Here is a 54,493-nt window from a genome sequence, read left to right on the forward strand (position 1 = left end):
ACGAACAGGCGTTTGACCCATGCCACACCGTTGGCGGTGGCCCTGCCGATGAGATTGCGGGCGATCTCCGCCGGCATGCTGCCGCCACCGTCGAGGTGCACGGTGCCGGGCCGGTCGCCGAGGAGTACCTCCGCGGAGACGGTGACGTTGACCGTGACCGGCTGCCCCTCCACAGCATCCCGGCCGGTCAACCGGGCGAAGGCGGTGTCGGCCATGAGCTGCGGCCGGGTCCGCAACTCGTGGTCGTGCCCGACGTGGGTGTCGGCGTGCTTGCGGAGCGCGGCGTACGCGCCGACGGCCTGGGCCATCGGCAACAGCAGCGACAACCGGGCCATCCCCTCCGGCAGGGGCCGCAGGGTGACGGTGCGGTCCTTCTCCGCCGCCGCGATCCGATCCACCGTGGCCTGTGCATCCAAGCGGTAGGCGACCTGCTGCACCTTCCCCGCGAGTTGCTTGAGCCCCAACCCCGCCAGGGTGGCGGGGTCGGCGCAGAGCTCCTCGTCGGCGCGTTGCCGGTCCGCGATGTCCACGTGACTCAGGCCCGCGAGCAGCGTCGGGATCGCCTCCGGGGACAGGTCACCGTCGTAGAGCCGGGCCCGGGTGTGCGGCATGCACCGCTCCAACTCCACCGCCCTGGCGACGAACCGCCCGGCGGTGTTCGGGGAGATGTGCAACGCCAACGCCACCTCGGCGGCGACGCCCTGCTGCCACCGATCCTGCGGCACCCCCGCCGCCACCCGCTCACACACCCGCTGCCGCAGCAGATCCGCCGCCAGCGCGTACTGCTCCACCGCCAACCGGCACCGCCGGACCTCACTCGAACGCAACCGATCCACCACATCCCCACCCGAAGCTGCATCAGGAGGCGGATCATCCTTTACTGCAATACTTTCGTCCATACCAGGACGCTACCCGGACCCACTGACAAGTTTTCGATCACACGAATCACATCGAAATATTTTGCTAGTCGCGCTACGGCGAGCGCCCACATGTCAGTGCGACGCGGTTCCATGGAGACCGCACATCGTCGATCACCCTTCAGGAGTCCGCATGCCCTTCTACGCACCACCGGCCGATTCCGAGCGTGCCGGGATCCGCGGCTTCCTCGCCCAACAGCTCGACGGCCTGCGGCACACCACGTTCGGCATGACGGAGGCGCAGATCCGCCTCTCCCCCGCCCGGAGCTCGCTCACCGTAGGCGGGCTGCTCAAACACGTCACGCTCACCGTCGACGCCTGGTCCGCGCGGGCCGAGGCCGCACCCGAGCTGTTCAGCGACCCGCGGCTCGACGCGATGGCCGAGGGGGAAGACTTCCGCGTCGGCGACGACGAGACTCTCGAAGACCTGCTCGCCCGCTACGACGCTGCGGCCGCGCGTATCCGCGCCGTCGCGGATCGGGCCGATCTCGACGCCGTCGCGCCCGTGCGCCCCGCCCCGTGGTTTCCGGACGGCTTCGAGGGGTGGACGGTGCGCTGGATCCTGCTCCACGTCATCGAGGAGGTGGCCCGCCACGCCGGCCACGCCGATATCCTCCGAGAGGAGATCGACGGCGCCACCGGATACCCGCTCATCGCCGCCGCCGAGGGCATGGGCGACCTGGGCTTTGTCCAGCCGTGGACGCCCGGGCGCGACTGACGCAGTGCCGACGGATCAGGGCACCTGCGAAACGGTGTTGACTTCGAGCGCACTCGAAGGCTTAGCGTTGCTCACGTGGTCGCACACACGGATGAACTCGCAGCCATCGTCGGTTCGCGCGGGCCGCTGCCCAACACCGCGGCGATCCTTGCCGGGCCGGCGCAGGAGGGGCCGCTCACCGTCGCCGAACTGGCGGAGCTGGTGGGCGTCTCGGCCCACACGCTCCGGTACTACGAACGGATCGGGCTGGTCACCGTCGACCGAGACGGCGCCGGGCACCGCCGGTACGGCCCCGAGGCGATCGCCCGGGTCATCTTCCTGACGCGACTGCGCCTGTCGGGCATGCCGATCGCCGACATCACGGAGTACGTGCATCTCGTCGACGGTGGCGACGCGACCGTACCCGCCCGCCTGGCCCTGCTCACGGCGCACCGCGCCCGCACCGTCGCGCAGATCGAGGAGCTGCAGTACTCGCTCGCGGTCATCGACTACAAGATCGCCACCTACGGCGGCGCCCTCGGGACATGTGTCGCCGAGGCTGCCGACGCCTTCGAACCCCAAGATTCCCAGGAGGATTGACATGCTCCCCACACACCCCCTCGGCACCCTGCAGGTCTCGGCGCTCGGCCTCGGCTGCATGGGCATGAGCCACGCCTACGGCTCGGCCGACCCCGTCGAGTCGCGTGCCACGCTCGAGGCGGCCCTGGCCGCGGGCGTGACCCTCTACGACACCGCCGACATGTACGGCAACGGCGCCAACGAGGAGTTCCTCGGGCCCTTCATCCAAGCGCATCGCGACGAGGTCGTGCTCGCCACGAAGTTCGGCTTCGTCAACGACGAGAACGCCAAGCCGATCGGCCTCGACGGCCGCCCCGAGCGCGTAGCCGGCTGCGTGGACGACTCCCTGCGCCGCCTCGGGATCGACGTGATCGACCTCTATTACCTGCACCGCGTCGACCCGCAGGTCCCGGTGGAGGAGACCGTGGGCGCGATGGCCGAGCAGGTCGCGGCCGGGAAGGTCCGCGCGCTGGGCCTGTCGGAGGCCTCCGCCGAGGACATCCGCAAGGCCGCCGCGGTGCACCCGATCGCCGCGCTCCAGTCCGAGTACTCGATCTTCACCCGGGATGTGGAGGACGGTCCGCTGCAGGCGGCCCGCGAGGTGGGCGCAGGCCTGGTGCCCTTCAGCCCGCTGGGCCGCGGCCTCCTCACCGCCGACCGCGCCGAGGTGGCGAAGGCACTGAGCGGGAGCGACTTCCGGCATTCCATTCCGCGCTGGCAGGGCGAGAACCTCGAGGCGAACCTGCGGCTCGTGGACCGGATCGACGCCATCGCCGCCGACCTCACCGCCTCCGGGGCCGGGGCCGACGGTGCGCCGGTGACCGCCGCGCAGGTCGCACTCGCCTGGGTGTTGGCGCAGGGCGACGACATCGTGCCGATCCCCGGCACGACCCGCCGTAAGCACCTCGGGGACAACCTCGGCGCCGCCGCGGTGACGCTGACCGACGGTCAAGTGGCGGAACTCACCGCTCTCTCCGCGGTGGGCGAGCGCTACCCGCAGCGCACGCTCTTCCAGCGCTAGGAACCCACCCGATCGACCCGCAGCCCCGACGGTGCCGCCCACCGCGCCACGCCGGCCAGCACGGCGGACGCGACCAATACCCCGCCGGCGGTGAGGAAGGCTGCGTCGTAGCCGTCGCCGAGCATCGGCGCCACCACCAGCGGCCCCACGATCTGGCCGATCCCGTACCCGGCGGTGAGGACGGCGGCGGAGCGTGGGATGCCGATCCGGGCTCCCGCCTCCATCGACAGCATCACGGCGCCGATGAACGTGCCGCCGAACAGCACCGCCGAGACCGCGGCCGCGGCGGGCCCGCGGACCAGGGCGGGTAGTACCGCGGAGACCACCTGCAGCAGGAGCGCGAGCACCAGCAGCGTCTCCGCCGAACGGTAGCGCCGTAGCCTCGCCCAGATCAGCGGCGACACCGCGGCCGCGAGGCCGACGATCACCCACGCCGCCGGGCCCTCCCACCGCTCCCCGCCGACCGCGACCGCGGCCACGAGGAAGGTGCCCAGCACGATGTACCCGAGGCCCTCGAGGAAGTAGCTGATCCCGAGCGCCCAGCCGGCGATGCCGGGCCGGGGCGGGGAGGCACCGTCGGGCCGCCCGACGGTGCCCCGCCCTCCCGGCGGAAGCCGCCACGCGAACAGCCCGAACAGGGTCGTGGCCACTGCGGACACCCACCACAGCGCGCGCCAGCCGACCACCTCGCCCAGCCCGACGACGAGCAGCCCGGATACCGCGATCCCCACCCCCACACCGCAGAACGCGACGCCTGCGGCGGCGGTCCCGGCGACCGCGCCGGCGCAGTAGACGAAGACGACGGCGCTGGCGAGGCCGGCGATCAGCCGCACGGCGGACCACAGTGGCACGTTCACGGCGAGCACCATCGCGACCTCGCTCGCGACGAGGGCGACCAACGAGGCGCGCAGCAGCATCCGACTCCGGGCCAGCCTCGGCCAGAGAGCCAGCGCCAGGGCCCCGAGGAAGTAACCGAGATAGTTGAACGTGGCGACCACCGCGGTGGATCCGGGCGACATGCCGGTCTGCTCCTGCATGAGCGGCAGGATCGGCGTGTAGACGAATCGCCCCAGCCCCATCGCCGCCGCGAGTCCGGCGAGTGCCCCGAAACCGAGTTGCCGCGCATTCACTACGCCATCCTAACGAGCGACCTTCTTCTGCTCGGCGGGGAGGAGCAGGGCGAGGACGAGGGCGATCGCGACGAGGCCGGCGCTGACGAGCAGGGCTCCGCGATACCCGGGGAGGACGGCGGCACCGTCGTTCAGCGCGGCCGCGACCGTCACGAGGATCGCGAGGCCGAGCGCCCCGCCCACCTGCCGGAAGGTGTTGAGCACTCCGGATACCATCCCCGCGGCCGACGGGGCGACCGCCGAGGTCGCGATGTTCGGCAGGGGCAGGAAGACCATGCCGATGCCCACCGAGGTCACCAGCGACGGGATGAGCACCGCGCGGACGAAACCGCCGTCGGCGGGGAGCGGCGCGAAGAGCAGGAAGCCGACCGTCGCGAGCGCCGTCCCGATCAGCACGACGCGACGGGCGCCGATCTTCGGCACGAGCCCGGTCGCGACCCGGACCGCGACCACGATGCCGAAACAGAAGGGCAGGAACATCAGTCCGGTCTTCGTCGCCGAATAGCCAAGGCCCATCTGGAGATACAGCGAGACGAAGTAGAAGGCACCGAACTGTCCGGCTACCACGACGGCGAGCACCAGGCACGGGACCAGGACCTCGCGTCGCCCGAGTAGCCGGAAGTCGACCAGCGGCACCGTCGTTCGGCGCTCGACCGCGACGAAGGCGCCGAGCAGGACCAGGGCGACGGCGAACCAGCCCACCGTGCGGACGCTGCCCCAGCCGTTGTCGGTGGCCGCGACGATCCCGTACGCCAGAACGGTCAGCCCCGCGGTCGCGAGCACCCCTCCGGCCCAGTCCGTCCGACGGTCGGCCCCCTCGACCGGCCCCGGCGCGGCGTAGGTGAACACGAGGCCGAGCACGGCGACCACCGCACCGCAGGCGATGACGGTAGGCCAGCCGAAGGCGTCGGTGAGCACGCCGGATAGGACCACACCGACCGCACCGCCGACGGCGGCACCGATAGCGATCGCGGCGAATCCCCTGGCTCGCTGCGCCGGTTCGCGGAAGGTCAGGGCCACCGAGGTGATCGCGGCCGGCGCGATCGCGGCGGCGCCGACGCCCTGGAGCACGCGCACGGCGATCACCTGCCACGGCTCGTGGCACAGATATGCGCACAGGGAGGCGACGCCGAACAGTGTGAAGCCGAAGCGGAGCAGAGCTCGCGGGCCGAACCTGTCGGACAGCCGCCCGGCGAGCAACAGGAGCCCGCCGAACACCACCGCGTACGCGTTGACCACCCACGACAGGCCCTGCGGTGAGAAGTCGACGTCGTCACGGATGGCCCGAAGCGCGACGTTGGTGACGGAGGCGTCGAGGGCGACGAGGAACTGGGAGAGCCCGGCCAACAGCAGTGCCGCGCGGATCGGAGGTTTTTGTGTATCTAGTAACATAATTATGTAGGGTAGCCTCACTCACGCACGGACACAAGACCGTTCCGCCACAATGAGGAGATGCGCCAGATCACGCCGCGCCGCGGCCGACCACCCAGCATCACCCGGGAACGGATCGTCGGCCGCGCGCTCGAGGTGCTCGACGAGCAGGGCACGGACGGCCTGACGATGAAGGCGCTCGCTGCGGATCTCGGAGTGACCACGATGGCGCTCTACCGACACGTGGACGACAGGGAGACGCTCCTCGCGCTCGCGCTCGACGCGATCGCGGAACCCTTCGCGGCGATCGACTTCCCCGACGAGCCACGAGCGTGCATCGATCTCGCGATGACCACGCTCTACGATTCGCTCACCGCGCACCCGTGGGTGCCCGAGGCACTCATCCGACCGCAACGGATCGGCCGCGGCGCACTGCTGCTCACCGACGCCGTGATGGGCGCGGCGTACCGACTCACCGGCGACCGGGGGACCGCGCTCGCCGCCTACCGCGCACTGTGGAGCCTCACGCTCGGAAGCGTCCTATCGCACCTGCGCCAGCGCGCGGAGGGGACGCCGCTCACCCACGAGCGCATGGACGAGATCGTCGGCACGATGCCGCCCGACGCGGTGCCGAACCTGCGCGCGAGCGCCGAACTGGACGCGGCGCCCGCCACCGCCGACGAGTTCGCCGCGAGCCTCGCGGCGCTGATGACGGGCCTCTTCGGCCCCGAGGGGCCCTGGAACTCCTAGAAGGGCTGATTCGCCGGCTTGTTGGCCAGCACGTGCACGTAGTAGTCCTTCAGCCGCAACTTCGACGCGGCGGCCTCGTCGATGACGACGGTGACGTGCGGGTGGAACTGGAGCACGGACGCGGGGTTGATCGCGGCGACGGGCCCCTCGACGGTGGCGGCGATCGCCTCGGCCTTGCCCTCGCCGGTGGCCAGCAGCAGCAGGTGCTCCGCCTCGGAGATGGTGCCGAGCCCCTGGGTCAGCACGTGGATGGGCACCTCGTCGATGGACGCGAAGAACCGCGCATTGTCCTCGCGGGTCTGCGTGGTCAGCGTCTTGATGCGGGTGCGCGAGGCGAGCGAGGAGACGGGCTCGTTGAAGCCGATGTGGCCGTCGGTGCCGATGCCCAGCAGCTGCACGTCGACGCCGCCGGCGGCCTTGATCGCGTCCTCGTAACGCTTCGCCTCGGCGGCGATGTCCGCCGCGGTGCCGTCCGGCCCCTCGACCTTGGCGTCCGGGATGTCGACGTGCGAGGTGAACTCCTTGCGGATCACCTCGCGGTAGCTCTCAGGATGCCCCTTCGGCAGCCCGACGTACTCGTCGAGATTGAAGGACACGCAGTCCTTGAAGCTCAGCCCGTCCTCGTTGTGGCGACGGATGAGCTCCTGATAGCTGGCGAGCGGCGTGGAACCGGTGGCCAGCCCGAGCACGGCCGGACCACGCTGCACGTGATCGGCCACGATGTCGGCGGCGGTGACGGCAACGTCGGCGGGGGTCGGGCGGATCACGATTTCCATGCGGCCATCCTAGAGCGCGCGGGCGCGGAGTACCCGCAGTTCAGCCAAACTGGTCATAACCAAATTCGCGGAGGGCGGCGACACCGCGCGAGGCCGGCGATGAGCAGCACCACAGCGGGCGCGCCGGCCAGCAGCGCGAAGCCGAAGGCGCCGAAGATCCCGCCGAGTAGGCGCGGCATGTCCGGCCGCTTGCCGAGCACGACCTCGGAGTAGCCGGGTGCGGGCGTACACGTCGCAGTGATCCGACCGCCGCCGGTGTCGAAGGTGCGCAGCACCATCCGGTTCTCGACGGTGACGGCGCCGGACACCTCGCGCAGCGGGACCGGGGCACCGTCGAGTCCGGTCAACAGGCACGACGGCGCGCCCTCCTTGACCCGCGTCGCGGCCAGGACCGCGTACTCGGTGCCGGACGGGAGCTCGACGGTGTGCGGCGCACCGTCGAGCGGGACGACGTGCGCGTCGAGGCGGAACTGCGGCAGGGTGAGCGTGAGAATCAGGACGATCGGGACCGCGATCACGGCGAGGAGCAGCCCCAGACCGAGCCGGATCCGCGCGGCCGGGCTCACCGGCGCGGACGCCTGCGACACGACATCGAGCTGTACTCCTGGGCGATCCGCCCGGATCCCGGATAGTTCACGATTCCACGTTAGTGCAGATCACACCCACCCGGGCCGACGTGACGCTCGCCGCAACCGGTTGCTTGAGTTGCATTATGCAACTAGCGTCGTGCGGCATGACAGACATGCTCCGCAGGACCCGCGCCGGGGCCCCGTCGGACGGCGTCCTCATCGCCGTCCTCTGCCTTGGCGGCCTCCTCGCCTCCCTCATGCAATCCCTGGTAGTGCCGCTCGTCGGCCGGCTGCCGCACCTGTTGAACACGACCTCCGACAACGCGTCGTGGGTCATCACGTCCACGCTGCTGGCCTCGTCGGTCGCGATGCCCATCGCCGGGCGCCTCGGCGACATGTACGGCAAGCGCCTGATCCTGCTCACCAGCCTGCTCAGCCTGATCGCGGGGTCGCTGATCTGCGCGCTCTCGCACGACCTGCTGCTCACCGTCGTCGGCCGCTCGTTCCAGGGCTTCGCCATGGGCCTGGTTCCCGTGGGCATCTCGCTGATGCGCGACGAGCTGCACGCCCGCAAGATCCCCGGCGCGGTCGCCCTCATGTCGGCGATGCTCGGCGTCGGCGGCGCCATCGGAATCCCGTTCGGCGCCTACATCTCCGAACACTTCGACTACCACACGCTGTTCTGGTTCTCGCTCGCACTCGGCGTGATCACCCTGGGCCTGGTGTACGTCGTGGTCCCGGAGTCGCCGAACCCGCAGCCCGGGAAGTTCGACGTGATCGGAACGCTGGGCCTCAGCGCCGGCCTGGTCTCCGTGCTGCTGTCGATCACCAAGGGGCAGAGCTGGGGCTGGACCTCGGCGGCGACGATCGGCTGCGCGGTCTTCGGCGTCGCGGTACTCGTCGCGTGGGGATGGTGGGAGCTGCGCACGCGCGAATCCCTGGTGGACCTGCGGATCTCGGCGCGACGTCCGATCCTGCTGACCAACCTCGCCTCGATCATGGTGGGCTTCGCGATGTTCTCGCTCATGCTCACCATGCCGCAGCTGCTCCAAATCCCCGGCGCCACGGGTTACGGGCTGGGACTGACGATGCTCAACGCGGGCCTGTGGATGGTGCCGGGCGGCCTGGTGATGATGGCGCTCTCCCCCGTATCCGCTCTGCTCACCCAGCGGATCGGGGCGCGGCGCACGCTCGCGATCGGCGCCGCGATGTCGGCCCTCGGCTACTTCGCGCTGCTCGGACTGACCGACGCGACGTGGAAGCTCTCACTCGGCTCGATGATCGTGTTCGGCGGTGTGGGCGTGGCCTATTCGGCGATGCCCGCACTGATCATGAACAACGTTCCGGAGACCGAATCGGCCGCCGCGAACGGCCTGAACTCGCTCATGCGCTCGATGGGCACGGCGGTCGCCTCCGCCGTGATGGCGACGGTGCTGACCCGCACCACCGTCACTCTGGGCGCGGGAACTCCGCACGCGGTGGAGCTGCCCGCCGAATCGGCGTTCACCAGCACGTTCGTCATCGCCGGGGCCGTTGCCGCCGTCGCGGCGGCGGTCGCGCTGGCGATCCCGCGGGCCGCTACGTCCGAGGCTTCCGCTCCGGCAACGGATTCGGCTCGAACTCCGGAAACCCTGGAAGCATGTGCTCGAAAGGCTTGAGATTCCACATCGGTTCGCCGCGGGAGCGTCGCCAGTCGAACTCGCGGCGGATCGCTGTGGAGAAGCCCAGCTCGAGCAGGGTGTTGAAGTCACCGTCGGCGGCCTCGAGGACCTGACCGAGGACACGGTCGAGCTCGTCCTCGGTGACCTCGGCGAACCGGCCGGTCAGGTAGATGTCGCCCGCGTTGTCCAGCGTGTAGGAGACCCCGTACAGACGCCTATTCCGTTGCAGCAGATAGCGGTACACGCCCTCGAAGTTCTCATCGACGTGCCGGCACACGAAGGCCTCCACCCGCGCGCCGTGCTTGCCCAGCGTGAGCAGCGTCGTGGTCTTGAGCTTCTTGATCCCGGGCAGCTCGATCACGAAGTGCGCCAGGTCGCTGCCGGACGCCTCGCGGCGGGCGAAGTCGAGCTCGCGTTCGTCGAGAGCCGCCTCGACCTGCTCCGGCGTCATCGTCATACCCGCACTCCTGCCCTGCGCCGCCTGCGGCGCACCGTCTGCGCCGCAGCGCGCCGCGCATCGATCGCCTTGCCGTAACTCTCCAGCAGCCCGTCGGCCGTGCGCGCCCAGGAGAACTGCCGGGCGTGGGCGGCGGCACCGTCGGAAAGCCTCTGCCGCAGTGCCGGATCCGCGGTGAGCTCGTCGAGCACGGCGGTCCAGACCTGCGGCTCGTGACCGTCCACGAGGCGACCCGAGACACCGTCGGCGACGGCGACCGGGAGCCCGCCCACCCGCGCGGCCACGACGGGCGTGCCGCACGCCTGCGCCTCGACGGCGACCAGCCCGAAGGACTCGGAGTAGCTGGGGACGACGACCACGTCGGATGCGCGGTAGACCTCGGCCAGCCCGGCGGGCGGGCGGGGCGGGCCGAAGGTCACGGCGTCCTCGATGCCCAGCTCGCGGGCCAGGGCGATCAGGGCGTCGGGCCGCTCCAGACCCGTGCCCGACGGTCCGCCCACCACCAGCACGCGGATCCGGCGCTCGGGGTGCGCGTGGATGAGCGGGGCGGCGGCGCGGAGCAGCAGGTCGGGGGCCTTGTGCGGCTGGATGCGGCCGACGAAGGCGAGCACGATCTCGTCGTCGGCGATGCCCAGCTCGCGGCGAGCAGCGGTGCCGTCGCCGGGCGTATAGGTGTTCAGGTCGGCGCCCGGGTAGACCACGTCGATGCGACTCTGCGGCACGTCGTGGATCACGGCGAGCTGGCCGGCCTCGACCTCGGTGTTGACGATCAACCGGTCCGCCTCGTCGGACACCTGCTGCTCGCCGATGATGCGGGCCTGCGGCTCCGCGGTGTCGCCGATCGCGAGGGCGTTGTTCTTCACCGCCGCCAGAGTGTGGGCGGTGTGTACCAGCGGCACGCCCCAGCGGTCGCGGGCCAACCAGCCCACCTGGCCGGAGAGCCAGTAGTGCGAGTGGATGAGGTCGAAGTAGCCGGGCTCCTCGCGGGCCTCGGCGCGCTGCACCCCCGCGGCGAAGGCGCACAGCTGCGCGGGCAGGTCCGTCTTCTCGAGGCCCTCGAAGGGCCCGGCGACGATGTTGCGCACCCGGATGCCCGGCGCCGCCTCGACGATCGGCTGGTCCGTCGACGCCGTGGCACGCGTGAAGATCTCCACCTCGATGCCGCGTTTCGCGAGCTCGAGGGAGGTCTGCCAGATGTAGACGTTCATCCCGCCGGCGTCGCCCGTGCCGGGCTGGGCCAGCGGTGACGTGTGCACCGACAGCACCGCGATCCGGCGCGGCGTGGCGGCTGCCGCGGACTTACCAGTAGGCACGCCGTCCAGCTTAACCCCGCCCGATCAACGCGCCAGTTCGAGGAGCTCGCGGGCACTGCGGGCCGGGTCCACCACGAACGGGGCGTGCCCGCCGCCGTCCCACCAGGACAGGGTCGCGTTCGGCAGGATCTTCGCGTGATGCTCCGCGGTCGACGGTGCCACCACCTCGTCGTCGCGGCCGTGCTGGATCAGGACGGGGAAGGTCCAGGACGCCAGGTCCGCATCGTGGTCGACGGTGCGCCGGAACAGCCCGCCGCGCACGGCCGGGGGTGTGGCGAGGGCGATGCCGAACTGCTGCTGGGCGACGGGGCCCAGTGCATCCTGGTCGAAGCCGTGCGGCAGCATCCGCAGCCTGCCCAGCGCGGTGATGGCCTTGCCCGCGTGCGCGGACAGGGCGGCCGGGAGTGCGGCGTTCATCGACGCGCCGGTGACGCCGCCCGGGAACGGCCCGGTCTCCGTCGAGCCGCCGATCGAGGTGATCGCGCCGACGAGGCCGACGGCGTCCACTCCGTCCGTGCCGTGGGTCGCGAGGTGGTCGGCGATGATCAGGCCGCCGTACGACCAACCGACGGGGATGATCGCGTCGAGACCGAGGTCGCGGCGGACCACGGCGAGATCGTCGGCGAAGCGCTCCGTGGAGTAGGGGTGCTCGGAGTCCGGGACCGAGCTGCGTCCGTGGCCGCGGTTGTCCACGGCGACCACGCGGTGCCCGGCAGCGGTCAGCGCGCCGATGAAGGCCGCGCCCCACGAGTCCGAGCTGGCCGACCAGCCGTGGATCAGCAGGAAGGTCGGCTTCGCCGGGTCCGCACCGTCCGCGTGATCGGCGTAGAAGATCTCCGTGCCGTCGGAGGAGACGGCCAAGCCCACTGATCGAGTCACGAAAGCGACACTACCGGGCTCCGATGACTCGTTTGACGCGCCGGAACCTGTGATTCAAATCAATAACTCTTGAATTACCTATGGCAATTCTCAGTGATATGGTCGTTAGGTATAGAAACTCTCAGGGAAGGCTGAAGATCAGGTGCGTACTCTCCGGGCACAACGGAATCGAATTCTCGGCGTAATCAGCGCATTCGCCGCCGTCGCCGCTATCTCCACTCCCATCGCCGGCGCTCAGGTCACGCCCCAAACCCCGTCGGGTACCGTGCGCGGCGGATTCCAGAACATCACCACCAAACAAGGCGCGAAGATCAAGCTTTCGCTGTACGGCCTGAATGCCCGGCTCATCCCGTCGCAGGCCGTCACGCCGCTCGCGACCCAGGCGGTCGTCGGCGGCGACGCCGAGTTCCACGTCGACAGCTTGGGATCCGCGAAGGAGATATCCGCGATCTCGGTCAAGACCGGCTACATGGTGGGCTGCCAGGTCCATTTCGACCAATTCTCGACGGCAATCGGAACCAATCAGAAGGGTTCGGTCCAGTTCCCGAACTACGTCGGCGCGGGCGCCGGCGCCGGAGTCGGCGGAGCGGGCGGGCTCGGCGGCCCGATTCCGGCGGGCGCCCTCGGCGCCGCCGGCGGTGTCGCCGGCGGCGGCGTGACCGGCATCATCCCGGGCGTCGAACTCGGTGCCAGTCAGGAGCAGACCTTCAAGCTCTCCCCCGGCACCGTCCAGGCCGCGATCATGGGCGAAAAGACCGTGCCGAACCCGAAAACCGGTAGCAGTGGCGGGATTCGGTACTCGAACATCAAGATCGGCGCCGAGAAGTGCGCGGGCGTCGTGGATGCGATCCCGTACGTGACCACTGTCATCTCGACCGCAACCTTCGACGAGATCACCACGACCTACGGGGAGATCGTCCGCCTCGCCTAGGACGTGCGGAGCGGCCTGCGGCAGAACCGTCTCGGTACCACCGCAGTCCGCATCGTCCGCACATCCCGAAGCCGAGGAGAGGTATGCGTCCCGAACGCTGCACACCGGACGACCACGACTGGTCCGTCCAGCGATTCCGGCCCGTCGAATCGACGCAACAAGCCCCCTGCCCGCCCCATCTCGCGCGACAAGCGGTCGATCTCCACCTCCTTCTCCAGGAGGCGTCACTGATCGCGGTGGATGCGATTCGGCTGTCTTTTCCCACTCTGGTAGTGCGCAACATCGACATCGAATCGACAGCCACCCGGCGGGTCGGTGGCACCGATCTCAAGGATAACGACATGGCATACCTCGCGGCACGCATCGTCGGATTCGAATACCACTCGAGCATTTCCTGGCGGGCCGCCGTCGAAATCGGCACGTACTGCGGTGCGGTCGTGACGCACATGACCGATCTCACGCTGAGGTCATCGGAGTTCTCCGCCCGCCTTCCGCCGGTCTTCGACGATCCGCCAATCCACATCAGGAAACCGACCCCACCCTCCACGTCAGCCGCCGAACCTCCGCCAGAACCGTCTGCGCGCGACGACTCCGACTGGATCAGCAGCACCGAAGTCGCCGAGATCTTCACGGTCAGCAGGAAGACCGTCAACCGGTGGGCCCGCGAAGGCCGCCTCCCCTCCCACGCGACGCCGAGCGGCCGCCGGAGGTTCCTCCGACAGGAAGTGTGCAGACACCTCGGGAAGTAATCGGACCTCAGTCCGGTTAATGGTAGTGTCAGCTTCACCAGCCACTCCCCGAGGAGGACGACATGCCCGCCGTCACCGCAGACACCCTGACCCTGCCGCGCATCGCCGCGGCGGCACCGTCGGAGACCGAACGACCCGTCCGGAAGATCACCACCGGCCCCCGCGGCCACGAGGGCGAGGGCTTCCCCGTCGTCCGCGCTTTCGCCGGCGTCCACCCGCGCGACCTGGACCCGTTCATCCACATGGACCAGATGGGCGAGGTCGAGTACGAGCCCGGCGAGCCCAAGGGCACCAACTGGCACCCGCACCGCGGCTTCGAGACCGTGACCTACATGATCGACGGCCTGTTCCAGCACCAGGACAGCCACGGCGGCGGCGGACTCATCCAGGACGGCGCCACGCAGTGGATGACCGCAGGATCCGGCATCCTGCACATCGAGACCCCGCCCGCGGAGCTCGTCGAGTCCGGCGGCACCTTCCACGGCATCCAGCTGTGGGTGAACCTGCCCGCGAGCGAGAAGTTCACGACGCCCGCCTACCAGAACCTCGAGGGCGGCCAGACCACCCTCGTGACCACCCCGGACGGCGGGGCGCTGATTCGCATCGTCGCGGGCGAGGTCGACGGGAACACCGGCCCCGGCTCCACCCGCACGCCGATCAACTTCGTGCACGCGACCGTCGCTCCCGGCGCCGAGGCCTCGCTGCCGTGGAACCGCGACTACAACGCGCTGGTCTACGTGCTGAGCGGGCGCGGCACCGTCGGCCCCGTGGGGCACCTGATCCACCAGGGCCAGCTGGCGCAGCTCGGCCCCGGCGACCGGATCACCGTCGCGGCGGACGAGTCGCAGGACTCGAACCGCCCGGCGATGGAGGTCCTGATCCTCGGCGGTCGGCCGATCCGGGAACCCGTCGCGCAGTACGGCCCGTTCGTGATGAACACCAAGGCCGAGCTGATGCAGGCGCTCGAGGACTACAACGCCGGGAAGTTCGGCGTGATCCCGCCCGACGCACTGATGCCGCACGTCGTGCGGTAGTAGCCTCGCGCCATGCAGGAGTTCCGCGACGCGGTCGAGGCCAAGGACGACGAGGCGGTCGAGCGCCTGCTCGCCGATGGCGTGGTCTTCCACAGCCCCGTCGCGATCACCCCGTACGAGGGCAAGCCGATCGTGGCCGCGATCCTGCGCGCCGCACGCCGGGTGATGGGTCCCGACTTCCGCTACGAGCGCGTCATCAGCAGCGCGGACGGACGGGACCACACCCTCGTCTTCACGACCACGATGAAGGGGAGAGCGGTGCACGGCTGCGACATCCTGCACCTCGACGACGACGGCCGGATCGACGACTTCACGGTCATGGTCCGGCCGCTGTCCGGCGTACAGGCGCTCAATGAGGCGATGGGCGCGCAGTTCGGGCGGATCGTCAAGGAGGCCGAAGAAGCAGGCCGCTAGCCTCGCGCCTCGAGCACCGGCAGTGCCAGCTCCGCCCAGTCGATGTTCTCCCGCTCGAACCGCAGCCCCCGCAGCAGCGTGAGGTACGGCCCGCCGAGATGCCGCTCGGCGAGCAGCTCCTCCCGACTGCGGTCGCCCAGCCAGGTGCGCTCGAGCCGCTCGTAGTACGCGAGCTTCGCGGACGCGGCGTCGCGGAAGGCGCGCACGGCATCGCACACCGCGGCCGGATCCCCGACCTCGACCGCCTGCACCATGACCATCAGCTCGTCCCGGATCGCGACCGCACGCGGCGCGGTCCGCGTGAACGCAGACAGCTCCGCGCAGCCGGCGTCGGTGAGCCGGAAGACCCGCTTGTTCGGCCGTTTCGCCTGCTCGACGGTCCGCGCGAGGATCACCCCGTCGGCCTCCATCCGGTCGAGCTCGCGGTAGAGCTGCTGCGGCGTGGCCACCCAGAAGGTGGCGCGGGCACCGTCGAACTCCTTGGACAGGTCGTACCCCGAGGCCTCGCCCATCACGAGGAGAGTGGATTCGATCGCGTGCCGCAGCGCCATGCCTTCCATATTAGTCAACTAGTTGAGTATGCTGGCGACACCTACTCAACTAGTTCACTAAGGAGTCAGCATGCGTGAGTTCCGTGCCGCCGTCGAGGCTCGTGACGGCGAGGCCTTCGACGGCCTGCTCGCCGACGACGTGACCTTCACCAGCCCCGTCGCCTTCAAGCCCTATCAGGGCCGCCACATCACGGCGGCCATTCTGCGCGGCGTGCTGCGCGTCTTCGAGGACTTCCACTACCTGCGCGAGATCAACGACGGCGACGATCACGCCCTGATCTTCGAGGCGCTCGTGGACGGCAAGAAGGTGACGGGCTGCGACTTCATCCACGTCGACGCCGACGGCAAGATCGACGACTTCATGGTGATGGTCCGGCCGCTGTCCGCCGCGCAGGCGCTCTCCGCCGCGATGGGCGCGCAGTTCGGCGCCATCTCCGAGGAGGCCGTCGCCGCCGCCCAGGCCGAGGCGGAGGCCGCCGCAGCGCGCTGATACATGCGGTTCCGGCTATTCGACACCGCAACGGGAGCGCCGCTAATCTAACGACAACGATTCCCATTGTTGTCGTCAGGAGTTCCCGTGCGCATCCGCCATCGTCTCACCCAGGCCGTCGGCGCCACCGCCGTCGCCGTGCTGGCGCTCACCGCGTGCGGTACCGCATCGTCGGACTCGGGAGACGGCAAGCCCTCGATCGTCGCGTCCACCGACGTCTACGGCGCCATCGCCACGGCCGTCGCGGGCGAGGACGCCACGGTCACCTCGCTGTTCACCAACCCCACGGGTGACCCGCACGAGTTCGAGCCCTCCGCGCAGGACACGCTGACAGTGAAGAAGGCCTCCGTGCTCGTCTACAACGGCGGCCACTACGACGCGTACATGGAGAAGGCCGCCGAGGGCGCGTCCGCGGCGAAGGTCGACGCCACCTCGATCCAATCGCCCAAGGGCGAGAACGAGCACGTCTTCTACGACCTGCCCACCATGCAGAAGGTCGCCGACGCCGTCGCGAAGGCGCTGGCCGAGAAGGACGCCGCGCACCGCGAGGGCTACGTCGGCCGCGCCAAGGCCTTCTCGACCAAGCTGGACGCCGTGATCGCGCAGGCCCGCGCGATCGGTCAAGCCAACCCCGGCGCCAAGGTGGCCGCCACCGAGCCCGTCGCCGGCTACCTGCTGACCCTCGCGGGCCTCACCGACGTGGCCCCCGCCCGCTACACCGCCGCCATCGAATCCGGCACCGACCCCGCGCCCGCCGACATCGCCGCCGCGAACGCGCTGGTCAGCGGCAAGCAGGTACGCGCCGTCGTGCTCAACTCGCAGACCGAGAACCCCGTCACCAACGCCCTGGCGAAGACCGCCGAGACCGCGGGCGTGCCCGTCGTGAAGGTCACCGAATCGCTGCCCGCGGGCGTCGACGACTACGTCACGTGGCAGGCGGGCAACGTCAAGAGCCTGTCCGACGCACTCGCGCCGCGCCCGTGAGCGCACCGTCGGTCCCCCGGACCGGGGGCGGCGCACCGTCGGGCCCGCGGCCGGTCATCAGCCTGCGCGGCGCGGCCCTGCGTTACCCGGACCGCGTCCTGTGGGACGGGCTGGACCTCGACATCGAGCCCGGCGAATTCATCGCCGTACTCGGCCCGAACGGCGCCGGCAAGACCTCTCTGCTGCGCATCCTCCTCGGGCAGACCCAGCTGTCATCCGGAACCGTGCAGGTCAACGGGCGGATCGGGTACATCCCGCAGCAGCGCGCGCTCGACGCGTCCGTGCCCCTGCGCGGGCGCGACCTCGTGGGTCTGGGCTTCGACGGGGCCGCGTGGGGCATCGGCCTGCGGAACCGTAGGGCCCGACGGTCCGCCGTCGACACCGCCCTCGCGCAGGTCGACGCTGCGGCCTTCGCCGACGCCCCGCTGGGCTCGCTGTCCGGCGGCGAGCAGCAGCGGCTGCGGGTCGCGCAGGCCCTGGCCTCGGACCCGACGATCCTGCTCTGCGACGAGCCGCTGCTCTCGCTGGACCCGGGCAACCAGCAGCTCGCCGTCTCGCTCATCGAGCGGCGCCGCCGCGAGCACCACACCGCGGTGCTGTTCGTGACCCACGAGATCAACCCCGTGCTCCCCTACTGCGACCGCGTGCTCTACCTGGTGGACGGACGGTTCGAGGTGGGGCCCACGAACGACGTGATGACCTCCGAGCGGCTCTCGCGGCTCTACCGGACGCCCGTCGACGTGCTGCACGTGCGCGACCGGCTGGTCGTGGTGGGGGGCGACGAGTAGATGGACCACCTCAAGGAGTTCGGCAACCTGTCGCTGACCTGGGAGCTGCTGCAGCAGCCCTTCGTGCAGTGGGCGCTGCTCGCCGCGGCGCTGCTGGGCGTGCTCGCGGGCGTGCTCGGCCCGCTCATCGTGTCCCGGCAGATGGCCTTCAGCGTGCACGGCACGTCCGAGCTGTCGCTGACCGGCGCCGCATTCGCCCTGCTCATGGGCTGGAGCGTGGGCGCCGGCGCCCTGCTCGGCTCGCTGGTGGCGGGGCTGCTGTTCGGTCTGCTCGGGGTGTACGCCCGCGAGCGCGATTCGGTGATCGGCGTGATCATGGCCTTCGGGCTGGGCCTGTCCGTGTTGTTCCTCGCGCTGCACGACGGTCGGCAGGGCACGGCGTTCGCGCTGCTGACGGGCCAGGTCGTGGCGGTCGGGCTCTCCGGGGTCACGCTGATGGCGATCACCACCGTGGTGGTGCTGGCGATCCTCGCGGTGATCTACCGGCCGCTGCTGTTCCTGTCGACCGACCCCGATGTGGCCGCCGCGCACGGCGTCCCGGTCAAGACGCTGTCGGTGGTGTTCGCGATGCTCGTGGGCGCCGCGGCCGCGCAGGGCGTGCAGATCGTCGGGGCGCTACTGGTGATGAGCCTGCTCATCACGCCCGCCGCGGCCGCCGCGCGGGTCACCAGCTCGCCCGGCACGGCGACGGTGCTCTCGCTGGTCTTCGCACTGGTGTCGGCCGTGGGCGGCATCGTCCTCTCGCTCGCCCCCGCGCTGCCGGTGTCGGTGTTCGTCACCACGATCTCGTTCGTCATCTACATGATCTGCCGGCTGGTCGGGCAGCGCGGGCGGCGGGGCACCGTCGCGCCGGTCGAGGAGTCGCACGACTGCCGGCACGCGCTACCGTCGAAGGCGTGAAGGTCGATCTCAACGCCGACTGCGGCGAGTCCTACGGCGCGTGGACGCTCGGCGACGATGCCGCCCTGCTGGAGGTCGTGACCTCCGCGAACGTCGCCTGCGGGTTCCACGCCGGCGACCCGACGATCCTCCGCGGGACCTGCTCCCTCGCCACCCGCCGCGGCGTCGCGATCGGCGCGCAGGTCGGATACGCCGACCTGCGCGGCTTCGGCCGCCGGGCGATGGACGTCCCCGCCGCTGACCTGACCGCCGACGTGATCTACCAGATCGGCGCCCTGCAGGCGATCGCCCGGAGCGTGGGCGGCACCGTCGGATACGTGAAACCGCACGGCGCGCTGTACAACCGGATCGTGGCCGATTCCGGGCAGGCGGAGGCCGTCGTGGCGGGCGTGCTCGCCGCCGCCCCCGGCCTTCCGGTGCTCGGCCTCCCCGGCTCGGCGTTCCTCCGCAGCGCGGAGGCAGCCGGGCTGCGCACGGTGCGCGAGGCGTTCGCCGACCGCGCCTACCTGCCCGACGGTGCGCTCGTCCCCCGCTCCCACGAGGGCTCCGTCCTGCACGACCCCGACGAGATCGCCGCGCGCGTGCTGCGGATGGTCGCCGACGGCACCGTCGAATCGATCGACGGCACCGAGGTCGAGGTCGCGCCGGACTCCGTGTGTGTACACGGCGACAATCCGTCCGCCGTCGCCGTCGCGCGGCGCCTGCGGACCGTGCTCGACGGTGCCGGGGTGGCGCTCGCGCCGTTCACGCGCTGACGGTCAGCCGATGAACCGGGCGGGCGCGGTGGCGACGAGGCGGACGCAGTGCGCGACCAGCTGTTCGCGGGTGACGTCGAGCCGACCGGACAGATACTCGGTGAACAGTGAGGTCAGCGCGCCGACGAGGCCGATCGACACGAGCCGTCGGGTGGTCTCGTCGACCTGGCTCGGCATGGCGCCGGCCACCACGGCGAAGAAGTCGGGCATGCGACCGAGACCGCGCTCGGACAGTGCGGCCTCGCGATAGGGCGCGAGCAGGAGCACCCGTCCCGCGTCGGGGTTGTCGATGACCAGCTCGACGAATGCGGCCACGGCCGCCGTCGAGACCTCCGCGGGGTTCGCCGCGCCGCGCACCGCGCCGACCAGCGCCTCCTGCGCGCGGTCACTGACATCGTCGAACACCGCCTGCGCGAAACCGTCCCGGGTGCCGAAGGCCTCGTAGAAGTAGCGCTCCGTGATGCCCGTCGCCCGGCACACGGCGCGCACCCCCAGAGCGCCCGCCTCCGCGCCGCCCAACAGAGTGATGCCCTCGTCCAGCATCGCCCGGCGGCGGTTCTGCTGCCGTTCCTCCAGCGATACCATCCGTGCAGACTAGCGCAGAATCACGTGCGCCATAGCAAAACTATCAGGTCAAGACAGCGAACAACGGATCACTGATTGCGGCGCTGCCGCGCGAACTCCGCCAGCACCACACCGGCGGCGACGGACGCGTTCAGCGACTCCACCGACGACGCGATGGGGATCGACAGGATCGAGTCGCAGTTCTCGCGCACCAATCGCGACAGGCCCTTGCCCTCGGATCCGACCACGACGACCACGCCGGTGTCGGCCCGGTAGTCGTCGAGGTCCACGTCGCCGCCCGCGTCCAGGCCGACGACCTGCAGGCCGGCCGCCGCGTAATCCGCCAGCGTGCGGTTGAGGTTCGGCGCCTGCGCCACCGGCAGCCGCGCCGCGGCACCCGCGGACGTGCGCCAGGTGACGGCGGTGACCGCGGCGGACCGTCGACCCGGGATGACCACGCCGTGCCCGCCGAACGCGGCCGTGGACCGGATCACGGCGCCCAGGTTGCGGGGGTCGGTGATGTTGTCCAGGGCCACGATGAGCGGCGCCTCGCCGAGGTCCTGTGCCCGGGCGACGAGATCATCCGGATGGGCGTAGGTGTACGGCGGGACCTGCAGGGCGATGCCCTGGTGCAGGCCGTTCTCGCTCATCCGGTCCAGCTCGCCGCGCTGCACCTCGAGGATCGCGATGCCCTTGTCGGCCGCGATCTGCACCGACTCGGTGAGCCGCTCGTCGTTCTGCGCACCGATCGCCACGTACAGCGCCGTCGCCGGGACGCCCGCGCGGAGGCACTCGACGACGGGGTTACGGCCGAGAACGTACTCGGGCCCGTCGTCGGCGGCGCGGCCGGCGACCTTCGGACGGCGCTGCGGCGTGGTGGCCGCCTTCGCCGCGGCCCGCGCCTTCTTGTGCGCGGGGTGGTACGGGCGGTCCTTCGCGGCCGGCGTCGCGCCGCGCCCCTCGAGCCCGCGTCGCCGGACGCCGCCGGACCCCTGGACCTGTCCCTTCTTGGTGCCCGCCTTGCGGACCGCGCCACGGCGCTGCGAGTTGCCTGCCATCAGTTGCCCGCCTTCTTCGTCAGTGTCCATGCCGAGCCGTCGGCACCGTCGGTGACCTCGATACCCGCGGCGTGCAGCCGATCGCGCGACGCGTCCGCCTCCGCCCAGTTCTTCTCCGCCCGGGCGGTCGCGCGACGCTCGAGCTCGGCCTGCACGAGCACCCCGAGCGCGTCCATCGCCTGGCCGTCGCCCGCGTTCTCGGTCACCCAGTGCGGGTCCAGCGGGTCGACGCCGAGGATCGAGGTCATCGCCCGCACCGAACCGGCGATCCGCCGCGCCTGAACGAGATCCCCCGACTCGAGCGCCGCGTTCCCGGCGCGCACGGCACCGTGCACCTCCGCCAGCGCCGACGGTACGCCGAGGTCGTCGTCCAGCGCGGCCGCGAAGCCCTCGGTCCACTCCCCGAGCTCGACCTCCCCCGCCCGCTCGACGGTGCGCCGCACGAACGACTCGATCCGCCCGTACGCCGTGACCGCCTCCTGCAGCGCGCCGGCGGAGTACTCCTGCATCGAGCGGTAGTGCGCCTGGCCGAGGTAGTACCGCAGCTCGACCGCGCGGACCTGCGTGAGCAGGTTCGGGATGGAGACCACGTTGCCGAGGCTCTTGCTCATCTTCTCGCCGGACATGGTGACCCAGCCGTTGTGCAGCCAGTAGTTCGCGAACGGATCCCCGGCGCCGTGCGCCTGCGCGATCTCGTTCTCGTGGTGCGGGAAGATCAGGTCGATGCCGCCGCAGTGGATGTCGAACTGCGCGCCGAGGTAGCTCGTGGCCATCGCCGAGCACTCCAGGTGCCAGCCCGGGCGGCCGTCCCCCCACGGGGACGGCCAGCTCGGCTCGCCCGGCTTCGCGGCCTTCCACAGGGTGAAGTCCAAGGGGTCGCGTTTGCCGGTGGCCGCGGACTCGCCCTGGTGCACGTCGTCGACCTTCTGCCGGCTGAGCTCGCCGTAGGTCGTCAGGCTCCGGACGCTGAAGTACACGTCGCCATCGGAGGCGTAGGCGTGGCCGCGCTCGATCATCCGCTCCATGTAGGTGACCATCTGGGTGATGAAGCCCGTCGCTCGCGGCTCCGCGGACGGGGGCAGCACGCCCAGCGCGTCGTAGGCGTTCGTGAACTCGCGCTCGTGCGTCGCGGCCCACTCCCACCAGGGGCGCCCCGCCTCGGCGGCCTTGCGCAGGATCTTGTCGTCGATATCGGTCACGTTGCGCACGAAGGCCACGTCGAGGCCCTTCGCGAGCAGCCAGCGCCGCAGCACGTCGAAGGCCACACCGCTGCGGATGTGTCCGATGTGGGGAACGCCCTGGACCGTCGCGCCGCAGAGGTAGATGCCCGCCCTGCCGTCCACGAGGGGCACGAAGTCGCGGACCTCGCGGGTCAGGGAGTCGTAAAGGCGCAGCGTCACGTGGACTGATTCTACGGGTCGGGGCCCGCGCGCCTCGCAGGTCAGGGGCTTCGACGGTGCGCGCCCGAAAAGGTAGGATCATTCGGTGGCCGATCGCGACGTCTCCGAGGTGACCCGCGGCACCGCCATGGGCATCGCCGCCTACCTGCTCTGGGGCCTGTTCCCCCTGTACTTCGACGCCCTCAAGCCCACCGGACCGTGGGAGATCCTGGCCCACCGCATCCTGTGGACGCTGGTGCTGTGCGGCGCAGCGCTACTGATCCTGCGCGACCTCGGCTGGATCCGGCCGGTGCTGCGCCAGCCGCGGCTGCTGGCCGGGGTGACGATCGCCGCGCTGCTCATCTCCGCCAACTGGATCGTCTACATCGTGGCGGTCACGTCGGGCCACACGTCGGACGCGGCGCTCGGCTACTTCCTGAACCCGCTGGTCACGGTCGCACTGGGCGTCATCGTGCTGCGCGAGCGGCTGCGGCCGCTGCAGTGGGTGGCGGTCGGCATCGGCGTGCTGGCGTTCGTCTACCTGGCGGTGGTGGCGGGGACCTTCCCCGTGACGGCCCTGGCGCTGGCGTTCTCGTTCGGCCTGTACGGGCTCGTGAAGAACAAGGTCGGCGCGCACCTGAACGCGCTGCAGGGGTTGACGCTGGAGACCGCGATCCTCGCGCCGATCGCCGCGATAGTCCTGGTGGTCATCGCGGTGTGGGGCAGCGGGTTGGACTTCGCCCGCCACGGCGCCGGCCACGCCGCGCTGCTCGCCTTCGCCGGCGTCGCGACCGCGGTGCCGCTGCTGCTCTTCGCCGCGGCCGCCCGCCGGATCCCACTGGTGACCGTGGGGCTGATCCAGTTCGCAACGCCGATCATGCAGCTCCTGTGCGCGGTGCTCTTCCTCGGCGAGCACGTCTCGACCGCGCGGTGGATCGGCTTCGGCATCGTCTGGGTCGCACTGGTCCTGCTGACGATCGACAGCGTGCTGACGCTGCGTCGGGCCCGGCCCAACCGGCAGCCGGAGTAGCTTCGCGGCTGCACTCCTGTCGGTCCGTGTGTCGCTGCGCGAAGGCCATGCGCGCGACGCATAGCCCACAAATGCGCTGTTCAGAGGCACTTTTCGGGATCGACCCCATGCGTCGAACACATACCCCGGCACCACGATCAGATCGACGCCCGGCGAACGCTCGTGGCTTCCAGCGGGGGACCGAACGCCGCGCGGGGGTCAGCCGGTCCCCCACGAAACACACCCGGCTTCCAACAGGGGACCGAACGCCGCGCAGGGGTCAGCCGGTCCCCGACCGCACGTAACGGCTTTCGGTGGGGGACCGAACGCCGCGCAGGGGTCAACCTGTCCCCCACCGCACGTACGGCTTCCGGTAGGGGTTCGAACGTGCGGCGGGCGGATCGGCGTCGCGCGGGGGACGACACTCCGCCGCGCCAACCCTCAGCGGACCGACGCACCGGGACCCCACTCAGCCGAGTGATCCCAGCGCGAGTGATATGCAGCGACGGCGGCCCGGTGTTGCCGCCCGCACTGGGCGAAGGGGCATGCGCGGCACGCATCGCAGACCGCAACAAAACAACGCTGACCTGCAGGTATTCAGCTATGCGCGCGACGCATGACTTCGTGGATCGACACACACCCCGCGGGCCGACAACGGCACCCGGCCCGGCAACCACGCCACGGGGCGGGGCTCAGCCCGCCGGATAGACCAGGGCCGTCGCCATCGCGGCGACCCCCTCACCGCGGCCGGTGAGCCCCAGGCCGTCGGTCGTGGTGGCGGACACGGAGACCGGCGCACCGAGCAACTCACTCAGCACTGCGACCGCCTCGGCACGCCGCGGCCCGACCTTGGGCCGGTTCCCGATCAGCTGCACGGCGGCGTTCCCGACCGCGAAACCGGCGGACTCAAGCAGCGCACGCACGTGCGCGAGCATCGACGCACCCGTGATCCCGACGTTGTCCGACCGCCCCACCCCGAACACGGTCCCCAGGTCACCGAGGCCGCCGGCCGAGAGCAGCGCATCGCACAGCGCATGCACCGCGACGTCGCCGTCGGAGTGGCCCGAGCAACCGTCACCGTCGAACTGGAGCCCCAGCATCCAGCACGGACGACCCGCCTCGAACGGATGGACATCGGTCCCGATCCCGACCCGCGGCACGATCATGTGAACTCCTCGGCGAGCGCCAGCGCGACCCGCAGGTCGAAGGCGGTGGTGATCTTCATCGCCAGGGGATCCCCGGCGACGGTGACGACGCTGCCACCGGCCCGCTCGACGAGGCCCGCGTCGTCGGTGGCCAGCGCACCGGGCGCGGCGGCGTAGGCCGCGAGCAGCGCGGCGGCGGCGAAACCCTGGGGCGTCTGGACTGCGCGCAGGTCCGCCCGGTCGACGGTGCCGAGCACGACCCCGTCGGCATCGACCCGCTTGACGGTGTCCACGACCGGCAGCACGGGGATGACGGCGGAGGCGCCGGCACGCACCGCGTCGACCACCCGCTCGATCATCGCGGGCGGGGTCAACGGCCGGGCCGCGTCGTGCACCAGGACCGTCACCGCCGAGCCCGCCACGGCCAGACCGGCCCGCACCGAGTCGGTGCGCTCGGCGCCGCCGACGACGACCCGCGCCCGCGGGACGAGGGGCCGCGCACCGTCGACCATGTCCTGCGGGACCATGACGACGACCTCGTCGACCACGCCGGACGCGAAAAGGCCGTCCACTGCCCAGGTGAGCAGTGGACGGCCGTGAAGCTCCACGAACGCCTTGGGGATGCTGCGACCCAGGCGCGTCCCCTGCCCGGCGGCGGGGACCAGCGCGACGACGGTCAGGACGCGGCCGCCAGCACCTCGTCCAGCAGCAGGGCCGCCTTCTCGTCGTTGGTGGACTCCGCGAGCGCGAGCTCGCCCACCAGGATCTGGCGGGCCTTGGTCAGCATGCGCTTCTCGCCGGCCGACAGCCCGCGGTCCTGCTCACGACGCCACAGGTCGCGCACGACCTCGGCCACCTTGTTCACATCGCCCGATGCCAGCTTCTCGAGGTTCGCCTTGTACCGGCGCGACCAGTTCGTGGGCTCCTCGGTGTGGGGCGCGCGCAGGACCTGGAACACCTTGTCCAGCCCCTCCTGGCCGACCACGTCACGAACGCCGACGACCTCGGCGTTCTCCGCGGGAACCTTGACCGTCAGATCACCCTGTGCGACCTTGAGCACGAGGTACTCGCGCTCACGTCCACCGATGGTCTTGATCTCGATAGCTTCGATCAGTGCGGCACCGTGATGGGGGTAGACAACGGTGTCTCCGACCTTGAAAATCATCTGATCCTTGCCCCTTTCGATATGACCAGGATAACACGGGGGCGAATGGAGCTGCTCGGCAACGTCGCAGGTCAGGACTCATACCGGGCTTGACAAGGGAACCCTGGGCTGATCAACGGGGTGATCGCCAACCCTGGACCACGCCCGCCGACGCGGCCGGATGCGCCTTCTACTACGCTGCGTGGTGACATACTCAGCATCGTCCGCACGCGGGTGTCGCCGCGCACGGGGATGGAAACTGGAGGAACCGTGTCCGCACGCACCGTCTCGACCCGCCGCACCGCCACCGCCGTCGCCGGCGCCCTGCTCGCCGCCGGCGCCCTGCTCTCGGTGTCCGCCTGCGGTGCCGGCCAGATCTCGCAGACCGCCAACCAGGTCGCCGCGGTCAACGGCGCCAACCAGACCTTCGTGGATCAGAAGATCACGCTCACCGACGTGCACGTGCTGTACCCGGTGTCCGGCAGCCAGGGCAAGCTCGCCTTCGTCCTGACGAACCTGAACCCGCAGCAGGGCGACAAGCTCAAGGGCATCACCGACGAGAAGGGGCGCGCCGCGACCATCAGTGGCGACACCACGCTCACCGCCGGCGGCTCGCTCTACGGCACCGCCCCCGCGGGCAGCAACAGCAAGGCCGCCGACATCACGCGCCTCACGGTCACCGTCCCGGTCGACAGCACCTGGCGCCCCGGCCTCACCAGCAAGCTCTGGTTCCACCTCGAGAAGGCCGGCTCCCTGCCGATCGACGTCCCGATCGATGCGGGCGCCGCGTCGGCCAGCGCCGCGGGCATCACCGTCACGGGCGGCGAGCACGCGGGCGAGCACGGCTCGGGCGAGGGGTCCGGCCACTAGGCCGTCCATGGCGAAAGCCAAGGTGCAGTACACCTGCACCGAGTGCGGCCACACCGTGGCCAAGTGGGTCGGCCGCTGCCCGTCGTGCGGCGCCTGGTCGACGATGGAGGAGGGCGCGGTCGCCCGTGCCGCCGGTTCCGGGCCCGCCGCCAACGTCGGGCTGACGCTCCCGAAGACCCGCGCGGTCCCGATCACGAAGATCGACCCCAACTCAACGCGCGCGCTGCCCGTCGGCATCGGCGAGCTCGACCGGGTGCTCGGCGGCGGCATCGTCCCCGGCTCGGTGATCCTGCTGGCCGGCGAGCCGGGCGTCGGCAAGTCCACGCTGCTGCTCGAGGTGGTGCACCGCTGGGCCACGACCGGCCGCGGGAAGTCCCTGTACGTCACCGGCGAGGAGTCCGCGGGACAGGTGCGGTTGCGCGCGGAACGCACCGGGGCGCTGGATGATCGGCTGTACCTCGCGGCGGAGTCCGACCTCGGGACGGTGCTCGGCCACGTCGAGCAGATCTCGCCGACGCTCATGGTGGTCGACTCGGTGCAGACCCTCTCGGCCTCCGGCGTCGACGGTGTCCACGGCGGCGTCACGCAGGTCCGCGCGATCACGGCCACGCTGACCTCGCTCGCCAAGGCCTCCGGGATCGCGGTGATCCTCGTCGGCCACGTCACCAAGGACGGCGCCGTCGCCGGCCCGCGCTCGCTGGAGCACCTGGTGGACGTCGTGCTGAGCTTCGAGGGCGACAAGCACTCCACGCTGCGCATGGTCCGGGGCATCAAGAACCGGTTCGGCGCCTCCGACGAGGTGGGCTGCTTCGAGCAGCGCGAGTCGGGCATCGTCGAGGTCACGGACCCGTCGGGCCTGTTCCTGCACCACCGCGACCAGGCCGCCGCCGGCACCGCGGTCACCGTCGGGCTCGACGGCAAGCGGCCCATGCTCGGCGAGCTCCAGGCCCTCGTGACGCCCACTCCCCTGCCCGCGCCGCGGCGCGCGGTCTCCGGGCTCGACGGTGCCCGGGTCGCCATGATCCTCGCCGTCCTGGCCCGGCACGGCGGCATCGAGAACCTGCCGCAGAAGGACGTGTACGCGGCGACCGTCGGCGGGATGAAGATCACCGAGCCGGGTGCCGACCTGGCGCTGGCCCTCGCCGTGGCGTCCGCCGCCGTGGAGAAGGCCCTGCGGCCGAACACCGTCGTCCTCGGCGAGGTGGGCCTCGCGGGCGAGGTGCGCCGGGTCACCGGGCTCGAGCGCCGGCTCGCGGAGGCGGCCCGCCTGGGCTTCACCCACGCCATCGTCCCGCCCTCGCCCGACGGGCAGAAGCTGAAGGTCGACGGGATCCACATCGGCGAGGCGGCCACCGTCGGCGACGCCCTGCGGCTGGGCTCGCTGACCGAGGGCAGGCGCGGGCGTTAGCCTTACGGCATGGACCACACCAATCTCGGCGGCGACGCGTTCGCCGGGAACGCGCCGCTGCGCGACACCGTGATCCGGATGGCCCCCGGAACCCCCCTCCGCGACGGCCTCGAGCGGATCCTCCGCGGCCGCACCGGCGCGCTCATCGTGCTCGGCTACGACGACGCCGTGGAGAAGATCTGCGACGGCGGCTTCCACCTCGACGTCGAGTTCGCGCCCACCCGCCTGCGGGAGCTGGCGAAGATGGACGGCGCGGTCGTGCTCTCCACCGACGGCTCCCGCATCGTGCGCGCCAATGTCCAGCTCATGCCGGATCCGGCGATCCCCACCCAGGAATCCGGCACGCGGCACCGCTCGGCCGAGCGCGCCGCGATCCAGACCGGCTACCCCGTGATCTCGGTGAGCGCGTCGATGTCGATCGTGCACGCCTACGTGGGCGGCGTCCGGCACCTGGTCGACGACGCCGCGCCGATCCTCTCGCGCGCCAACCTGGCCATCGCGACGCTGGAGCGGTACGCGCACCGCCTCGACGAGGTCCTCGCGCAGCTCTCGCGCGCCGAGATCGAGGACGTCGTGACGGTGCGCGAGGTCTCCCACGTGGTCCAGCGACTGGAGTTGGTGCGGCGGCTCGCGATCGAGATCGAGCAGCACGTGCTGGAGCTGGGCACCTCGGGGCGGCAGATCGTGCTGCAGCTGGAGGACCTGCTGGGCGACGCGCTATCCCTGCGCGAGCCCGTGCTCCGCGACTACCTTCCGGGCGGCGACGCGGCGGTCGACGCCGCCGTCGCACGGGTGGACGCGCTCACCGACGCCGACCTGTTGGACCTGCCCACGATCGCTGCGGCCCTGGGCTTCTCGGGCACCGTCGAGGCGCAGGACGGGCCCGTGTCACCGCGCGGCTTCCGGCTGCTCGGGTCGGTGCCGCGGCTGCGCGCCGCGCAGGTCGAGTCGCTGGTCGGCACCTTCGGCTCCTTGCAGACGCTGCTCGCCGCCTCCGCTGCGGATCTGCAGGCAGTCCCCGGTATCGGGTCCGACGGTGCGCGGCAGGCCCGCGAGGGCCTCTCCCGCCTCGCCGAGGCCTCGGTCGAGCGGTTCTAGGGCCGTTCGTCAGTTGCCGCCGGTGCCCGTCGCGGGCGCCGGAGCGGCGCGGACGACGTTGAAGGTCACCGGGGCGCTGCGCTTGGCACCGAGCTGAGCGACCACCTGGTACGCACCGGGGGCCACGGGGACGCGCTGCGCCTGGCAGCCGGGCGCCGACGTGGTGCCCGCCCACTGCAGCTTGTAACGCAGCTGCTGGCCGGGCTGCAGGACCTCGTTCTTGATCTCGGGCTGGAAGGTGCAGTCGAAGTTCGACCACAGTTGCTTCGAGCCGTCGAGGGTGAGCACGATCAGCTGTTGCTGGCCGGTGCCGATATCGCGTGAGCAGGGCACCGAGCCCGCGTTGGTCACCGTCGCCTCGAAGGTCGGCTGCTCACCGAGCGTGTACGTCGCCTTGTCCGCGCCGACGACGACGGAGATGTTGGCGTCGGGGCACGGCGCGCCGGCCACGACCGCACCCGGCGTGGGTACGCCCCCACCCGACGGGTTCGCAGCGGACGACGCCGATCCGGACGCGCTCGCGCTGCCCGACGCGCCGCCGCCGGCCCCGCCGCCTCCGCCGGCGTTGTTCGCGGCCGAGGGGTCGGCACCGTCGGGCGCTTGGGACGGGGGCAGAGCGCCGGTGGTGGCCGGCGCGGACGACGAGGCGGACGCGTTCTGCGACGAATCCTTGCCGCCGCCGACGAACACGATCAGCAGCACCACCACGACCACGGCGAGCAGCGCCACGACGGCGGCCAGCACGCGGCGACGCCAGTAGATCTCGGGCGGCAGGGGTCCGTTGGGTTCAAGCACGGTTCAACGGTAGCGTTTCCCCGGCCTCATGCCGCTGACCTGCGGCGGCGTGTCACGAATCGGACTTTCGATCAGGCCGGACGGACCGCCTGGAACGGTGACGTCGCGGCCTCGCCGATGTCGCCGACGGAGCCGCGCAGGTGCACCTTGCCCTCGGCGAGCTCGTAGGTGAGGCCGACGATGGCCACGCGGCCCTCCTCGACGCCCTTGGCGATGATCCGCGAGCGCTCCATGAGCAGCCACCCCGTCTCCATGACGTGCTGCGCGGTGATGTCGTTGACATCCGACAGTCCCTCGCGACGGCCCGCCAGCACCGACGGCGTCAGCCGCTCGACGATGTCACGGATGTACCCCGGCGGCATGGTGCCGGTGTCGATGGAGTTCACGGTGGCCGCGACGGCACCGCAGCTGTCGTGACCCAGGATCGCGATGAGCGGCACCTTGAGCACCTCGATGGCGTACTCGATGGACCCGAGCACGGCGGCGTCGATGATGTGACCGGCGGTGCGGACGACGAACATGTCGCCGAGGCCCTGATCGAAGATCACCTCGGCCGCGACGCGCGAGTCGCCGCAGCCGAACAGCACCGCGGTCGGCTGCTGGCCGCCCGCGAGCTCGGCCACGCGGGTGTGCCCCTGGTTGGGATGCTCGGGCGTGCCCTCGACGAAGCGCCGGTTGCCGTCACGAAGTGCGCGCCAGGCGCCGGGGGGAGTTGAAGTGGGCATGGGTCCATAATGCACCTCGTGACTCCCCTTCGAGACAGCAGGCGAGATTCTGTCCCGGATTTCACACGGGTGCTCGCGTGGTTCGACGCCGCCGAACGCGATCTGCCGTGGCGCCGGGCCGGGACGAGCCCGTGGGCGATCCTCGTCAGCGAGGTGATGCTGCAGCAGACGCCCGTGGTGCGGGTCGAGCCGGTGTGGCACGCATGGCTGCGGCGCTGGCCCACGCCCGCCGACCTGGCCGCCGCCACCGGCGCCGACGCGGTCCGCGCGTGGGGCAAGCTCGGCTACCCGCGCCGGGCGATGCGGTTGCACGCCTGCGCACAGGCCCTCGTCGAGCGGTGGGACGGTGCCGTGCCGCGCACCGTCGACGATCTGCTGTCGCTGCCCGGCGTCGGCGACTACACCGCGCGTGCCGTGGCCTGCTTCGCCTTCGGCCAGGACGTCCCCGTCGTCGACATCAACGTCCGGCGGGTCCTCGCGCGAGCGGTCGACGGGGAGTCCGACGCGGCGGCGCCGTCCGCCCAGCGCGACCTTCCGGCCGCGGTCGCGGTCCTCGCGACCGTCCCGCCCGAGCAGCGGCCGCGACTGTCCGCCGCGCTGATGGAGCTCGGCGCGCTGGTCTGCAGCGCCCGCTCGCCGCGCTGCGGCGACTGCCCGATCAGCGCCGATTGCGCCTGGCTGAGGGCAGGCGCACCGTCGGGCACCGTGGCGCCGCGGAAGGTCCAGAAGTACGAGGGCACGGACCGGCAGGCCCGCGGACGGCTGCTCGACGTCCTTCGGGGCGCCGACGGTGCCGTCCCCCGCGCGCGCCTCGACCTGGCATGGGAGCGCGATCCCGCACAGCGGGACCGGGCGCTGGATTCGCTGCTGGTCGACGGGCTGATCGAGCAGACGGTCGACGGTCGGTTCGCGCTGGCGGGCGAAGCGTGAAATTTCTATTCACTGGTGTAGGAACTAGCGATAGATTGCCCGCCGGCATCGTCACGCCGGCGCAGGCGCGCGAGAGCTACGGTCGCGGGGCGCGCTCCGCGACCGCCTCGTAGGCTGGCGCCCATGACCACCTACATCGTCACCGGGGCCAACGGCGGGCTCGGCGAGGTCGTGACCCGCCGCCTCGCTGCGGACGGCCGCGTCGTGATGGCCTGCCGCGACGTCGAGGGCGCCCGCACGATCGCCGACCGGATCGACGGCGACGTCACCGTCGAGGCCCTGGACCTGGCCGACCTGGACTCCGTGCGCGCGTTCGCGGACCGCACCGGCGAGTTCGACGTGCTCGTCAACAACGCGGGGCTGATGAACATCCCGCTGCGCCGCACGAAGCAGGGCTTCGAGATGCAGTTCGGCGTGAACCACCTCGGCCACTTCGCCCTCACCGGCCTGCTCCTCGACCGGATGCGGGACCGCGTGGTCGCCGTCTCGTCGGTGGCGCACCGGCAGAACTACCGCTGGCGCATGGACGACCCGAACTATCGCAGCCGGAAGTACCTGCGCACCGAGGCGTACGGGCAGAGCAAGCTCGCGAACATGATGTTCGCACGGGAGCTGCAGCGCCGGTTCGAGGTCGCCGGGTCCGACAAGCGGGCGTACTACGTGCACCCGGGGGTGTCGCCCACCGGCCTGTTCGCCCGCACTGACACGCCGCTGGACCTGGTGCTCAAGCCCGCCGTGGCGCTGCTCAACAACCCGCCGGAGCGGGCCGCGCAGTCGTTGATCCTCGCCGCCACCGACCGCGACCTCGACCCGCACCCGTGGTGGGGCCCGACGGAGCTGTTCCAGTCCCGCGGCAAGGTCGGCAAATGCTCCACGACCGCCGTGTCCAAGGACAAGGCCAAGTGGGCCGAGCTGTGGGACGTGTCGGAGAAGCTGACGGGCGTCACCTACGTGGTCTGACTTGTCGGCCCTCCTCGCTACCGTGTGCGCGAGGGGGAGGAAATGACGGAATTCAGCGATCCGGGGCGACTCGTCCCGCGGCGCGTCGCACTCGCCGGTGACTGGCACGGCAACACCCGATGGGCCGTGCACGTTCTGGACGAGGCCGCCCGCCGGGGTTGTGACGTGGTGGTACACCTGGGTGATTTCGGGCTCTGGCCGGGGCGCGACGGTGCGCGGTACCTCGCCGATCTCGATCAGCACCTGCAGCGGCTCGGCCTCGCTCTGTTCTGGGTGGACGGCAATCACGACGACCACGGCGCCCTCGCAGCACTTCCGCTGACCGACAGGGTCCACGTCGTCTCGTCGCGCATCGTGCACCTACCGCGCGGATTCCGGTGGGCGTGGCACGGTCGTACCTGGCTGGCCATCGGCGGCGCGGTGTCGATCGACAGGAACTCACGCATTCCGACGCGGTCGTGGTGGTCGCAGGAGGCCGTCAGCGATGCCGATGTGGCCGCGTGCCTCGCCGGCGGCCCGGCCGACGTGATCGTCGCGCACGACGCACCGTCCGGCGTGCCGACCGTCGAGGCGCTGGTGGGTGATCCGGTGTGGAACCTCCCGCCGGACATCGAGGCCGATTCCGCCGCGAACCGCCGCCGCCTGCGCGAGGTGGTCGACGCGGTCCGGCCGCAGAAGCTGTATCACGGGCACTACCACGTCGCCTACCACGAGCCCCTCGTGCTCGCCGACGGCCACGACGTCGCCGTCACCGGACTCGACTGCGACGGAACGTCATTGGACGGCAATCTGCTGGTCCTGCCCGCCGAGCCCTCAAGGGGATCCCGATGAACTACCGAAACGCATTGATCGGCCTGGCCGCGGGCGACGCCTGGGGGTATCAGGTGGAGTTCACGTCGTACTCGCGGATGGGCGGCGCCGTCGCGCCACCCACCGGCACGTGGGTGATCAGTGACGATACGCAGATGACGCTGGCCCTCGAAGATGCTCTCCAGCCCGGGCAGTCGGTGGCCGAGGCCACCGCGGCGATCGTGCGGGAGTTCAGCGCGTGGGCCCGTTCGCCGCTCAACGACCGCGCGCCCGGCAACACCTGCATGGGGTCGATCCGCAACCTCGACGCGGGCAGGCAGTGGTTCGAGCCGGGCGGGGCGATCGAGTCCGCGGGATGCGGCGCCGTGATGCGGCTCCTGCCTGCCACGACGGACGACGATCGCTGGGTCGGACTGACGACCCTGCAGGCGGTGATCACGCACCGGCACCCGCTCGCGGTGATCTCGGCCCTCGTCCTCGCCGACGCCGTCCGGCGACCCGAGGGGCGGTTCCTCGCCCGGGGCATCGAGCTGATCGACGCGATCAGCGACGGCGGCTGGCCCGGCCTCTCCGAGCCGTGCCTCGCGGAGGTGTTGGCGCCCTTGCTGATCGACATCCCCTCGTGGATCGCCTCCGAGGCTCCCACGCTGCGCAACCATCTGGTCGCAGCGCAGGGCCGTCTCGCGCGCGGGGCCGACGGTGACCCGTGCGCCGGCGTCGGCGAGGGCTGGGACGCCGGTACCGCCACGGCGCTGGCTCTCATGGTCGCCGATGCTCCGCTGTCGCCGTTCGCGGCCCTGCAGTGGGCCGCCACGTCCAACGGCGATTCGGACTCCATCGCCGCGATGGCCGGAATGCTGATCGGAGCCGGTGCCGACTCCCCCACGTTCTGGGGAGACGCGGGCGTCTCGCCGACCTTCGAGCCCGAGTACCGACCGCGCCTCTAATAGTCCGCAGTTATTGCGGATACGCAGTTGCTGCGCTACGGTGAATCATGCCCCCCGAACGCGACGCCCTGGAGCGGATCCGCCGCCTGCTCGCCGCGGCAGCGGAGGAGCCGGACGCCGAGGCGCTGCCCCATCTCCGCGAGGCCGCTGACGAACTGACGATGCTGATCGACGAGACCATGGCGCGCGCGGTGGTGGACGACGGAGCATCGCTCCGCGCGGCCGGTGCCACCGCGGGCCTCACGGAGAACGCCGTCGGGCCGCGCCTCGCTCGCACGAAGACCCTGGGCGGCTACGCGAATGATGCCGGCCGCGTGACGGCCGCCGGCGTCGAGCGGGCCCGCTACGACAAGGAACGGGGCGAGCCCGCCCCGGCTCCCCCGCTGCGATTCACACCACGCCGCAGGAAATGACCCTTCATCACCTGAAGAAACAGGGGGGACACCATGACCGACGCCCGCAAGACCCACATCTACTTCCTGCTCGACCGCTCGGGATCGATGGCATCGATCAAGACCGCCACCGAGGAGGGCTTCGACGCCTTCATCGCCGAGCAACGATCGGGCGAGGGCACATGCTTCGTCTCGCTCGCGCAGTTCGACACGGAGTACGAGGTCGTCTTCGGCTCCACTGACGTCGCAGCCGTCCCGCCGCTGGTCCTGTATCCCCGCAACAGCACCGCGCTGCTGGACTCCATGGGCCGACTCATCCACGACGCCGGCGTGGAACTCGCCGCGCTCGCCGAGGACGAGCGACCCGGCACCGTCATCGTCGCGATCATGACCGACGGTCTCGAGAACGCCAGCACCGAGTACACGCACGCCGCGATCAAGGCCCTCGTCGAGCACCAGACCGAGAAGTACGACTGGCAGTTCCTGTACATGGGCGCCGACCAGGACGCCATCGAGGTCGGCCGAACCATCGGCGTCAAGGACGACTACGCCGTCACCTACTCGCGCGGCAAGGCCAAGGACGCGCAGGAGATGGTGGGCCGCAAGGTCCGCGGCTACCGGTCCGCTCGGCTCGACGGTGCCCCCAGCGCCATGCCCGCCTTCGCCCCGTCCGAGCGGCGCGAGGCCGCTGAGTGAGTACCCGCGCAGCTGTCGACCGGTGGGCCGACGCCGAAGGTTTCCGTCCGGCGGTTCAGTTCAAGGGAACCAAGTCGAATATCGGAGGACAACAGGGCGTCCGATATTCGGGCTTCTACCTCCTCATATTCACCAACGATACCTACTACCTCGGGGAGTCCGTCGATCTCCGATCTCGGATGGGCGGCCACATGCGGCACTGGGGCGACGAGATCGCCGACGTTCGATTCCTCCGCAGAACGCTCTCCAAGCCGCAGCTGCGGGCTGCCGAACGGACGCTGATCCACGGGCTCAACCGGGTCGTACCGAAGCAGTGCCGCAACACCACCCACGCGAGCTACACCTCGCACAAGAACGAGCTCGTCGACCTCCTCGACGACGACGAGCAGGCCGCCTGGGTCGCAGACGCTGCGTCGTTCAATCAGAACGACCCGTCGTCCTTGAAGCCGATCGCGGCTCAGCAATCACTCAAGTACCACACCGCGGCGAAGCGATTCCGCTCCCGGCCGGACCACGCCCGTATCGTCTCTACGCTGCGAACCTATTTGGAGACCTGCATCCCGGCACCACGTAGGACCGAATTCCACGGGTGGAACGTGAGTACCGGCGCATCAGGGGGCGATCGACTCCTGTGCGTCTCCGTGGGACGCATGGAGTCCTTCGTCGTCTTCAAAGACAACCACGGCTTCATCAACATTCCAGCGGAGTCCATCGGCATCACGGAACGGCGGCGGCTGAGGCGACTGCACCCGGACGTCCGGCGCGTGGACATCCGCCGGTACGACGATTTCGGGGACGTCGCGATCATTCACGCCACATCGCTCGCGGCGATCGACGCTCTACTCTCCGACGAAGCTGTCCAACGCGGTGCACAGACACTGGCGTACAGCGTGATGCGCAAGCACCCGAGTGCGTATACGCGCTACCACTGCCCACAGGTGGTCGAAGACGTCTACCAGGCTGATGGTTTCACCCGCCCCGCCGCAGCGGACGAGGAATCGCAGATCGGGCCCAACGAGATCGTGATCGAAGCCGACGTGGCCGCGCAGCCACTGCCGTCCGAGCCGGAACCCGAACTCGTCGAGTCCGTCCCTGATGAGATCCCGATCGATTGGTTCGTCAACGCGGGTCCAATCTCAACTCATCGGAACACTCCCGAGGACTTCCGAGCCAACGGCGAATGGCGAATGGCGAATGGACCCCGACCCGAAGTACGAGCACAAGGTTCAAGAGATGCTCGCCGGTGAGCGCATTGCCGTTCGACGACGGCGCAACGTCAGCGAGGGCGTTCCCTTCGACTCACGTGGCAACTTGGTTTCCGTGATGGACATCCTGATGACGGGGACCGTCGTGAGCAACCCCGGCGACGGCCTCTCCGTACGTGTTACGTGGGATCCACCCCAGCCACCTCGACGCTGGTACCTGTACACCAGTCAGGACACCGTCTGGTCCGTTCCTCGCGGGGTCGGCCGTCACTTCGACAGCCTCAGCGCGTTCACGTTCGACGGCGCCGCCCAGGACGTCGCCTACTGGCGCAACCAGCCCTTCTGGGCGGCGCGGTTCGGCGACTGAGGTTCGAACCGCTCCGCAGATTAAGAACCGTTCCCGTTCGCTAAGCCCTGGAGCACACATGTTCGTTCAGTACGTCGAACCACGCCGCGAGCGGTGGTCTCTCTTGCAGGAGACCACGCCCTTCACCATCGACACCTGCACGGCGCTCTTCGTCGAAGCCAGACCATCGGAAGCCGCAGCGATCGTCGACAGGTTCGATCTGCACGCCGAATCGGACGATTCGAACCGCGGCTCCTTCTGCATCGCAACGACGGCATCGGGCGCTTCACCTTCCTCGTCTCGAGCGATCTGACGCGAGCGGCGCATGAGGTGGGGCACCATCCCTACCACCAGCTCTACAACAGTCATTCCCCGTGGTGGAAGATGGCGGACCCGATCGATGTCGCCGACCTCGACGACCTCGCCGGATTCGTGCTCCCGTCCGCCGCGCAGATGGCGCCAGTCGGAATCGTCTCCACGTACAGCTTGCCCAACGATCGTCCGGATGAGGAGCAGTTGCGCCGCGACTGGTCGTCCTGACGGCTCATACCCTGCCCATGGAATCACCGCCGGCCGCCGACTGTTGAACCTTGCATGCGCGTGGACGTCTGGACCGATATCAACTGCCCGTTCTGCTACATCGGCAAGGCCCGCTTCGAGGAGGCGCTGGCCGCGTTCCCGCAGCGCGATCAGGTCGAGGTGGTCCACCGATCCTTCGAACTCGACCCCACCGCGGGCGGCTCCGAGCCCGTCATCCCCCGGATCGCGGCCAAGTACGGCATCTCCGAGGCGCAGGCCGCCGCGAACGAGCGCGGCCTGGGCGCTCAGGCGCAGCAACTCGGCCTGCCCTACCAGGTGGACGGCCGCGACAGCGGCAACAGCTTCGACATGCACCGTCTGCTGCACTGGGCACTCACGCTCGGTCGCCAGGAGGCGCTGCTGGACGCGCTGTACGCCGCGAACTTCGCCGAGGCCGAGCCGGCCTTCGGCAGCCGCGACCGGCTGGTCGCGATCGCCGAGTCCGCTGGGTTCGACGGTGCCGCCGCCCGCGCGGTACTCGACGATCCGACCGCCTACGCGGACGCGGTCCGTGCCGACGAGGAGACCGCCAAGCGGATCGGCATCGGCGGCGTCCCGTTCTTCGTCTTCGACGGCAAGTACGCCGTCTCCGGCGCGCAGCCGCCGGAGGTCTTCGCCGAGGCGCTGACCAAGGCCCGCGGGGAGGAACCGCTCACCGTCATCGGCGGTGACGACGCCGAGGCCTGCGGCCCCGACGGCTGCGAGCTCCCGCAGCGCGACTGAACCGCGACCTACGGCGCGGTGAGCTATCTGCTCGCCGACACGCCCTCAGGGTCGGCTCACGATGTCGAACTCCTGTGAGCCAGAGGTGGCGTCGCGCACGCCTGGACGAACTGGACCCGACATCGTGAGCGATCCGCCGACACTGATTCCGGGACAGGGCCATGCACCCCGCGCATGCCCCGGAGCCCGAAGATACCCTCTGAGCTGCAGATTCGCAGCCATGCGCGGCACGCATGACAATCGGGAACGACACGCGCCCCGTCGACTCCCCACGCCGCCCGCATCGCTACCGCGCCAGCCGCCCCAGCAGCATCGACGCCGCGGCGATCGACAGCGCGGCGGCGACCGCGAGCACCCCGATGTCGAGCCAGAGGTTCGTCGGCATCCCGATCATCAGCCCGCGCAGCGCATTCACCTCATAGCTCAGCGGGTTCACCACGGCGATGGCGCGCACCCATCCCGGCATCACATCCACGGGGTACAGCGCGTTCGAGCCGAAGAACAGCGGCATCGTGATCGCCTGCCCTATCCCCATCAGGCGATCCCGCTTGAGCACGATTCCCGCGATGATCACCGATAGGCAGGCGAAGAACGCCGATCCCAGCACCACGACCACGGCGACGCCGAGCCAGCGGAGCGGGTTCGGGATGATGTGCACGCCCATGAGCACCGCGACCACCGATACGACCACGGCCTGCGCGACGGCGCGCACGCCCGCGGCGAAGGCCTTGCCGGTGACCAGCGCGGCCCGCGGAGTGGGCGTGACCAGCAGTTTCGTCAGCACGCCCGCGTCACGCTCCCAGATGATCTGGATGCCGTAGAAGATCGCGACGAACATCGCCGACTGCGCGATGATGCCCGGCGCGAGGAAGTCGAGATAGGGGAAGCCGCCCGTGGGAATGGCGCGGATCCGGCTGAAGGTGGTGCCGAAGATCAGCAGCCACAACACCGGCTGGATCGAGCGTGTGACCAGCTCCGACCGGTCGTGCCGCAGCTTCTGCAGCTCCACGGCGCAGAACGTGCCGACGCGCGAGAGCAGGGTGAGCACGCCCGGCCGACGCGGCTCAGCCCAGACGTCGAGCGGTGCGACGGATGTTGGCGACATTGCGCAGCCCTCCCTTCGTTTCGTCCTCCAATTGCGCGCCGGTGACGGCGCGGAAGACGTCCTCGAGCGATGCGCCGTCCCCCTGCGCCGCCCGGAGCGCGGCGGGCGTCCCGGTCGCGGCGAGCGCGCCGTGGTGCATGAGGGCGACGGTGTCGCACAGCGCGTCCGCCTCCTCCATGTAGTGCGTCGTGAGCAGCACCGTCATCCCGTACTGCTCCTGCATCCGCATCACCCGCTCCCACACCGAGTCGCGCGCGACAGGATCCAGGCCGACGGTCGGCTCGTCGAGGATGAGCAGCGCGGGCCGGTTGACCAGAGCCTGCGCGAGCTCGAGCCGCCGGACCATGCCGCCGGAGAAGGTCGACGCCAACCTGTCCGCTGCGTCCTCCAGATCGACCAGGGCCAGCGCCTCCTCCACGCGGCCACGACGCTCGCGACGTGGCACGTCGTAGAGCCGCGCGAACCAGTCGACGTTCTCGCGCGCGGTCAGCGCGCCCTCGACGGACAGCTGCTGCGGCACGTAGCCGAGCGCGCGGCGCACCGTCATCGCGTGTTTGCGCACGTCGAGCCCGAAGATCTCCACGGTGCCCTCGTCGGGCGGGGTGAGGGTGGTGAGCATCCGCAGCGTCGTGGTCTTGCCCGCGCCGTTGGGCCCGAGCAGGCCGAAGCACGCGCCGCGCGGGACCTGCAGGCTGAGCGCATCGACGGCAACGTGGTCGCCGAAGCGCTTGGTGACCTCCCGCAGTTCGACGGCGTTCACGCGTCCCCCTCCAGCGCCGCCGCCACCGCTTCCAGGAGGTCGACGGTGCCGTCGACCTGCGCCCGCAGGGCCGGGTCCATCGCGGCGAGCGCGCCCACGACCGCCGCGTGCCGGCGATCGCGCCAGTCGCGCAACGCCGCATCGGTCTCGTCCGTGAGGCGCAGGCGTGCGGTCCGCGCATCATCCGGGTCGGGTTCGCGGACGACGTGTCCTTGGTCGACGAGCTGCCGGACCAGCGTGGAGACGGTGTTGCCGGCGACCGCGAGCCGGCGCGCCGCCTCCCCCACACTGATGCCGGGCTCACGGCGCAGCAGCCGCACGAGTTCCGCCTGGGCGCCCGTCAGCCCCGCGCGGAGGGGCCCACCGGCCGCGCGGCTCCCCCGTCGCACCGCGCGGACGGCGGCGAGAAGCCGTTCGGCGTCGTCATCATCGTTCATACCGACGACTATATTTCTGTTTCAGAGATATAGATCCTGTGCGTTTCCTGCCGACCGAGGTTGGCACCGGGGGCACCATTGGATCGACCGCTCGGGATCTCCTGCGCCACCGAGGTTTCCGGCACGGATCACGGTCCCGCACCGCAGGCACGGTCGGCGCGCCCGGTCGTAGACGAAGGTCCTCATCCCGTTCCGATCGACGCCCGTGGTCACCCGCCGCGACCGCCCGAGGTTCACCCTCAGCAGCCGGGCGGCATCGTCGGCCCAGGTCAGCGGGTCGCCGCACTCCCCCACCGGCGTCGCCGGGTGCGCGCCGCGCAGGAAGCAGAGCTCGTTGCGGTAGACGTTGCCCACCCCGGCCAGGTTCCGCTGGTCGAGCAGCGCCAGCCCGACGGGGCGGTCCGGCTCGGTCGCGAGGTTCGCCGCCGCGCGGGTGGCATCCCAGTCGGGTCCGAGCGGGTCGGGACCGAGGTGGGCGAGGGCACCGTCGGCCTCGGAAGCCGTGAGAATCTCGAGCGTCCCGAGGGCGAAGCCGACCACCTGCGCCCCGTCGACGGCGAGGACCGCGCGGGCGGTGTGCGCGGGGCGGCGCCAGCGCTCGCCGGGGCGGTACACGTGCCACTCGCCCTCCATCTTGAGGTGGCTGTGGATCACGGCGCCGCCGGCGTCGATGAGCAGGTGCTTGCCGCGCGCGGTCACGGAGGCCACCTCGCGGCCCGTCAGGTCGACGGTGGCGTACCGCGGCACCCGGATGCCGCAGGCGGTGAGCACCTTTCCCTCCAGCACCGGGCGCAGGCGCGCGGCCAGGTTGTGGACGGTGTCGCCCTCGGGCACCGGTCAGTCCAGCCCGGAGAGGAACGCCTCGACCGCGCCGCGGTACACGCCGGGGGCGTCGTCGTGGACGAGGTGGCCGGCACCGTCGACCTTGAGGTAGCGCAGGTCGGGGCCCGTGTACGCGCCCACCATCCGCGCGCCGACGCCCGGCGGGACGACGGTGAACTCGGCCTCGAGGAGCAGCGTGGGGGCCTGCACCGCGCGCCACTGTGCCCAGTGGTCGCGCGGCCCCCAATGGTCGGCGATCCGGCGGAAGGTGTCGAGGTCGCCGTGCAGGGCACCGTCGTCGAAGGCCTCGTAGAAGTAGCGCCCGGCGACCGGCCCGAACAGCGCCTCGCACGCGGCCTGCGAGGCGAAGCGCTCGGGCCAGCTGGCGAACCACGGCGCCCAGGTGTCGGTGGACTGGCCGGTGAACTCGGGCGACATGTCCTCCACCACGATCGCCCGGACCAGTTCCGGGTACTCGGCGGCGGCGCACCAGGCGTGCAGGCCGCCCATCGAGTGGCCGATGAGCGTCGCCGGCCCCTGATCGAGGTGGACGAGGATCTCGGCGACGTCGGCGACGAACCGCTCGGTGGCGATGTCCTCGTCCGGGACCGGGACGGGAAAGCCGAGGCCCCGATGGAATTCGGCATCGAAGGTGAACACCCGACCGTAACGGCGCAGCCACGGGATCTGCCGGCGCCACGTGCGGCCGCGGCCCATGAGGCCGTGCAGCAGCACGATCGGTCCCGCCTCCTCGCGGCCGCCCCAATCCCGCAGTCCCACACACCCGTCCACGCGGCCCAACCTACCCCGTGCGGCATCGGTATCGTCGGGTCATGTCGGTAGTGAAGATCAACGCCATCCACATCCCCGAGGGCGCGGGCCCGGAGCTCGAGAAGCGCTTCGCGCACCGCGCGCACGCGGTCGAGAACTCCCCCGGTTTCCTCGGCTTCCAGCTGCTCCGCCCGGTCAAGGGCGACGACCGCTACTTCGTGGTCACCCAGTGGGAGTCCGAGGAGGCGTTCGCGGCCTGGCGCGACGGTCCGGCCCGCGAGGCGCACGCCGGCGAGCGCAGCCCCGGCGGCGGCGAGGGCCGTAAGCCTGTCGCCTCGGGTGCCGACCTACTGGAGTTCGAGGTCGTCCTGGACGTGCAGGGCAAGGCAGCTCAGTAACCCGTCCGCACGAGATCGCGTCGCGGCGCCGGCCCCTCTCGGCGCCGCGACGTTTCGTGTGCGAGGACCTGGCCACCGACGAGCCGATCCCCGGTACATCTCGGCCAATAGGGGTGCACGTGGAGCGTCCGTGTATCGCTGCGCGGAGCCGCGCGCGCTGCATACCCCACAACAGTCGTGGTCGGAGACGCTTTTCGGGTCGCCCCCATGCGTCGGACGCGTGTCCCGGCACCACGGCCAGATGCACGCCACGGAACCTTGATGGCGTCCAGAGAGGGACCGAACGCCGAGCAGGGGGCAACCGGTCCCCCAGCAAACGCACTCGGCGTCCACTGGGGGACCGAACGCCGAGCAGGGGGCAATCGGTCCCCCAGCGTAAGCACGGCCTCCGGTGGGGGTTCGAACGTAGGGCACGCGGATCGGCGTCGCGCGGGGGACGACACCCTGGCGCGACCACTCCCCCGGCGGGACCGACCCCGAGCGAACGCCACGCAGCGAGCACTGCCCGGCGCCTAGCCACTCGGCGACGAGGCGGAGGGGCATGCGTGCCGCGTATGGCCGACCACGGAGAAACCAGTCCTGACGTGCAGTTATTCGAGCCATGCACGTAACGCATGGCTTCTCACGGCAATACACGCCCCATCCATGCGCCCGCACCGGCTGGCGGCGCTGATCGGGCGCCCGAGCGTCAGAGCCAGGCGCCCGCGTCCCACGTGAGGAACGAGTCCAGGCTCGGGGCCGGGTGCTGCTGCGGGTGGTTCGTGGACAGGTAGGCGCCGCGGTAGAACAGCAGCGGCTTCGCGTCGTCCACATCGCCGAGATGGTGGACCCGGCCGATCGCGATGTGATGGTCACCGCCGTCCAGAACGTTCTCGAGCGTGCAGTCCATCCACGTCAGGGATCCGTCGATCGTCGGATTGCCCAGCGGCGAGGGCGTCCACCGCAGGCCTTCGAACTTGTCGTCCACCGAGCGCCCGAAGGCCGCGCTCACCGACTCCTGCTCCTGCCCCAACACCGACACGGCGAACTTCCCGGACGCCTCGATGTGCTTCCACGTGCGCGAGGTCTTCATCGGGCAGAACAGCACGAGCGGCGGGTCCAGCGACAGCGCTGCGAAGGACTGGCAGGCGAAGCCGACCGGCCTGTCCTCCACGTCGGACGTGGCGACGATCGTGACGCCGGTGCAGAACTGCCCCATCACATGTCGGAACGTGCGCTGGTCGAATCCCGCCTCGGTCATGCTGCCAACCTACTCCCGGGGTGTGCGACGGTCCGCGCCCGACCGCCGCCCGGCATCCCGTCGGGCCGCATCCGCCGAGTATGCGCCTCCTGCGCCTGGGCGGCGGGATCGGATCGTCGTGATCGTTACTCTCGAGGGCCGTCGCCGATTCACTGGCGCCGGGCGCAGTACCCGGCGTAGATTGCGCCGGTGACACGCAGGCAGGTCTGGGAACGGCGGACGAATCCACTGATGATCGCGCTGGCGCTGGCCTTCCTCGCCGTCTACGCGGTGCAGGTGCTCGACGTGGCGCCCACGCCGCTCGTGCACAAGCTGGTGGACGGCGGCGACATCCTGATCTGGGCGTGCTTCGTCCTCGACTACGCGGTCCGGCTGGGACTGTCGACCGACCGCTGGCGGTTCGTGCGGACCCATCCGATCGACCTCATCGCGATCCTGCTGCCGCCGTTCCGGCCGCTCCGGGCGCTGCGCGCCGCCCCGCTGCTCATCGGCGGGCTGCACCGGTCCCGGCTCACGCGCGCCCGCCTGGCGGTCTTCGTGGGCACCACGTCCGTGCTGGTGATGTTCCTGTGCAGCCTCGCCTTCCTCGATGCGGAGCGGGGCGCTCCCGGCACCAAGATCAGCGGCTACGGCGACGCGCTGTGGTGGGCGGCGGTCACCGTCACCACCGTGGGCTACGGCGACATCTATCCGGTCACCGGCGAGGGCCGCGCCGTCGCCCTGCTCCTCATGGTCTTCGGCATCGGCCTGATCAGCTTCGCGATCGGCACCGCGACGAGCTGGGTCGTCGATCAACTCAAGGCGGTCGACGCGAGCGCCCGCCGCACGGACCGGGAGGTCGACGAGCTCACCGCCGAGGTCCGCGCGCTGCGCGAGGAGATCGCGAGGCTCGGACTTCAGGGCCCGGCGCACCGTCGGAATCCGGACTGACGTCCCCGCACCGGCATCCGGAACGCGAAGAGCCGCCACCCCGCAGGGTGACGGCTCTTCGAGCGGATCGGTCGGGCGTCAGGCGCTCTCGCCCGGGGCCGTCGCGGACGAGGCGTCGGCCACCAGGGCCGGCACTCCGTCGTCGGACTCCTCCAGGTCGATCGCGGGCTTGGGCTTGCCGGCGAAGGTGAACTTCGCGTCCTCGCCCTTGCCCTCGCCGTCCCAGCCCTCGACGTCGACCTCGACGATCTGGCCCGCGCCGACCTCGCCGAACAGGATCTTCTCGCTCAACGCGTCCTCGATCTCCCGCTGGATGGTGCGACGCAGCGGCCGGGCACCGAGCACCGGGTCGAAACCGCGCTTGGCCAGCAGGCTCTTGGCGCGATCGGTGACCTCGAGCTCCATGTCCTTGTTCTTCAGCGCAACGCCCACGCGGCCGAGCATCAGGTCGACCATCTGGATGATCTGGTCCTGCGTCAGCTGGTGGAAGACGACGATGTCGTCGATGCGGTTGAGGAACTCGGGCCGGAAGTGCTTCTTGAGCTCGTCGTTGACCTTGAGCTTCATCCGCTCGTAGTTCGACCCGTCGGAGTCGCCCGACGTGAAGCCCAGGCCGACGGCCTTCGAGATGTCCGAGGTACCGAGGTTCGACGTGAAGATCAGCACGGTGTTCTTGAAGTCGACCGTGCGACCCTGACCGTCGGTCAGGCGCCCGTCCTCGAGGACCTGCAGCAGCGTGTTGTAGATCTCGCTGTGCGCCTTCTCGATCTCGTCGAAGAGCACCACGGAGAAGGGCTTGCGGCGCACCTTCTCGGTGAGCTGGCCGCCCTCCTCATAGCCCACGTACCCGGGCGGGGCACCGAACAGGCGCGAGGCGGTGAACCGGTCGTGGAACTCGCCCATGTCGATCTGGATGAGCGCGTCGTCCTCGCCGAACAGGAAGTTCGCCAGCGCCTTCGACAGCTCAGTCTTACCCACGCCGGACGGGCCGGCGAAGATGAACGAGCCCGACGGGCGCTTCGGATCCTTCAGGCCGGCGCGGGTACGACGGATCGCCTTCGAGACCGCCTTGACGGCGTCCTCCTGGCCGATGATCCGCTTGTGCAGCTCGTCCTCCATGCGGAGCAGACGGGTGGTCTCCTCCTCGGTGAGCTTGAAGACGGGGATGCCGGTCCAGTTGCCCAGGACCTCCGCGATCTGCTCCTCGTCGACCTCGGCGACCACGTCGAGATCGCCGGCGCGCCACTGCTTCTCGCGCTCGGCTCGCTCGCCGATGAGCTGCTTCTCCTTGTCGCGCAGCGACGCGGCCTTCTCGAAGTCCTGCTCATCGATCGCCGATTCCTTCTCACGACGCGCGTCGGCGATCTTGTCGTCGAAGGCGCGCAGGTCCGGCGGCGCGGTCATCCGGCGGATGCGCATGCGCGCGCCCGCCTCGTCGATGAGGTCGATCGCCTTGTCCGGCAGGAAGCGGTCGTTGATGTACCGGTCCGCCAGGGTGGCGGCGGCCACCAGCGCGCTGTCCGTGATGGAGATGCGGTGGTGCGCCTCGTAGCGGTCGCGCAGGCCCTTGAGGATCTCGATGGCGTGCTCGACGCTCGGCTCGCCCACCTGGACGGGCTGGAAGCGGCGCTCCAACGCGGCGTCCTTCTCGATGTACTTGCGGTACTCGTCGAGGGTGGTCGCGCCGATGGTCTGCAGCTCGCCGCGGGCCAGCTTCGGCTTGAGGATCGACGCGGCGTCGATCGCGCCCTCGGCGGCACCCGCGCCGACGAGCGTGTGCAGCTCGTCGATGAACAGGATGATGTCGCCGCGGGTGTCGATCTCCTTGAGCACCTTGCGCAGGCGCTCCTCGAAGTCACCGCGGTAGCGCGAGCCGGCCACCAGGGAACCGAGGTCCAGCGTGTAGAGCTGCTTGTCCTTGAGCGTCTCGGGCACGTTGCCGTTGACGATGGCCTGCGCCAGGCCCTCGACCACGGCTGTCTTGCCGACGCCGGGCTCGCCGATCAGCACCGGGTTGTTCTTGGTGCGCCGCGAGAGCACCTGCATGATGCGCTCGATCTCCTTGGACCGGCCGATGACCGGGTCCAGCTTGCCCTGCGCCGCGGCAGCGGTCAGGTTCCTGCCGAACTGGTCCAGGACCAGGGAGGTCGACGGGGTGCCCGCCTCGCCACCCGAGGTCCGGGCACCGGCGCCGGCGGGCTCGCCGCCACCGCCCTCCTTGCCCTGGTAGCCCGACAGCAGCTGGATGACCTGCTGGCGCACCCGGTTGAGATCGGCGCCCAGCTTCACCAGGACCTGGGCGGCGACGCCCTCGCCCTCGCGGATCAGGCCGAGCAGGATGTGCTCGGTGCCGATGTAGTTGTGGCCGAGCTGCAGCGCCTCGCGCAGCGACAGCTCGAGCACCTTCTTGGCACGCGGCGTGAAGGGGATGTGACCCGACGGGGCCTGCTGGCCCTGCCCGATGATCTCCTCGACCTGGCTGCGCACACCCTCCAGGGAGATGCCCAGCGACTCGAGGGCCTTGGCGGCCACACCCTCACCCTCGTGGATCAGGCCCAAGAGGATGTGCTCGGTGCCGATGTAGTTGTGATTGAGCATCCTGGCTTCTTCTTGCGCCAGGACGACGACGCGACGAGCGCGGTCGGTGAACCTCTCGAACATGGCCATTTTCCTCACATCCCGGTTACTTCGGGGAACGGCCGAGGCCGGACCCGCAGATAGCCGTCTGCAATCAACGTCTTCTCACTGTAGTTCGGACCGGTCAGCGGTGGTGTCGGCAGTGCCCCGCCCGCGATGCCCGCGGGACCACCGGGCCGCCTCGCCGGTCCTGATACACCAGGTCAAACGCATCGTCGGCCGGTTTTGATTCCCGTTCCGCCGTGAGCGAAACGTATCCCGGAGACGACTCACCCCGGTGCGCGCCGCGCACCGGGGTGGGAAGAGTCGTGGGTCAGTTCGCCTCGTTGTAGGCGTCGATGACGTCCTGGCTGATGCGACCGCGGTCGTTGACCTTCAGGCCGGACTTGCGGGCCCAATCCCGGATCGCGGCACTCTGCGAGCGGTCGATCGGCGTGCGCCCCCGGGGCGCGGCGAGGGCGCGCGCACCGCGCTTGCGACCGCCCGCACGACGGGCGTTCGCGACCCATTCCTCCAAGGAATCGCGCAGCTTCGCGGCGTTCTTCGATGACAGATCGATCTCGTAGGTGACACCGTCCAAGCCGAATTCCACGGTCTCGTCAGCGGTCTGCGTATCGTCCACGTCGTCGACCAGCGTAACGGTGACCTTGCGCGCCATAGTACGGCCCCTTCTCGATGTTTTTCACGTTCCGTTGACGTCGTTCAACGCGAGTCTATACACACGAATACATGATTCACGATTCAAACGCCGTGAATATGGTCGCGATCAGATAACGATTGCGATCCCACAACGGACGAATCGCACGGATGACGCCCAATTCGCCGAATTGAGACCACTACGGATGCAGCAGGGAACGCACTCGATCGGGGCCGATCGCCAGCAGCAACGTGGGCAGTCGAGGGCCGGTGTCACTGGTCACGAGGAGCCGATAGAGCAACACGAAGAATGCGCGCTGCGCCGCAGCGAGTTCCTTATCGCCCTTGACGATCTGATCCGCACCGAGCCCGCGCTGCACCTTGGCGACGCCGTACACCTGGTGCGTGATCCCGGCGAGCGACCAGTCGTCCTCGAGCCGCCCCAGACCCGCCGGTGCCGGCGTTCCCGAGCCCTCCAGCAGCAGGCGCAGGCCCGCGCGCTGCTCGTCGGTCAGGGACGCGAGCAGCGCGGCGTCGGGCTCGGTCCGGACGACGGTGCGCTCCTGCTGCGGCATCTGCTCGGCCACCCAGGTGCTCGCCCGGTCCAGCCGGGGGCGCAGCGGATCGAGGCTCGTCAGCGGGGCGTCCGGTTCGAGAGCGGCCAGGATGCGCAGGGTCTGCTCGTCATCACCGGTGGTGATGTCGACCACGGAGGCGAGCGTCTTGTACGCCATCGGGCGCGGGGTGAGCGGCAGCTCGCGCACCGCCCCCGACGCCGGGTCCAGCACGGACGCCGCACGGGCGTAGGCGGCGATGTCGCCGGGCTGCGCCTTCTCCCCCGCCGTCTTGCGGACCAGCGCGTCCCATTCATCGTACGTGCGGGGCAGCTCACCGTCGAGCGCGACGTCGAAGGACTGGTTCGGCTTCTTCCGGCCGTACAGCCACCGCAGCAGCGGCGGTTCCAGGTAGCGCAGCGCGATCGCGGCGGTCGGCACGCCGCCCTTGGACGAGGACATCTTCGCCATTCCGCGAATACCGACGAACGCGTACATCGGGCCCAGAGGACGCTTCCACCCGAAGATCGGTGCCACGTCCTTACCGACGGCGAACGACGATCCCGGCGATTGATGATCCACACCGGAGGGCTCGAAGGTCACTTTCTCGAAGGCCCACCGCATGGGCCAATCGACCTTCCACACCAGCTTTCCGTCGGTGTGTTCACGCAGTGCCACGGTCTCGGTGTGGCCGCACCGGCACTCATAGGTGAGCGCGGTCGAATCGTCGTCGTACGCCGTTACCGTGGTGAAATCAGTGCCGCAGACGGAGCAGTAGGGCTTGTACGGGTAGTAGCCGGAATCGCCCGATCCGTCCGCATCCTCCGCCGCTCCCGACGTGGCGTCCGGGTCCGTTTCTTCCGCATTCTCGACAGCCGGCGCGGAATCGCCGCGATCGAGCGTGCGATAGCGCTCGAGGATGGAATCAATACGGCCGCGCTGCGCCATGGCGTGCAGCACCTGGTCCGTATACGCACCAGAGGTGTACATCTGCGTTTGACTGATTCCGCGATACTCGACGCCGAGATCTTCCAGCGCACTCTGCAATTCACGACGGAAATGCTCCGCCCAGTTCGCCGCGTCGGAGCCGTGCGGGGCCGGAACGCGCGTCAGTGGTTTACCGATGTGCTCCTCCCACGAGGAATCCACCCCGGGAACGTTCGGTACCTTCCGGAATCGGTCGAAATCGTCCCAGGAGATGATGTGCTCGACCGTCCGGCCGCGGCGGCGCAGCTCATCGGCCACCAGATGCGGCACCATCACCTCACGCAGGTTGCCGAGGTGGATCGGTCCCGACGGGGAGATGCCCGACGCCACCTTCACCGGGGTCTCGTTCCGCTCGGCGAAGGCCACGGCCTCATCGGCGAGTCGCGAAACCCAGTCGTCCAGGGGTGCAGTCACGGGCGCAGCATTCACGGGTGGTGATCCTACCGCTCGACGGCGGTCGGCCGGATTCGTGATCCACGCCACGCCGCCGGCCCCCACGCCGCGCGCTCCGCGCCGGCGTCAGCATCGGCGCGCGCCTCACGCCTCGTGCGCCGCGAACTGGGCCAGGGCCCGACGGTACGCGTCCGACTCGCCGCCGCGCCCGGCTCCCGGCGTGATGCCGAGCGCGAGCGCGCGGAAGCCACCGTCGACCGAGGAGGCACGGACGCCGCGGTCCCGCAGGCGCGTGGCGATCGCGGCGGCGGTGGCGCCGTTGCCGCTGACCAGCAGCCATTCGGCATCGGGGCCGGCGGCGGCGAGGCTGGTGGGCAGACCCGGGACGAGCCGGGCGGCGACGGCTGCGGCGTCGAGGGCGACGGCGCCGGGCAGGATGCCGTCGCGGTTGCGCTCGGACTGGTCGCGGACGTCGACGACGATCTGGCCTGCGGCGGGGGTGAAGTGCACGGGGTGCATGGAGATCTCCAGGAGGGAGGCGGAGCGCGCTCGCGAGTGCGGCGGCGTCCGGGCAGCGGAAGGGGGCCGGGTTCCTAGCGGACCCGACAACACTCCATGCAGCTGCGCACCTGGCTCATGTCAGTGAAACTAGCACCCCGTCCGGCCGAGCGGCAAGGGTTCGAATCATCCGTGACGCGAATCAGTGCCGTGATTCCCGGCCGCGCTTCTCGCGCTGCGCCCGGTTGGCGCTCTCGCGCAGGTGAACGGCCCGCAGGCCCTGCAGCGTGAGGTCCGCGCGGTGATCGGTCACGGTCGAGCACTCGGCGGCGACCGCGGATATCTGCCCGTCCGGCCCGCCCGCGTCGAAGCCCCCCGTCGCCACCACGCGGGCGCCGGGGACGATCTCGAGGGCGCGGGACACGAGCGCGTCGACCATGCCCGCGAAGCCGTAGATGATGCCGGACTGCAGCGCCTCGACGGTGTTCTTCCCGACCACCGACCGCGGCGGCACCAGCTCGACCCGGCGCAGCGCGACCGTGCGCTCGGCGAGCGCGTCCAGCGCGCTCCCGACGCCGGCGGCGATCGCTCCACCCAGGAACTCGCCGCGCGCACTCACCACGTCCACCCGCGTCGACGTGCCGAAGTCCACGACGACGCACGGCGTACCGTCGGGCCTGCCGATCAGCTCGAAGGCACCGGCGGCGTTGGCGACGCGGTCGGTGCCCACCTCGCGGGGGTTGTCCACGAGCAGCGGCACGCCGGTCTTCACCCCGGGCTCGAGGATCACGTGCTCCGCGGCCGGGTAGTAGCGCGGCATCACGGCGCGCAGCGAGCGCAGCAGCTCGGGCACCGTCGACAGCACGCTGACGCCGGCGACCTCCACCGGGTCGAACCCGCCGCCGGTGAGGAAGCCGTTCAGGATCAGGGCCACCTCGTCCGAGGTCATCCGCGCGTCGCTGCGCAGGCGCCACGTGCCGAGCAGGTCCTCGCCGGCGGCGGACGCGAACAGCCCGACGGTGACCGAGGTGTTGCCGGCGTCGATCGCCAGCAGCATCAGGCCCTGCCCGTGACCAGGCCGTAGCCGTCCGGCACGTGCGCCGCGTCGGCGGTGAGCTCGACCGGCTTGTTGTCGGCGTCGACGAAGACGACGCTCGGCGCGTAGGTCTTCAACTCGGCCTCGTTCAGCTGGCCGTAGGCGATGAGGATGACGATGTCTCCCGGGTTCACCAGATGCGCTGCGGCGCCGTTGATCCCGATCACGCCGCTGCCCCGCTCGCCGGCGATGGTGTAGGTCTCGAGCCGGGCGCCGTTCGTCACGTCGACGATGGCGACCTGCTCGCCCTCGAGCAGGTTCGCGGCGTCCAGCAGATCGGCGTCGACGGTGACCGACCCCACGTAGTGCAGGTTCGCCTCGGTCACCGTGGCGCGATGGATCTTCGAGGTCATCATGGTGCGCAGCATTATTCGGCCTCCTCCAGAAAACCGGTCCCGATGGCGATGCCCACGTTGTCGAGCAGGCGGGTGGTGCCGAGCTTCGCGGCGACCAACAGCCGACCGTCGCCCTTCTCCGGCGCGACCCCCAGGTCGGGCGCGCGCAGCTCCAGGTACTGCACCGCGATCTCGGGCCGCGCGGCGAGGACCTCGTTCGCGGCGGCGAGGATCGCGGCCTCGCCGCCCTGCGCGGCGTAGGCGCCGGCGAGCAGCGCCGCCGACAGGGCGGTGGCGGCCTCCCGCTCGGCCTCGGACAGGTACACGTTGCGCGAACTCATCGCCAGACCGTCCGCCTCGCGCACCGTCGGTACCCCGACGATCTTGACGTCCATATCGAGGTCGGTGACCATCTGCCGCACCAGCACCAGCTGCTGGTAGTCCTTCTCGCCGAAGTACGCGGTGTGCGGCCGCACGATGTTGAGCAGCTTGTTCACCACGGTCAGCATGCCCGCGAAGTGGGTGGGGCGGCTGGCCGCCTCGAGGCCCTCGCCGGCGGCGCCGGGATGGATCGTGGTGCGCGGGCCGTTCGGGTACATGTCGGCGGCCGACGGCGCGAACACCAGCTCGACGCCCGCGGCGCGCAGCTTCGCCACATCCTCATCGAGGGTGCGCGGGTACGCGTCCAGATCCTCGCCCGCGCCGAATTGCAGCGGGTTGACGAAGATCGACACCACGACGACGGCGCCGTTCAGCTTGGCGGCGTGCACCAGCTCCAAGTGGCCCGCGTGCAGCGCGCCCATGGTCGGTACGAAGGCGATCTGCCGCCCCGTCGACTTCAGCGCGTTCGTGACCTTGGTGAGCTGCGCCGGGTCGTGATGCACGGTCAGCTGACCGGGGGTGTACGGGCGGGTGGGTGCACTCATGAGAGCTCCTGAGGTGTCGCGAGGACGGGATCGATCGTGGCTGAGTTTCCGGATTGTGCTGCCGCGCGCCGGGATTGGGCACGGTACGCGTCGGCGATGCGCGGTCCGTCGGTCGGGTCGACGCTCGCCAGTGCGGTCAGGTGCCGGGCGACGGTGCCGGCATCGCCCCGAGCCGCGGGCCCGGTCAGCGCCGCGGGCCCACGGGCCAGGGCGTTGTCGAGGGCGGCGCGGGCCAGCGGCGCGAGGACGCGCTCGGCGAGCCCCTCCGCCTGTCCGCCGACCGTATCCGCACCGATCCCGCCCGCGAGCGCGGCGCGCAGGGCGAGCACGGCATCGTCGACCAGGGCGACCAGGTGGTTCGCACCGTGGGCGAGCGCTGCGTGGTAGAGCGGCCGCGCCGCCTCCGGCACCCGGACCGGCTCGGCGCCGAGCTCGAGCGCGAGCGCCTGCCCGACGGCGTGCCCGATCTCGTCCGCGGCGGTGATGCCGACGCAGCAGTCGGCCAGCCGGACGGTGTCCTCGGGATCGTCGATGAAGGTCATCGCGGGGTGGAAGGCGATGGTCGTGCAGCCCAGCCGGGCCAGCGGCGCGAGGACGCCCACCCCGAGGGCGCCCGAGGTGTGCAGCACGATCGCGGACGGATTGACGCGCGGGGCCAGCTCGTCGACGAGAGCGGGGAGCTCGGTGTCCGGCACGGCCAGGATGAGGAGCTCGGCCTTCTCCGCGATGTCCGACGGTGCGCCCACCGTCGCTTCGGGCAGCCGACGCGTGGCGCGCTCGCGGGAGGGGCCCGACGGTGCCGCGACCGCGGTCACGACGTGACCGGCCCGCTCGAGGGCGGAGCCGAGGGCGGTACCGACGCGGCCGGCGGAGACGACGCCGACGGACAGCCGCGCAGGGGTAGGGGGATTGGGTATCCCGGCCAGGAGCTCGGGCATGGGCGTACGCCTCCAAGGGGGTCGTTCCAGTCCCGCGGCGCGGGTACCGGACGGTCATCAGAAGGCTATGCCCGCGCCGGCGCACGGGCAACGCGATGTGAGCTAGATCATCAGTCCTGCCGGCGGCGGCGACCGCCGCTGGACCGCTCCGTGTCGGCGTTCATCCGGGCGATCAGGTCGGCGACGGTGTTGCCGGAGGAGTGCTGGCCCGCGACGTGCTCGTGCGGGTCCTGGGAGGCCTGTTGCTCCGGCGCGGGCTGAGGGGCCGGATCGGCCGGCACGGTCGGCGGCACCTGCGGCGCCGCCCACTGCTGCTGCGGTGCCTGCGGCGGGTACGCCTGGAACGGCGAATAGGGCGGCCCGGCCGGTGCCTGCTGCGGCGGCACGTCGGGCGTGTACGGGCGCGGCGGAAGCGGTGAGCGGTAGCCGGACTGCGGGGCGAGCGGAACGAAGGGCTCGTTCGTCGTGGGATCGAGGTGCTCGACGTGCTCGACGTGCTCGACGTCGACCGGCGGTACCTCGGGCTCGCCT

At 70.5% G+C, this 54,493-nt stretch carries 63 protein-coding genes (1 of these 63 cut by a window edge); 31 read left to right on the forward strand and 32 right to left on the reverse strand.

Annotated features, from left to right (window positions below):
* Positions 1 to 827: DUF222 domain-containing protein (locus ABZX10_RS20165; RefSeq protein WP_355544114.1), on the reverse strand; the 827-nt coding region annotated here is incomplete at its 3' end.
* Positions 828 to 1,050: 223 nt separating this feature from the next.
* Here ABZX10_RS20165 and ABZX10_RS20170 point away from each other — a divergent pair.
* The 3 genes from ABZX10_RS20170 (at position 1,051) to ABZX10_RS20180 (ending at position 3,214) form a co-directional block, all read left to right on the forward strand.
* Positions 1,051 to 1,635, forward strand: a complete 585-nt coding sequence (locus ABZX10_RS20170; RefSeq protein WP_355544117.1) for a DinB family protein — start codon at positions 1,051 to 1,053, stop codon at positions 1,633 to 1,635.
* 75 nt (positions 1,636 to 1,710) lie between these two features.
* Complete coding sequence (locus ABZX10_RS20175) at positions 1,711 to 2,214, forward strand: MerR family transcriptional regulator (RefSeq protein ID WP_355544120.1); 504 nt, start codon at positions 1,711 to 1,713, stop codon at positions 2,212 to 2,214.
* Between the two features lies 1 nt (position 2,215).
* Positions 2,216 to 3,214, forward strand: coding sequence for an aldo/keto reductase (locus tag ABZX10_RS20180; RefSeq protein ID WP_355544123.1), 999 nt, complete (start codon positions 2,216 to 2,218; stop codon positions 3,212 to 3,214).
* Here the strand turns inward: ABZX10_RS20180 and ABZX10_RS20185 are convergent.
* Both ABZX10_RS20185 and ABZX10_RS20190 read right to left on the reverse strand, forming a co-directional pair.
* Positions 3,211 to 4,344, reverse strand: a complete 1,134-nt coding sequence (locus ABZX10_RS20185) for a YbfB/YjiJ family MFS transporter (RefSeq protein ID WP_355544126.1) — start codon at positions 4,342 to 4,344, stop codon at positions 3,211 to 3,213. The two genes, ABZX10_RS20180 and ABZX10_RS20185, sit on opposite strands and share 4 nt — an antisense overlap.
* A gap of 9 nt (positions 4,345 to 4,353) precedes the next feature.
* Positions 4,354 to 5,736 carry an MFS transporter gene (locus tag ABZX10_RS20190; RefSeq protein ID WP_355544129.1) on the reverse strand — a complete coding sequence of 461 codons (1,383 nt, stop codon included), beginning with the start codon at positions 5,734 to 5,736 and terminating at the stop codon, positions 4,354 to 4,356.
* 60 nt (positions 5,737 to 5,796) lie between these two features.
* On the opposite strand from ABZX10_RS20190, the gene ABZX10_RS20195 reads away from it, so the two are divergent.
* Positions 5,797 to 6,465, forward strand: coding sequence for a TetR family transcriptional regulator (locus tag ABZX10_RS20195; RefSeq protein ID WP_355544132.1), 669 nt, complete (start codon positions 5,797 to 5,799; stop codon positions 6,463 to 6,465).
* On the opposite strand, the gene nagB is transcribed toward ABZX10_RS20195, so the two are convergent.
* Both nagB and ABZX10_RS20205 read right to left on the reverse strand, forming a co-directional pair.
* On the reverse strand, positions 6,462 to 7,241 hold the full coding sequence (gene nagB / locus ABZX10_RS20200) for a glucosamine-6-phosphate deaminase (protein ID WP_355544135.1): 780 nt from the start codon (positions 7,239 to 7,241) through the stop codon (positions 6,462 to 6,464). The genes ABZX10_RS20195 and nagB overlap by 4 nt on opposite strands.
* Before the next feature lie 53 nt (positions 7,242 to 7,294).
* Positions 7,295 to 7,828, reverse strand: a complete 534-nt coding sequence (locus ABZX10_RS20205) for a hypothetical protein (protein WP_355544138.1) — start codon at positions 7,826 to 7,828, stop codon at positions 7,295 to 7,297.
* A 146-nt stretch (positions 7,829 to 7,974) separates the two neighbouring features.
* On the opposite strand from ABZX10_RS20205, the gene ABZX10_RS20210 reads away from it, so the two are divergent.
* A complete protein-coding gene (locus tag ABZX10_RS20210) occupies positions 7,975 to 9,468 on the forward strand; it encodes an MFS transporter (protein WP_355544141.1) in 1,494 nt (497 codons plus the stop codon).
* On the opposite strand, the gene ABZX10_RS20215 is transcribed toward ABZX10_RS20210, so the two are convergent.
* The 3 genes from ABZX10_RS20215 to ABZX10_RS20225 are packed head-to-tail and all read right to left on the reverse strand — an operon-like array spanning position 9,389 to position 12,120.
* On the reverse strand, positions 9,389 to 9,928 hold the full coding sequence (locus ABZX10_RS20215; protein ID WP_355544144.1) for a YbjN domain-containing protein: 540 nt from the start codon (positions 9,926 to 9,928) through the stop codon (positions 9,389 to 9,391). The two genes, ABZX10_RS20210 and ABZX10_RS20215, sit on opposite strands and share 80 nt — an antisense overlap.
* Positions 9,925 to 11,241: a D-inositol-3-phosphate glycosyltransferase gene (mshA, locus tag ABZX10_RS20220; protein WP_355544147.1), complete on the reverse strand. Its 1,317-nt coding sequence runs from the start codon at positions 11,239 to 11,241 to the stop codon at positions 9,925 to 9,927. The genes ABZX10_RS20215 and mshA overlap by 4 nt, the downstream gene beginning before the upstream one ends.
* A gap of 24 nt (positions 11,242 to 11,265) precedes the next feature.
* Positions 11,266 to 12,120, reverse strand: a complete 855-nt coding sequence (locus ABZX10_RS20225; RefSeq protein WP_355544150.1) for an alpha/beta hydrolase — start codon at positions 12,118 to 12,120, stop codon at positions 11,266 to 11,268.
* Between the two features lie 142 nt (positions 12,121 to 12,262).
* Between ABZX10_RS20225 and ABZX10_RS20230 the strand changes: the two genes are divergently transcribed.
* The 4 genes from ABZX10_RS20230 to ABZX10_RS20245 all read left to right on the forward strand — a co-directional run bounded on the left by ABZX10_RS20230 (position 12,263) and on the right by ABZX10_RS20245 (position 15,248).
* Positions 12,263 to 13,051 carry an MspA family porin gene (locus tag ABZX10_RS20230; protein ID WP_355544153.1) on the forward strand — a complete coding sequence of 263 codons (789 nt, stop codon included), beginning with the start codon at positions 12,263 to 12,265 and terminating at the stop codon, positions 13,049 to 13,051.
* Between the two features lie 83 nt (positions 13,052 to 13,134).
* Entirely contained in the window at positions 13,135 to 13,800 is a 666-nt protein-coding gene (locus tag ABZX10_RS20235; protein ID WP_355544156.1) for a helix-turn-helix domain-containing protein, read from the forward strand.
* 62 nt (positions 13,801 to 13,862) lie between these two features.
* A complete protein-coding gene (locus ABZX10_RS20240) occupies positions 13,863 to 14,834 on the forward strand; it encodes a pirin family protein (RefSeq protein WP_355544159.1) in 972 nt (323 codons plus the stop codon).
* 12 nt (positions 14,835 to 14,846) lie between these two features.
* The gene (locus tag ABZX10_RS20245) at positions 14,847 to 15,248 is read left to right on the forward strand and encodes a nuclear transport factor 2 family protein (RefSeq protein ID WP_355544162.1); all 402 of its coding nucleotides are present in this window, start codon (positions 14,847 to 14,849) and stop codon (positions 15,246 to 15,248) included.
* On the opposite strand, the gene ABZX10_RS20250 is transcribed toward ABZX10_RS20245, so the two are convergent.
* The gene (locus ABZX10_RS20250) at positions 15,245 to 15,808 is read right to left on the reverse strand and encodes a PadR family transcriptional regulator (protein ID WP_355544348.1); all 564 of its coding nucleotides are present in this window, start codon (positions 15,806 to 15,808) and stop codon (positions 15,245 to 15,247) included. The genes ABZX10_RS20245 and ABZX10_RS20250 overlap by 4 nt on opposite strands.
* A gap of 61 nt (positions 15,809 to 15,869) precedes the next feature.
* On the opposite strand from ABZX10_RS20250, the gene ABZX10_RS20255 reads away from it, so the two are divergent.
* The 5 genes from ABZX10_RS20255 to ABZX10_RS20275 all read left to right on the forward strand — a co-directional run bounded on the left by ABZX10_RS20255 (position 15,870) and on the right by ABZX10_RS20275 (position 19,716).
* The gene (locus ABZX10_RS20255; protein WP_355544165.1) at positions 15,870 to 16,289 is read left to right on the forward strand and encodes a nuclear transport factor 2 family protein; all 420 of its coding nucleotides are present in this window, start codon (positions 15,870 to 15,872) and stop codon (positions 16,287 to 16,289) included.
* 87 nt (positions 16,290 to 16,376) lie between these two features.
* The gene (locus ABZX10_RS20260; protein WP_355544168.1) at positions 16,377 to 17,273 is read left to right on the forward strand and encodes a zinc ABC transporter substrate-binding protein; all 897 of its coding nucleotides are present in this window, start codon (positions 16,377 to 16,379) and stop codon (positions 17,271 to 17,273) included.
* A complete protein-coding gene (locus tag ABZX10_RS20265) occupies positions 17,270 to 18,061 on the forward strand; it encodes a metal ABC transporter ATP-binding protein (RefSeq protein ID WP_355544171.1) in 792 nt (263 codons plus the stop codon). Before ABZX10_RS20260 ends, ABZX10_RS20265 begins: the two co-directional genes overlap by 4 nt.
* Positions 18,062 to 18,961 (forward strand): metal ABC transporter permease, encoded by a 900-nt coding sequence (locus tag ABZX10_RS20270; protein WP_355544174.1) that lies wholly within the window; start codon positions 18,062 to 18,064, stop codon positions 18,959 to 18,961.
* Positions 18,958 to 19,716, forward strand: coding sequence for a 5-oxoprolinase subunit PxpA (locus ABZX10_RS20275; RefSeq protein ID WP_355544177.1), 759 nt, complete (start codon positions 18,958 to 18,960; stop codon positions 19,714 to 19,716). The genes ABZX10_RS20270 and ABZX10_RS20275 overlap by 4 nt, the downstream gene beginning before the upstream one ends.
* Positions 19,717 to 19,719: 3 nt before the next feature.
* Here ABZX10_RS20275 and ABZX10_RS20280 read toward each other — a convergent pair whose 3' ends face one another.
* The 3 genes from ABZX10_RS20280 to cysS form a co-directional block, all read right to left on the reverse strand.
* On the reverse strand, positions 19,720 to 20,301 hold the full coding sequence (locus ABZX10_RS20280; protein WP_355544180.1) for a TetR/AcrR family transcriptional regulator: 582 nt from the start codon (positions 20,299 to 20,301) through the stop codon (positions 19,720 to 19,722).
* 68 nt (positions 20,302 to 20,369) lie between these two features.
* Positions 20,370 to 21,338: a 23S rRNA (guanosine(2251)-2'-O)-methyltransferase RlmB gene (rlmB, locus tag ABZX10_RS20285; protein WP_355544183.1), complete on the reverse strand. Its 969-nt coding sequence runs from the start codon at positions 21,336 to 21,338 to the stop codon at positions 20,370 to 20,372.
* Positions 21,338 to 22,738 (reverse strand): cysteine--tRNA ligase, encoded by a 1,401-nt coding sequence (gene cysS / locus ABZX10_RS20290; RefSeq protein WP_355544186.1) that lies wholly within the window; start codon positions 22,736 to 22,738, stop codon positions 21,338 to 21,340. Before cysS ends, rlmB begins: the two co-directional genes overlap by 1 nt.
* An 85-nt stretch (positions 22,739 to 22,823) precedes the next feature.
* Between cysS and rarD the strand changes: the two genes are divergently transcribed.
* Positions 22,824 to 23,747 carry an EamA family transporter RarD gene (rarD, locus tag ABZX10_RS20295; protein WP_355544189.1) on the forward strand — a complete coding sequence of 308 codons (924 nt, stop codon included), beginning with the start codon at positions 22,824 to 22,826 and terminating at the stop codon, positions 23,745 to 23,747.
* 671 nt (positions 23,748 to 24,418) lie between these two features.
* Here the strand turns inward: rarD and ispF are convergent.
* Genes ispF through ABZX10_RS20310 form a run of 3 tightly spaced genes read right to left on the reverse strand, consistent with a single transcriptional unit; the run spans position 24,419 to position 26,036 of the window.
* Positions 24,419 to 24,892 (reverse strand): 2-C-methyl-D-erythritol 2,4-cyclodiphosphate synthase, encoded by a 474-nt coding sequence (ispF, locus tag ABZX10_RS20300; RefSeq protein ID WP_355544192.1) that lies wholly within the window; start codon positions 24,890 to 24,892, stop codon positions 24,419 to 24,421.
* Positions 24,889 to 25,551 carry a 2-C-methyl-D-erythritol 4-phosphate cytidylyltransferase gene (ispD, locus tag ABZX10_RS20305; protein WP_355544351.1) on the reverse strand — a complete coding sequence of 221 codons (663 nt, stop codon included), beginning with the start codon at positions 25,549 to 25,551 and terminating at the stop codon, positions 24,889 to 24,891. Before ispD ends, ispF begins: the two co-directional genes overlap by 4 nt.
* Positions 25,548 to 26,036 carry a CarD family transcriptional regulator gene (locus ABZX10_RS20310; protein ID WP_068745528.1) on the reverse strand — a complete coding sequence of 163 codons (489 nt, stop codon included), beginning with the start codon at positions 26,034 to 26,036 and terminating at the stop codon, positions 25,548 to 25,550. Before ABZX10_RS20310 ends, ispD begins: the two co-directional genes overlap by 4 nt.
* A gap of 249 nt (positions 26,037 to 26,285) precedes the next feature.
* On the opposite strand from ABZX10_RS20310, the gene ABZX10_RS20315 reads away from it, so the two are divergent.
* The 3 genes from ABZX10_RS20315 to disA are packed head-to-tail and all read left to right on the forward strand — an operon-like array spanning position 26,286 to position 29,391.
* Complete coding sequence (locus tag ABZX10_RS20315; RefSeq protein WP_355544196.1) at positions 26,286 to 26,885, forward strand: hypothetical protein; 600 nt, start codon at positions 26,286 to 26,288, stop codon at positions 26,883 to 26,885.
* 7 nt (positions 26,886 to 26,892) lie between these two features.
* The gene (gene radA, locus ABZX10_RS20320) at positions 26,893 to 28,293 is read left to right on the forward strand and encodes a DNA repair protein RadA (protein WP_355544199.1); all 1,401 of its coding nucleotides are present in this window, start codon (positions 26,893 to 26,895) and stop codon (positions 28,291 to 28,293) included.
* Between the two features lie 9 nt (positions 28,294 to 28,302).
* Positions 28,303 to 29,391 (forward strand): DNA integrity scanning diadenylate cyclase DisA, encoded by a 1,089-nt coding sequence (gene disA, locus ABZX10_RS20325; protein ID WP_355544202.1) that lies wholly within the window; start codon positions 28,303 to 28,305, stop codon positions 29,389 to 29,391.
* A gap of 9 nt (positions 29,392 to 29,400) precedes the next feature.
* Here disA and ABZX10_RS20330 read toward each other — a convergent pair whose 3' ends face one another.
* Both ABZX10_RS20330 and ABZX10_RS20335 read right to left on the reverse strand, forming a co-directional pair.
* Positions 29,401 to 30,186 (reverse strand): BsuPI-related putative proteinase inhibitor, encoded by a 786-nt coding sequence (locus ABZX10_RS20330; RefSeq protein WP_355544205.1) that lies wholly within the window; start codon positions 30,184 to 30,186, stop codon positions 29,401 to 29,403.
* Positions 30,187 to 30,257: 71 nt separating this feature from the next.
* Positions 30,258 to 30,911, reverse strand: a complete 654-nt coding sequence (locus ABZX10_RS20335) for a carbonic anhydrase (protein ID WP_355544208.1) — start codon at positions 30,909 to 30,911, stop codon at positions 30,258 to 30,260.
* Between the two features lie 9 nt (positions 30,912 to 30,920).
* Here ABZX10_RS20335 and ABZX10_RS20340 point away from each other — a divergent pair, with 9 nt between their 5' ends.
* The 11 genes from ABZX10_RS20340 to ABZX10_RS20390 all read left to right on the forward strand — a co-directional run bounded on the left by ABZX10_RS20340 (position 30,921) and on the right by ABZX10_RS20390 (position 38,499).
* On the forward strand, positions 30,921 to 31,841 hold the full coding sequence (locus tag ABZX10_RS20340; RefSeq protein ID WP_355544211.1) for an A/G-specific adenine glycosylase: 921 nt from the start codon (positions 30,921 to 30,923) through the stop codon (positions 31,839 to 31,841).
* Between the two features lie 123 nt (positions 31,842 to 31,964).
* Positions 31,965 to 32,801 (forward strand): SDR family NAD(P)-dependent oxidoreductase, encoded by an 837-nt coding sequence (locus ABZX10_RS20345; protein WP_355544214.1) that lies wholly within the window; start codon positions 31,965 to 31,967, stop codon positions 32,799 to 32,801.
* Between the two features lie 42 nt (positions 32,802 to 32,843).
* Entirely contained in the window at positions 32,844 to 33,632 is a 789-nt protein-coding gene (locus ABZX10_RS20350) for a metallophosphatase (protein WP_355544217.1), read from the forward strand.
* Entirely contained in the window at positions 33,629 to 34,558 is a 930-nt protein-coding gene (locus ABZX10_RS20355) for an ADP-ribosylglycohydrolase family protein (RefSeq protein ID WP_355544220.1), read from the forward strand. The genes ABZX10_RS20350 and ABZX10_RS20355 overlap by 4 nt, the downstream gene beginning before the upstream one ends.
* Positions 34,559 to 34,605: 47 nt before the next feature.
* Complete coding sequence (locus ABZX10_RS20360) at positions 34,606 to 34,971, forward strand: hypothetical protein (RefSeq protein ID WP_355544223.1); 366 nt, start codon at positions 34,606 to 34,608, stop codon at positions 34,969 to 34,971.
* A gap of 33 nt (positions 34,972 to 35,004) precedes the next feature.
* Entirely contained in the window at positions 35,005 to 35,646 is a 642-nt protein-coding gene (locus ABZX10_RS20365; RefSeq protein ID WP_355544226.1) for a vWA domain-containing protein, read from the forward strand.
* A complete protein-coding gene (locus ABZX10_RS20370) occupies positions 35,643 to 36,893 on the forward strand; it encodes a GIY-YIG nuclease family protein (protein WP_355544229.1) in 1,251 nt (416 codons plus the stop codon). Before ABZX10_RS20365 ends, ABZX10_RS20370 begins: the two co-directional genes overlap by 4 nt.
* A 73-nt stretch (positions 36,894 to 36,966) precedes the next feature.
* Positions 36,967 to 37,218, forward strand: coding sequence for a hypothetical protein (locus ABZX10_RS20375; RefSeq protein ID WP_355544232.1), 252 nt, complete (start codon positions 36,967 to 36,969; stop codon positions 37,216 to 37,218).
* 58 nt (positions 37,219 to 37,276) lie between these two features.
* Positions 37,277 to 37,510, forward strand: coding sequence for a hypothetical protein (locus ABZX10_RS20380; protein ID WP_355544235.1), 234 nt, complete (start codon positions 37,277 to 37,279; stop codon positions 37,508 to 37,510).
* A 17-nt stretch (positions 37,511 to 37,527) separates the two neighbouring features.
* A complete protein-coding gene (locus tag ABZX10_RS20385) occupies positions 37,528 to 37,737 on the forward strand; it encodes a hypothetical protein (RefSeq protein ID WP_355544238.1) in 210 nt (69 codons plus the stop codon).
* A 54-nt stretch (positions 37,738 to 37,791) separates the two neighbouring features.
* The gene (locus ABZX10_RS20390; protein WP_355544241.1) at positions 37,792 to 38,499 is read left to right on the forward strand and encodes a DsbA family oxidoreductase; all 708 of its coding nucleotides are present in this window, start codon (positions 37,792 to 37,794) and stop codon (positions 38,497 to 38,499) included.
* A gap of 286 nt (positions 38,500 to 38,785) precedes the next feature.
* Here the strand turns inward: ABZX10_RS20390 and ABZX10_RS20395 are convergent, their stop codons facing one another.
* From ABZX10_RS20395 to ABZX10_RS20415, 5 genes are read right to left on the reverse strand one after another with little or no spacing between them, the layout of a single operon-like run.
* On the reverse strand, positions 38,786 to 39,604 hold the full coding sequence (locus ABZX10_RS20395) for an ABC transporter permease (protein WP_355544244.1): 819 nt from the start codon (positions 39,602 to 39,604) through the stop codon (positions 38,786 to 38,788).
* On the reverse strand, positions 39,564 to 40,364 hold the full coding sequence (locus ABZX10_RS20400) for an ATP-binding cassette domain-containing protein (protein WP_355544247.1): 801 nt from the start codon (positions 40,362 to 40,364) through the stop codon (positions 39,564 to 39,566). The genes ABZX10_RS20395 and ABZX10_RS20400 overlap by 41 nt, the downstream gene beginning before the upstream one ends.
* Positions 40,361 to 40,801, reverse strand: a complete 441-nt coding sequence (locus ABZX10_RS20405; protein ID WP_355544250.1) for a MarR family transcriptional regulator — start codon at positions 40,799 to 40,801, stop codon at positions 40,361 to 40,363. The genes ABZX10_RS20400 and ABZX10_RS20405 overlap by 4 nt, the downstream gene beginning before the upstream one ends.
* 21 nt (positions 40,802 to 40,822) lie before the next feature.
* Positions 40,823 to 41,635, reverse strand: coding sequence for a DNA-formamidopyrimidine glycosylase family protein (locus ABZX10_RS20410; protein ID WP_355544253.1), 813 nt, complete (start codon positions 41,633 to 41,635; stop codon positions 40,823 to 40,825).
* A gap of 3 nt (positions 41,636 to 41,638) precedes the next feature.
* The gene (locus ABZX10_RS20415) at positions 41,639 to 42,415 is read right to left on the reverse strand and encodes an alpha/beta hydrolase (protein ID WP_355544256.1); all 777 of its coding nucleotides are present in this window, start codon (positions 42,413 to 42,415) and stop codon (positions 41,639 to 41,641) included.
* 41 nt (positions 42,416 to 42,456) lie between these two features.
* Between ABZX10_RS20415 and ABZX10_RS20420 the strand changes: the two genes are divergently transcribed.
* Positions 42,457 to 42,792 carry an antibiotic biosynthesis monooxygenase gene (locus ABZX10_RS20420; RefSeq protein ID WP_355544259.1) on the forward strand — a complete coding sequence of 112 codons (336 nt, stop codon included), beginning with the start codon at positions 42,457 to 42,459 and terminating at the stop codon, positions 42,790 to 42,792.
* Between the two features lie 688 nt (positions 42,793 to 43,480).
* Here ABZX10_RS20420 and hsaB read toward each other — a convergent pair.
* Entirely contained in the window at positions 43,481 to 44,032 is a 552-nt protein-coding gene (gene hsaB / locus ABZX10_RS20425; protein ID WP_355544262.1) for a 3-hydroxy-9,10-secoandrosta-1,3,5(10)-triene-9,17-dione monooxygenase reductase subunit, read from the reverse strand.
* Positions 44,033 to 44,221: 189 nt separating this feature from the next.
* Here hsaB and ABZX10_RS20430 point away from each other — a divergent pair, with 189 nt between their 5' ends.
* Entirely contained in the window at positions 44,222 to 44,962 is a 741-nt protein-coding gene (locus ABZX10_RS20430) for an ion channel (protein WP_355544265.1), read from the forward strand.
* A 78-nt stretch (positions 44,963 to 45,040) separates the two neighbouring features.
* On the opposite strand, the gene ABZX10_RS20435 is transcribed toward ABZX10_RS20430, so the two are convergent.
* From ABZX10_RS20435 to ABZX10_RS20475, 9 genes are all read right to left on the reverse strand, one after another.
* Positions 45,041 to 47,623 (reverse strand): ATP-dependent Clp protease ATP-binding subunit, encoded by a 2,583-nt coding sequence (locus tag ABZX10_RS20435; protein ID WP_355544268.1) that lies wholly within the window; start codon positions 47,621 to 47,623, stop codon positions 45,041 to 45,043.
* Positions 47,624 to 47,912: 289 nt separating this feature from the next.
* On the reverse strand, positions 47,913 to 48,257 hold the full coding sequence (locus tag ABZX10_RS20440) for an Lsr2 family protein (protein ID WP_355544271.1): 345 nt from the start codon (positions 48,255 to 48,257) through the stop codon (positions 47,913 to 47,915).
* Positions 48,258 to 48,435: 178 nt separating this feature from the next.
* On the reverse strand, positions 48,436 to 50,190 hold the full coding sequence (locus ABZX10_RS20445) for a lysine--tRNA ligase (protein ID WP_355544274.1): 1,755 nt from the start codon (positions 50,188 to 50,190) through the stop codon (positions 48,436 to 48,438).
* 123 nt (positions 50,191 to 50,313) lie between these two features.
* Complete coding sequence (locus ABZX10_RS20450; RefSeq protein ID WP_355544277.1) at positions 50,314 to 50,688, reverse strand: rhodanese-like domain-containing protein; 375 nt, start codon at positions 50,686 to 50,688, stop codon at positions 50,314 to 50,316.
* 181 nt (positions 50,689 to 50,869) lie between these two features.
* A complete protein-coding gene (locus ABZX10_RS20455) occupies positions 50,870 to 51,724 on the reverse strand; it encodes a type III pantothenate kinase (protein WP_355544280.1) in 855 nt (284 codons plus the stop codon).
* Positions 51,724 to 52,131: an aspartate 1-decarboxylase gene (gene panD, locus ABZX10_RS20460; RefSeq protein WP_355544283.1), complete on the reverse strand. Its 408-nt coding sequence runs from the start codon at positions 52,129 to 52,131 to the stop codon at positions 51,724 to 51,726. Before panD ends, ABZX10_RS20455 begins: the two co-directional genes overlap by 1 nt.
* Complete coding sequence (gene panC, locus ABZX10_RS20465) at positions 52,131 to 53,024, reverse strand: pantoate--beta-alanine ligase (protein ID WP_355544286.1); 894 nt, start codon at positions 53,022 to 53,024, stop codon at positions 52,131 to 52,133. Before panC ends, panD begins: the two co-directional genes overlap by 1 nt.
* A complete protein-coding gene (locus ABZX10_RS20470) occupies positions 53,021 to 53,962 on the reverse strand; it encodes a DUF2520 domain-containing protein (RefSeq protein ID WP_355544289.1) in 942 nt (313 codons plus the stop codon). Before ABZX10_RS20470 ends, panC begins: the two co-directional genes overlap by 4 nt.
* A 110-nt stretch (positions 53,963 to 54,072) precedes the next feature.
* Positions 54,073 to 54,493: the final stretch of a DUF6779 domain-containing protein gene (locus ABZX10_RS20475; protein ID WP_355544292.1), read on the reverse strand. 734 nt of this gene lie beyond the right edge of the window; 421 of the gene's 1,155 nt are visible here — the last part of the coding sequence; its start codon lies beyond the right edge, outside the window; the stop codon is at positions 54,073 to 54,075.

It is taken from the genome of Tsukamurella sp. NPDC003166, from assembly GCF_040611135.1.
Classification (GTDB): domain Bacteria; phylum Actinomycetota; class Actinomycetes; order Mycobacteriales; family Mycobacteriaceae; genus Tsukamurella.

Coding starts and splice junctions, on each gene's coding strand:
- ABZX10_RS20170 (WP_355544117.1), top strand. CDS start 1,051: ATGCCCTTCTACGCACCACCGGCCGATTCCGAGCGTGCCGGGATCCGC.
- ABZX10_RS20180 (WP_355544123.1), top strand. CDS start 2,216: ATGCTCCCCACACACCCCCTCGGCACCCTGCAGGTCTCGGCGCTCGGC.
- ABZX10_RS20190 (WP_355544129.1), bottom strand. CDS start 5,736: ATGTTACTAGATACACAAAAACCTCCGATCCGCGCGGCACTGCTGTTG.
- ABZX10_RS20195 (WP_355544132.1), top strand. CDS start 5,797: ATGCGCCAGATCACGCCGCGCCGCGGCCGACCACCCAGCATCACCCGG.
- nagB (WP_355544135.1), bottom strand. CDS start 7,241: ATGGAAATCGTGATCCGCCCGACCCCCGCCGACGTTGCCGTCACCGCC.
- ABZX10_RS20210 (WP_355544141.1), top strand. CDS start 7,975: ATGACAGACATGCTCCGCAGGACCCGCGCCGGGGCCCCGTCGGACGGC.
- ABZX10_RS20215 (WP_355544144.1), bottom strand. CDS start 9,928: ATGACGATGACGCCGGAGCAGGTCGAGGCGGCTCTCGACGAACGCGAG.
- ABZX10_RS20235 (WP_355544156.1), top strand. CDS start 13,135: ATGCGTCCCGAACGCTGCACACCGGACGACCACGACTGGTCCGTCCAG.
- ABZX10_RS20240 (WP_355544159.1), top strand. CDS start 13,863: ATGCCCGCCGTCACCGCAGACACCCTGACCCTGCCGCGCATCGCCGCG.
- ABZX10_RS20245 (WP_355544162.1), top strand. CDS start 14,847: ATGCAGGAGTTCCGCGACGCGGTCGAGGCCAAGGACGACGAGGCGGTC.
- ABZX10_RS20250 (WP_355544348.1), bottom strand. CDS start 15,808: ATGGAAGGCATGGCGCTGCGGCACGCGATCGAATCCACTCTCCTCGTG.
- ABZX10_RS20255 (WP_355544165.1), top strand. CDS start 15,870: ATGCGTGAGTTCCGTGCCGCCGTCGAGGCTCGTGACGGCGAGGCCTTC.
- ABZX10_RS20270 (WP_355544174.1), top strand. CDS start 18,062: ATGGACCACCTCAAGGAGTTCGGCAACCTGTCGCTGACCTGGGAGCTG.
- ABZX10_RS20280 (WP_355544180.1), bottom strand. CDS start 20,301: ATGGTATCGCTGGAGGAACGGCAGCAGAACCGCCGCCGGGCGATGCTG.
- rlmB (WP_355544183.1), bottom strand. CDS start 21,338: ATGGCAGGCAACTCGCAGCGCCGTGGCGCGGTCCGCAAGGCGGGCACC.
- ispF (WP_355544192.1), bottom strand. CDS start 24,892: ATGATCGTGCCGCGGGTCGGGATCGGGACCGATGTCCATCCGTTCGAG.
- ABZX10_RS20310 (WP_068745528.1), bottom strand. CDS start 26,036: ATGATTTTCAAGGTCGGAGACACCGTTGTCTACCCCCATCACGGTGCC.
- radA (WP_355544199.1), top strand. CDS start 26,893: ATGGCGAAAGCCAAGGTGCAGTACACCTGCACCGAGTGCGGCCACACC.
- disA (WP_355544202.1), top strand. CDS start 28,303: ATGGACCACACCAATCTCGGCGGCGACGCGTTCGCCGGGAACGCGCCG.
- ABZX10_RS20335 (WP_355544208.1), bottom strand. CDS start 30,911: ATGCCCACTTCAACTCCCCCCGGCGCCTGGCGCGCACTTCGTGACGGC.
- ABZX10_RS20340 (WP_355544211.1), top strand. CDS start 30,921: ATGCACCTCGTGACTCCCCTTCGAGACAGCAGGCGAGATTCTGTCCCG.
- ABZX10_RS20345 (WP_355544214.1), top strand. CDS start 31,965: ATGACCACCTACATCGTCACCGGGGCCAACGGCGGGCTCGGCGAGGTC.
- ABZX10_RS20350 (WP_355544217.1), top strand. CDS start 32,844: ATGACGGAATTCAGCGATCCGGGGCGACTCGTCCCGCGGCGCGTCGCA.
- ABZX10_RS20355 (WP_355544220.1), top strand. CDS start 33,629: ATGAACTACCGAAACGCATTGATCGGCCTGGCCGCGGGCGACGCCTGG.
- ABZX10_RS20360 (WP_355544223.1), top strand. CDS start 34,606: ATGCCCCCCGAACGCGACGCCCTGGAGCGGATCCGCCGCCTGCTCGCC.
- ABZX10_RS20365 (WP_355544226.1), top strand. CDS start 35,005: ATGACCGACGCCCGCAAGACCCACATCTACTTCCTGCTCGACCGCTCG.
- ABZX10_RS20380 (WP_355544235.1), top strand. CDS start 37,277: ATGTTCGTTCAGTACGTCGAACCACGCCGCGAGCGGTGGTCTCTCTTG.
- ABZX10_RS20390 (WP_355544241.1), top strand. CDS start 37,792: ATGCGCGTGGACGTCTGGACCGATATCAACTGCCCGTTCTGCTACATC.
- ABZX10_RS20395 (WP_355544244.1), bottom strand. CDS start 39,604: ATGTCGCCAACATCCGTCGCACCGCTCGACGTCTGGGCTGAGCCGCGT.
- ABZX10_RS20405 (WP_355544250.1), bottom strand. CDS start 40,801: ATGAACGATGATGACGACGCCGAACGGCTTCTCGCCGCCGTCCGCGCG.
- ABZX10_RS20420 (WP_355544259.1), top strand. CDS start 42,457: ATGTCGGTAGTGAAGATCAACGCCATCCACATCCCCGAGGGCGCGGGC.
- hsaB (WP_355544262.1), bottom strand. CDS start 44,032: ATGACCGAGGCGGGATTCGACCAGCGCACGTTCCGACATGTGATGGGG.
- ABZX10_RS20435 (WP_355544268.1), bottom strand. CDS start 47,623: ATGTTCGAGAGGTTCACCGACCGCGCTCGTCGCGTCGTCGTCCTGGCG.
- ABZX10_RS20440 (WP_355544271.1), bottom strand. CDS start 48,257: ATGGCGCGCAAGGTCACCGTTACGCTGGTCGACGACGTGGACGATACG.
- ABZX10_RS20450 (WP_355544277.1), bottom strand. CDS start 50,688: ATGCACCCCGTGCACTTCACCCCCGCCGCAGGCCAGATCGTCGTCGAC.
- ABZX10_RS20455 (WP_355544280.1), bottom strand. CDS start 51,724: ATGCTGCTGGCGATCGACGCCGGCAACACCTCGGTCACCGTCGGGCTG.
- panD (WP_355544283.1), bottom strand. CDS start 52,131: ATGCTGCGCACCATGATGACCTCGAAGATCCATCGCGCCACGGTGACC.
- panC (WP_355544286.1), bottom strand. CDS start 53,024: ATGAGTGCACCCACCCGCCCGTACACCCCCGGTCAGCTGACCGTGCAT.
- ABZX10_RS20470 (WP_355544289.1), bottom strand. CDS start 53,962: ATGCCCGAGCTCCTGGCCGGGATACCCAATCCCCCTACCCCTGCGCGG.